General features: G+C 35.7%; 43 protein-coding genes, 1 tRNA gene and 1 pseudogene (2 of these 45 running past the window's edge). 23 read left to right on the forward strand and 22 right to left on the reverse strand.

From position 1 onward, the window contains the following. The 3 genes from ABWU50_RS01885 to ABWU50_RS01895 form a co-directional block, all read left to right on the forward strand. Positions 1-1,547, forward strand: partial view of a hypothetical protein gene (locus tag ABWU50_RS01885; RefSeq protein ID WP_353276105.1) — the 3' portion only. Its footprint begins 232 nt before the window's first position; only the last 1,547 of its 1,779 coding nucleotides appear in the window; its start codon lies beyond the left edge, outside the window; the stop codon is at positions 1,545-1,547. A gap of 184 nt (positions 1,548-1,731) precedes the next feature. After that, the gene (locus ABWU50_RS01890; protein WP_264731374.1) at positions 1,732-2,328 is read left to right on the forward strand and encodes a riboflavin synthase; all 597 of its coding nucleotides are present in this window, start codon (positions 1,732-1,734) and stop codon (positions 2,326-2,328) included. Between the two features lie 57 nt (positions 2,329-2,385). Then, positions 2,386-2,991 carry a CvpA family protein gene (locus ABWU50_RS01895; RefSeq protein ID WP_253307316.1) on the forward strand — a complete coding sequence of 202 codons (606 nt, stop codon included), beginning with the start codon at positions 2,386-2,388 and terminating at the stop codon, positions 2,989-2,991. 50 nt (positions 2,992-3,041) lie between these two features. Here ABWU50_RS01895 and uvrC read toward each other — a convergent pair whose 3' ends face one another. From uvrC to secB, 13 genes and pseudogenes are all read right to left on the reverse strand, one after another. Then, on the reverse strand, positions 3,042-4,862 hold the full coding sequence (uvrC, locus tag ABWU50_RS01900) for an excinuclease ABC subunit UvrC (protein ID WP_353276106.1): 1,821 nt from the start codon (positions 4,860-4,862) through the stop codon (positions 3,042-3,044). A gap of 7 nt (positions 4,863-4,869) precedes the next feature. Then, positions 4,870-6,963, reverse strand: a complete 2,094-nt coding sequence (gene glyS, locus ABWU50_RS01905) for a glycine--tRNA ligase subunit beta (protein WP_353276107.1) — start codon at positions 6,961-6,963, stop codon at positions 4,870-4,872. A gap of 3 nt (positions 6,964-6,966) precedes the next feature. Next, on the reverse strand, positions 6,967-7,806 hold the full coding sequence (locus tag ABWU50_RS01910; RefSeq protein WP_253307313.1) for a glycine--tRNA ligase subunit alpha: 840 nt from the start codon (positions 7,804-7,806) through the stop codon (positions 6,967-6,969). Between the two features lie 44 nt (positions 7,807-7,850). Then, positions 7,851-8,609, reverse strand: a complete 759-nt coding sequence (locus ABWU50_RS01915) for a phosphatidylglycerophosphatase (RefSeq protein ID WP_253307312.1) — start codon at positions 8,607-8,609, stop codon at positions 7,851-7,853. A gap of 137 nt (positions 8,610-8,746) precedes the next feature. Then, positions 8,747-9,751, reverse strand: coding sequence for a porphobilinogen synthase (gene hemB, locus ABWU50_RS01920; protein WP_353276108.1), 1,005 nt, complete (start codon positions 9,749-9,751; stop codon positions 8,747-8,749). Continuing rightward, positions 9,744-10,769 (reverse strand): NADH-quinone oxidoreductase subunit NuoH, encoded by a 1,026-nt coding sequence (gene nuoH, locus ABWU50_RS01925; protein ID WP_264687804.1) that lies wholly within the window; start codon positions 10,767-10,769, stop codon positions 9,744-9,746. The genes hemB and nuoH overlap by 8 nt, the downstream gene beginning before the upstream one ends. Then, positions 10,753-12,801, reverse strand: a complete 2,049-nt coding sequence (nuoG, locus tag ABWU50_RS01930; protein ID WP_353276109.1) for an NADH-quinone oxidoreductase subunit NuoG — start codon at positions 12,799-12,801, stop codon at positions 10,753-10,755. The genes nuoH and nuoG overlap by 17 nt, the downstream gene beginning before the upstream one ends. A 5-nt stretch (positions 12,802-12,806) precedes the next feature. Continuing rightward, complete coding sequence (locus ABWU50_RS01935; protein WP_006015760.1) at positions 12,807-13,019, reverse strand: hypothetical protein; 213 nt, start codon at positions 13,017-13,019, stop codon at positions 12,807-12,809. A gap of 245 nt (positions 13,020-13,264) precedes the next feature. Further along, a complete protein-coding gene (locus ABWU50_RS01940) occupies positions 13,265-14,767 on the reverse strand; it encodes a leucyl aminopeptidase (RefSeq protein WP_353276110.1) in 1,503 nt (500 codons plus the stop codon). A gap of 96 nt (positions 14,768-14,863) precedes the next feature. Beyond that, positions 14,864-15,514, reverse strand: a complete 651-nt coding sequence (locus tag ABWU50_RS01945) for a protocatechuate 3,4-dioxygenase (RefSeq protein ID WP_353276111.1) — start codon at positions 15,512-15,514, stop codon at positions 14,864-14,866. Between the two features lie 183 nt (positions 15,515-15,697). Then, positions 15,698-18,808, reverse strand: a pseudogene (putA, locus tag ABWU50_RS01950) (bifunctional proline dehydrogenase/L-glutamate gamma-semialdehyde dehydrogenase PutA). A gap of 125 nt (positions 18,809-18,933) precedes the next feature. Continuing rightward, positions 18,934-21,525 carry an aconitate hydratase AcnA gene (gene acnA, locus ABWU50_RS01955; protein WP_353276112.1) on the reverse strand — a complete coding sequence of 864 codons (2,592 nt, stop codon included), beginning with the start codon at positions 21,523-21,525 and terminating at the stop codon, positions 18,934-18,936. Positions 21,526-21,539: 14 nt separating this feature from the next. Then, on the reverse strand, positions 21,540-22,043 hold the full coding sequence (gene secB / locus ABWU50_RS01960) for a protein-export chaperone SecB (RefSeq protein ID WP_253309505.1): 504 nt from the start codon (positions 22,041-22,043) through the stop codon (positions 21,540-21,542). A gap of 164 nt (positions 22,044-22,207) precedes the next feature. Here secB and ABWU50_RS01965 point away from each other — a divergent pair, with 164 nt between their 5' ends. The 5 genes from ABWU50_RS01965 to lpdA all read left to right on the forward strand — a co-directional run bounded on the left by ABWU50_RS01965 (position 22,208) and on the right by lpdA (position 28,924). Next, on the forward strand, positions 22,208-22,858 hold the full coding sequence (locus ABWU50_RS01965) for a Tim44/TimA family putative adaptor protein (RefSeq protein WP_264731357.1): 651 nt from the start codon (positions 22,208-22,210) through the stop codon (positions 22,856-22,858). Between the two features lie 24 nt (positions 22,859-22,882). Further along, positions 22,883-23,578 carry a DNA polymerase III subunit epsilon gene (gene dnaQ, locus ABWU50_RS01970; RefSeq protein ID WP_253309507.1) on the forward strand — a complete coding sequence of 232 codons (696 nt, stop codon included), beginning with the start codon at positions 22,883-22,885 and terminating at the stop codon, positions 23,576-23,578. A 44-nt stretch (positions 23,579-23,622) separates the two neighbouring features. Then, a complete protein-coding gene (locus ABWU50_RS01975) occupies positions 23,623-24,231 on the forward strand; it encodes an SCO family protein (RefSeq protein WP_341822766.1) in 609 nt (202 codons plus the stop codon). A gap of 216 nt (positions 24,232-24,447) precedes the next feature. Then, positions 24,448-26,835 carry a DNA topoisomerase (ATP-hydrolyzing) subunit B gene (gyrB, locus tag ABWU50_RS01980; protein WP_353276113.1) on the forward strand — a complete coding sequence of 796 codons (2,388 nt, stop codon included), beginning with the start codon at positions 24,448-24,450 and terminating at the stop codon, positions 26,833-26,835. A 703-nt stretch (positions 26,836-27,538) separates the two neighbouring features. After that, the gene (gene lpdA / locus ABWU50_RS01985) at positions 27,539-28,924 is read left to right on the forward strand and encodes a dihydrolipoyl dehydrogenase (RefSeq protein ID WP_341822764.1); all 1,386 of its coding nucleotides are present in this window, start codon (positions 27,539-27,541) and stop codon (positions 28,922-28,924) included. A gap of 1 nt (position 28,925) precedes the next feature. Here lpdA and ABWU50_RS01990 read toward each other — a convergent pair whose 3' ends face one another. After that, positions 28,926-29,318, reverse strand: a complete 393-nt coding sequence (locus ABWU50_RS01990) for a hypothetical protein (protein WP_264688321.1) — start codon at positions 29,316-29,318, stop codon at positions 28,926-28,928. A 69-nt stretch (positions 29,319-29,387) separates the two neighbouring features. On the opposite strand from ABWU50_RS01990, the gene murG reads away from it, so the two are divergent. Further along, positions 29,388-30,419 carry an undecaprenyldiphospho-muramoylpentapeptide beta-N-acetylglucosaminyltransferase gene (gene murG, locus ABWU50_RS01995; protein ID WP_353276114.1) on the forward strand — a complete coding sequence of 344 codons (1,032 nt, stop codon included), beginning with the start codon at positions 29,388-29,390 and terminating at the stop codon, positions 30,417-30,419. Here the strand turns inward: murG and gshB are convergent. Together gshB and ABWU50_RS02005 are read right to left on the reverse strand one after the other, a co-directional pair. Further along, the gene (gshB, locus tag ABWU50_RS02000) at positions 30,404-31,333 is read right to left on the reverse strand and encodes a glutathione synthase (protein WP_353276115.1); all 930 of its coding nucleotides are present in this window, start codon (positions 31,331-31,333) and stop codon (positions 30,404-30,406) included. The two genes, murG and gshB, sit on opposite strands and share 16 nt — an antisense overlap. A gap of 60 nt (positions 31,334-31,393) precedes the next feature. Beyond that, on the reverse strand, positions 31,394-31,990 hold the full coding sequence (locus ABWU50_RS02005) for a BON domain-containing protein (RefSeq protein WP_064124795.1): 597 nt from the start codon (positions 31,988-31,990) through the stop codon (positions 31,394-31,396). 140 nt (positions 31,991-32,130) lie between these two features. Between ABWU50_RS02005 and ABWU50_RS02010 the strand changes: the two genes are divergently transcribed. The 6 genes from ABWU50_RS02010 to ABWU50_RS02035 all read left to right on the forward strand — a co-directional run bounded on the left by ABWU50_RS02010 (position 32,131) and on the right by ABWU50_RS02035 (position 39,570). Further along, positions 32,131-32,212: transfer RNA gene (locus ABWU50_RS02010), tRNA-Leu, on the forward strand. A 158-nt stretch (positions 32,213-32,370) separates the two neighbouring features. After that, positions 32,371-33,705, forward strand: coding sequence for a trigger factor (tig, locus tag ABWU50_RS02015; protein ID WP_264688507.1), 1,335 nt, complete (start codon positions 32,371-32,373; stop codon positions 33,703-33,705). Positions 33,706-33,716: 11 nt separating this feature from the next. Beyond that, complete coding sequence (gene clpP / locus ABWU50_RS02020) at positions 33,717-34,343, forward strand: ATP-dependent Clp endopeptidase proteolytic subunit ClpP (protein WP_353276116.1); 627 nt, start codon at positions 33,717-33,719, stop codon at positions 34,341-34,343. Continuing rightward, complete coding sequence (clpX, locus tag ABWU50_RS02025; RefSeq protein ID WP_353276117.1) at positions 34,343-35,620, forward strand: ATP-dependent Clp protease ATP-binding subunit ClpX; 1,278 nt, start codon at positions 34,343-34,345, stop codon at positions 35,618-35,620. The genes clpP and clpX overlap by 1 nt, the downstream gene beginning before the upstream one ends. Before the next feature lie 15 nt (positions 35,621-35,635). Further along, the gene (gene lon, locus ABWU50_RS02030) at positions 35,636-38,089 is read left to right on the forward strand and encodes an endopeptidase La (RefSeq protein ID WP_353276118.1); all 2,454 of its coding nucleotides are present in this window, start codon (positions 35,636-35,638) and stop codon (positions 38,087-38,089) included. Positions 38,090-38,274: 185 nt separating this feature from the next. Then, the gene (locus ABWU50_RS02035; protein WP_353276119.1) at positions 38,275-39,570 is read left to right on the forward strand and encodes a cbb3-type cytochrome c oxidase subunit I; all 1,296 of its coding nucleotides are present in this window, start codon (positions 38,275-38,277) and stop codon (positions 39,568-39,570) included. A gap of 675 nt (positions 39,571-40,245) precedes the next feature. Here the strand turns inward: ABWU50_RS02035 and ABWU50_RS02040 are convergent. Next, positions 40,246-41,898, reverse strand: coding sequence for a hypothetical protein (locus tag ABWU50_RS02040; protein ID WP_353276120.1), 1,653 nt, complete (start codon positions 41,896-41,898; stop codon positions 40,246-40,248). Positions 41,899-42,028: 130 nt separating this feature from the next. Here ABWU50_RS02040 and ABWU50_RS02045 point away from each other — a divergent pair, with 130 nt between their 5' ends. Further along, complete coding sequence (locus ABWU50_RS02045) at positions 42,029-43,384, forward strand: phosphomannomutase/phosphoglucomutase (protein WP_353276121.1); 1,356 nt, start codon at positions 42,029-42,031, stop codon at positions 43,382-43,384. Positions 43,385-43,745: 361 nt separating this feature from the next. Continuing rightward, the gene (gene ppdK / locus ABWU50_RS02050) at positions 43,746-46,427 is read left to right on the forward strand and encodes a pyruvate, phosphate dikinase (RefSeq protein ID WP_353276318.1); all 2,682 of its coding nucleotides are present in this window, start codon (positions 43,746-43,748) and stop codon (positions 46,425-46,427) included. Between the two features lie 905 nt (positions 46,428-47,332). Here ppdK and ABWU50_RS02055 read toward each other — a convergent pair. Beyond that, a complete protein-coding gene (locus tag ABWU50_RS02055; RefSeq protein ID WP_353276122.1) occupies positions 47,333-48,628 on the reverse strand; it encodes a Na+/H+ antiporter NhaC family protein in 1,296 nt (431 codons plus the stop codon). A gap of 175 nt (positions 48,629-48,803) precedes the next feature. Here ABWU50_RS02055 and ABWU50_RS02060 point away from each other — a divergent pair, with 175 nt between their 5' ends. Further along, a complete protein-coding gene (locus ABWU50_RS02060) occupies positions 48,804-49,763 on the forward strand; it encodes an RluA family pseudouridine synthase (protein ID WP_353276123.1) in 960 nt (319 codons plus the stop codon). Positions 49,764-49,770: 7 nt separating this feature from the next. On the opposite strand, the gene ABWU50_RS02065 is transcribed toward ABWU50_RS02060, so the two are convergent. Continuing rightward, on the reverse strand, positions 49,771-51,033 hold the full coding sequence (locus ABWU50_RS02065; RefSeq protein ID WP_353276124.1) for an MFS transporter: 1,263 nt from the start codon (positions 51,031-51,033) through the stop codon (positions 49,771-49,773). Positions 51,034-51,094: 61 nt separating this feature from the next. Next, complete coding sequence (gene aspS, locus ABWU50_RS02070; RefSeq protein WP_353276320.1) at positions 51,095-52,897, reverse strand: aspartate--tRNA ligase; 1,803 nt, start codon at positions 52,895-52,897, stop codon at positions 51,095-51,097. A gap of 195 nt (positions 52,898-53,092) precedes the next feature. Between aspS and ABWU50_RS02075 the strand changes: the two genes are divergently transcribed. Both ABWU50_RS02075 and ccmA read left to right on the forward strand, forming a co-directional pair. Then, positions 53,093-53,524: a hypothetical protein gene (locus ABWU50_RS02075; RefSeq protein WP_353276322.1), complete on the forward strand. Its 432-nt coding sequence runs from the start codon at positions 53,093-53,095 to the stop codon at positions 53,522-53,524. A gap of 3 nt (positions 53,525-53,527) precedes the next feature. After that, on the forward strand, positions 53,528-54,151 hold the full coding sequence (ccmA, locus tag ABWU50_RS02080) for a heme ABC exporter ATP-binding protein CcmA (RefSeq protein ID WP_353276125.1): 624 nt from the start codon (positions 53,528-53,530) through the stop codon (positions 54,149-54,151). 398 nt (positions 54,152-54,549) lie between these two features. On the opposite strand, the gene ABWU50_RS02085 is transcribed toward ccmA, so the two are convergent. After that, positions 54,550-54,753, reverse strand: a complete 204-nt coding sequence (locus ABWU50_RS02085; protein ID WP_353276126.1) for a hypothetical protein — start codon at positions 54,751-54,753, stop codon at positions 54,550-54,552. On the opposite strand from ABWU50_RS02085, the gene ABWU50_RS02090 reads away from it, so the two are divergent. Further along, on the forward strand, positions 54,747-54,872 hold the full coding sequence (locus ABWU50_RS02090) for a hypothetical protein (RefSeq protein WP_265016525.1): 126 nt from the start codon (positions 54,747-54,749) through the stop codon (positions 54,870-54,872). The genes ABWU50_RS02085 and ABWU50_RS02090 overlap by 7 nt on opposite strands. A gap of 87 nt (positions 54,873-54,959) precedes the next feature. Here ABWU50_RS02090 and pdhA read toward each other — a convergent pair whose 3' ends face one another. Further along, complete coding sequence (pdhA, locus tag ABWU50_RS02095) at positions 54,960-55,940, reverse strand: pyruvate dehydrogenase (acetyl-transferring) E1 component subunit alpha (protein WP_353276127.1); 981 nt, start codon at positions 55,938-55,940, stop codon at positions 54,960-54,962. Between the two features lie 65 nt (positions 55,941-56,005). Here pdhA and hemJ point away from each other — a divergent pair, with 65 nt between their 5' ends. Further along, a complete protein-coding gene (gene hemJ, locus ABWU50_RS02100; protein ID WP_353276128.1) occupies positions 56,006-56,434 on the forward strand; it encodes a protoporphyrinogen oxidase HemJ in 429 nt (142 codons plus the stop codon). Between the two features lie 269 nt (positions 56,435-56,703). Continuing rightward, positions 56,704-57,671: the 5' portion of a tRNA (N6-isopentenyl adenosine(37)-C2)-methylthiotransferase MiaB gene (gene miaB, locus ABWU50_RS02105; protein ID WP_264688421.1), read on the forward strand. Its footprint extends 352 nt past the window's final position; only the first 968 of its 1,320 coding nucleotides appear in the window; its start codon is at positions 56,704-56,706; its stop codon lies beyond the right edge, outside the window.

A 57,671-nucleotide genomic window follows, 5' to 3' on the forward strand; every position in this document is an offset into this window, starting at 1 on the left:
ATTTTTTCAAAATCTGCCTTCTTCAGGAAAAAAATTTTACAGTCAACATAAAAGTGCCCAAAGAAAGCAGTGAATTATATAATAACTACTGTAAAACTAACAATTATAAAACTGTAAAAGAATTCGTAAATAATGCTCCGCCTCAAATCCTTCTGCAAGGAATAACAATCATACTACAAACAAATGTTAAAGACATTAACTTAGATAATTTGCACCAAATAGGGTCATTTTTAAATGAAAAGCTAAAACATGCAGAAAAAACTGAAAATGAGGAACAGAGTCAAGTTACACTACAAGTAAAAGAAGCAGAAAATAAAGACAGACAAGAACAGAGTGAAACTAAGCAAAAAAACGCACAAAATAGACAAATTGTACCATTTACAGGCTCGTTTGGCTTTAACGTAGCAAGCAAAGTAAATTGTAAAGCTCCAGTGGTTACTGCTGCAATAAAAGCTAATATACCAAAATATAGAATCTTCCTTCCCTTATCCAATTTTTTTAATGATGTAATAAGGTTATCCCTTTTAAGAACACCAAAACCTTCTATACAGAGCAACAATATACCATTTGGTGTCATTCCAGCGCTTGACGCTGGAATCCAGAAAAAAAAAGAAAAATGGACCCCAGTGTCAGCTACTTGGATGACAAGTAGTATAGGAAATCCAATACCTCAAGAAGCAGAACAGAATGTAGGTCAAACTACTTCGCACACAGAGTATTTTAAGGCTAACAGAAAAAAGAAGTCAAAAAAGCAGACCAAAGAACTATCAGAGAAAGAAAAACAATTAGCCATAAAACAAGCACAAAATGATGCTAGAGTAGCTATGTTAGATAACCAGATTGAGCGCAGGGGAAAAAAACTCGATGAAATATTTATTGAAGTGATGAATGGATACAAAAATCAAGATCCAGAAACATTTCGCAATGTTTTTAACTCAATATTCAATATTGTTTATTTTCAAGATAAACAATTACATGAAATATTAGAGTCAGGTGAGATATCAGAAGTATTAGAAATACCACAACCAGCTGGCAAGTCTTCTTTTCCAAAAGAGTATTTACATAAGCAAGTATATAAAAAAAAAGAGCAATTGCTCAAATTAGTTTCAGGTGTTTATATACAACAACCTCCTACGCAACATGAAAATACTCCTCATAAATCTACAAACCCTTTACCAATAAATAAATATAAAGATCCTTCACCAGCAACAAATGAAGCTAAAACTCTACCAACTACTAACATTACACTCAAATCACCGTTAAAAACTGTATTTTCCTCAAAAAAGGCTTATTTTTGTCTATTTATAATAGTAGCATCTGCATCAACACTTTGCTTATGGCATTTTCCATTAGGAAAAGTGTCAATGTTAAAAGGATTAGTGCCACCAGAAAAAAGAGAAAATATTGGGTTAGCATTGAACATAGGGTTACCAACATTGATTACATTATGTGTTTTGAGTTTAGCTTACTTTATATATTCTGAATATTCTATAGAATCTGTTAAGCAAGTAAGTGAAAACGATCCCCTTTCTCGCGCCTATAGCTAGTGCAGGCTCAGTTTTCCTACGTCATACCGTCACGGTATCTCACATAGATCCCACTAACAAGCAGCGGAATGACGAATTTGTCATTTTTTAAATCGTTGGTAAACCAGAATTACTTTAGCTATAACAAAATAGAAGTAAGTTGTTGTAAAAAATTTTTCATGGTAAAATTATCTATTTTCACCATATGTTTAAAGGAATTATCACGGATATCGGGACTATAACTGATACTACCACTCACTCCAACTCTGATCAAATTTTCCATATCAAAACACAAAATTTACCCTCTATAAACAAAGGAGATTCAATAGCTTGCTCTGGTGTATGTTTAACTGTTGTGAACATACTGAACGATGTATTCACAGTTCAAGTGTCTCAAGAAACTATGAAGGTTGCTAACTTAAATACGTGGAGAATAGGAAAAAAAATAAACCTAGAACAAGCAATGCGGCTAAGCGACAGAATCGATGGCCACTTGGTTCAGGGTCATGTTGATGGGATAGTAAAAATTTTAACAATTGAGCGAAATTTAGATTCTCATGAAATCAAACTATCGTGCCCACAAGAATTAATTAAATTTGTTGCAAAAAAAGGCTCCGTTACACTAGACGGGGTTTCCCTCACAGTGAATTCAGTTATTAATCAGGAATTTATAGTAAATATAATTCCCTATACATGGGAAAATACAACTTTTCAGTACAACAAAATAAATGATTATCTGAATTTAGAAATTGACATTATCGCTAGGTATTTAGATCAATTGATGCAGCATAAATACAATTAATTTTACAACCTTGTTATTTACAACTATTATATCTTGAAAACCATATAGATATAAAATATGCTTTTCGATAGCCTAATTATCTTCATTGTTGTTCTATGCGTAATAATCTCGGTAACTAGAGGTTTTATAAAAGAGCTATGCGCACTAATGTTTCTATTTTTATCAATTTTTCTGACAGCTAATCACTATGATTTTTTCACTCCAAATTATAGTAAATATTTTGATTCTAAAGTTATACTAAACATACTTTCTACAATCTCTGTATTTATTATACTTAATCTTATATTCATGATAATAAACAACTGGCTAATGTACATATTATCACCCATAAGGTTGGGGTTTATCGATAGAGTTACTGGAATCTTTCTCGGAGTGCTTAAAGGAATATTGCTCTCTTATGTATTATTTTTTGCTGTGCACTTATATTGCTACACAGTATATGACAAAAAAGAATATGGCAAAAAAGAGGAACATTCTGAAATAAAAGCAGAAGACATATTGCCTAATTGGATAATAAATTCACACTCTTATCAGGCTTTATTTGTGACAGCAGAAGAAGTAATTGACATGTATGTACCAGAGTCGTTGATACTAAAAATAAAAGAGATCGGTGGAGAAATGGTTGATCAAGAAAAACCCAAAAACAATAAAAAAGAAGAGTAAATATTTATTTATAAATATGTTCATTAGGAGTATTCAAAAAGCCATATGTGTCAGGTTAAGAGCACTCCTCTCTTATAATTCACGTATTTAAGAATGACTTCTGCTAAACCTTTACTAATTCCATGTACGTTTTGAATTTCAGCCAGAGAAGCTTTGCTTATATTTTTCACTGAACCAAAATAAGACATCAACGCCTTTTTCCTTTTGTTGCCAATGCCGGGTATTTTGCTTAATTGTGAAACTATAAACTGTTTATCGCGTTTTTTTCTATGTGAAGTTATCGCAAAACGGTGGGCTTCATTACGCAGCAATTGTAAGTAAAGCGTGACTTTGCTGTCATTTGCCAGACTGAATTCTTCCCTGTCCAGCATATAAAATGTTTCATTTCCTGCGTTACGATCAGGACCTTTTGCCATACAAGCAAAAGGAACGTTTATATTCAATACTTCCAGTACATTCTGTACTATGGAAACATGTCCTGGTCCACCATCAATCAGTAAAAAATCAGGTATTATGCCTTTTATATTGCCGGAGAAACGTCTGGTTAGCACTTCCCTCATCATTTTATAGTCATCGCCTGAAAATTTTTCCTTTATAGTAAATTTTCTGTACTCACTTTTTAAAAAACCCTCCTGCCCTGCAACAACCATTACACCAATTTGTTGATTTCCAAATATATGGCTATTGTCATAAACCTCAATACGCTTTGGAATGTTTGGTAACAAGAAGATTTTGCTAAGCTCCTCAAGCTTTTCTAGGTTATTTCTATAATCGATAAGCTTCTGCTCTAAGCTATGCTGAGAGTTATCATAAACAAATTTCAATAAATCACGCTCTTTTTTATTCTTTGCATGCAGAACTTTTACTGGCTTTTGAGCAACCTTATATAGTGCTTGTTCTATAATTTCCTTATCCACAATAGAATCTGGAACGTAAATTTGTATTGGAGGTATGTTAGCTGAATTATAAAAATTGACCAAAAAGGTGGATAAAATTTCATCATTTGAGTGATCACCACAGTTCTCGGCAAAGTAAGGAGTGCTGCCGTAGTTGTCTTTATTTCTGAACGATAACACACTAATACATGCTAGATCCTCTTCACGTACAATACTGAAGAAATCTGCATCTTTTTCAAAAGAAAAATCCGTGTGCTGTATTTGAATTTGCTCAAGAAACTTTACCCGATCTCTATATATAGCAGCAAGCTCATAGTTTTCTTCACTGCTGCACTTTCTCATTGTGAAAAGTAACTGTTCTTTCACTTCCTTGTTTCTTCCAAGCAATGTATTTCGTGCCTGTTTTACTGATTGGCAGTAGTCGTCTTTTGTGATTTTGTTTATGCATGGTGCTGAGCAGCGCTTAATTTGATATTCAATACATGGTCTTTTTGTTGAGGAAAAGTATTGATCTGAACATACTCTTAGGAGAAAAGCTTTTTGCAATGACAATATAGTTTGCTTAACAGCAGCGGCAGATGTAAAGGGACCATAATAATGAAACTCATTCTTCTTAAATTTGCCTCTATATTTTGCTATTCTTGGATAATCGTGCTTGGAAATTGTTATATAAGGATAAAATTTTCCATCCTTGAGCACAATATTATAAAGTGGTTTCAATGATTTTATTAACTGTGCTTCAAGAAGCAGTGCTTCGATTTCATTCTCAGTGATGAATATTTCAACCTTAACAACCTGTGAGAGCATAACTCTAATTCGTTCAGAAAGGTTTTCGAATTGAAGGTAGTCAGATAATCTCGATTTCAAGTTTTTTGCTTTACCAATGTATAAAACTTTATCCTTATCTCCAATCATCTTATACACACCACAAGACTGCGGAGATAATTTTATCTGTTCTTTATATTGCTTGAACATTTATCCATTACTTGACTTGTATGAGGTTAAAATCTGCTACTAAATGAAAGACGGAAACTACATTTTCAAGCAAAGATAATCTGTTTCTTCTCAGCTTATCAGAATCACAGTTAATCTTTACACTGTCCATAAACTGATTGATAAACGGAGCAAAACCAGCAAGTTCATCAAGCGCTGCATTAAAGTGGTTATTTTTTATCGCTTGTTTTATGTTTTTACAAGCAGTTATAGCACAATTTGATAGCGCAATTTCTCCATTTTCAATCAAAAATCTCTTACCGTAAGATGCACTATAAGTAGTGCCATCACTTTTCCTTACTTTGCTCATCATGTTACTGACTCTTTTGTAAGTGCTTAGAATCTGTTCACCTTCTGGCGTACTAAGATAACGATCCAATATAACAGTTTGCTTTTCTGCTGTCAGCAGATCATTAATATCGATTTTATATAGTATTGAATCTACGACATCTTGCCTTATATCTCTATTTTTTAAAATAACCTTGAATCTTTCTAAGCAGAATCTAAATACTAGTTCTGAAATTTGTTTTCTATTTGGCTTATCAACTGACGTTGTATTTTCATTAAATAGAAGCCTTGAATATAAAGATACTGACTTATCTATCAATGGCCTAATTGGAATATGCAAATTATTTTCAAGTATTGTTCTAATTATACTAATTGTCATTCTCCGCAAACCAAACTGATCATACGAACCAGAGATTTTCTCACCTGCTGCAATTAAACCAACTAAGCTATCCACTTTGTCTGCAATTGACACAGCAATTGCTGAAGGGGATTTAGGACACTCCTGCTCTGGCCCGATTGGCTTATAGTGTTCAGTTATAGCTTCCACTATTTCTCTATCTTCTTGAAAATAAGAAGCATAATATCCACCCATTACTCCTTGTAATTCTGGAAACTCTCTTACTATCGATGTTGCCAAATCAGCTTTTGCCAAATATGCAGCACGTTCAACTTTTATCAGCGAAGCATGTGGAATAAATATAGCTATATACTTTGACAGAGACGTAATACGTTTCACCTTTTCCCCCACGCTGCCAAGAAAAGCATGAAATAATATCGAACCCAATTTTTTGACATAATGATCCAGATCTTCCTTTTTGTCCTGAGATATCAAAAATTGTGCATCAGCAAGACGTGCTTCTAATATTCTTTCGTGTCCTTTAACAACTTCACCATTGTTGACGTTGACAACAGTGACAAAGTGTGAAATTCTCTTTCCATTACTTAAAGCAAGATATTTTTGCTGCGTATTAATTATACTAAGAATTACTTCCTTCGGTAATCCAAATGACTTTTCTTGATTCACTTCACCAAACAGTACGATTGGCCACTCTATAAGCCCTGTTAATTCATTTAGTAAATAATCATTTTTCTCAAGTTGTAAATTCTGCTCTTTTGTGAATTTATTAATCTGATCTAGTATAAATTGCTTTCTTTTGTCCAGCTGGAGAATTACGCTGTTTTTTTCTAGCAATTCAAAATAGTCTTTAGGTGCTTTAATAGTTAACGTCGCATCACTTGAGAGAAATCGATGGCCATATGTTGTGTTAGATGCTGTGATCCCTGCAAAAGACACAGGTATTATTTCGTCATTTAAAATGCATAAAATGTTTTTAATTGGCCTAACCCACCTTTCTTTTCCTTCGCCCCATCTCATGCTCTTCAACCAAGAAAAGTTTTTGAGCATTTCCTCCAGTTGATTTTTGAGGAATTCTCTGATGTTAAATGAGCAGCTTTCTCTTTTAATGAAGTAAAAATCCTCATTATTTACTTTTCGAACGAGCAAATCTTCTTCATTTTTCTGATATTTTCTTAAAAAACCTTCGATAGCACTTTTTGGTGCGTTAATGTTTGGTCCCTTAACTTCGTTATTGGAATCCTTTAGCTCCAAAGCATTTATGTTGTCAACAAATAGGGTAATGCGACGTGCCGTTACAAAAACCTCCATTGATGTAAATTTTACATTATTTTTGTTAAAAACATTGGCAATACAGCTCTTAACTTGAGTTGCAGCTACATTCTGCATTCTCGATGGTATTTCTTCTGAAAGGCACTCAAATAACAACTGCAACGACATACGCTATTTACTCATGTACAATTCGCAACATTTTTTTGTCAGCTCTCTAACTCTACCAATATGCGCTGTACGTTCATTGACACCAAGCACACCTCTTGCATCAAGCAGATTAAGTAGGTGACTAGTTTTAATACATTGGTCATAAGCTGCAATTGGTAGCTCCTTTTCAATAAGGAACTTACATAATTTTTCCGTATCTTCAAATTGCTGCTGTACCACTTTAGTATCATAATAATCTAACGCTAGATAAGAAAATTCATATTCTCTTTGTTTAAAAATATCTCCGTAAGTTACACCGTTATCGTTCCAAGTTATATCGTAAACATTATCTACACCTTGTATGCACATTGCTAAACGTTCCAACCCATATGCCACCTCACCAGGAATCATCTTGCAGTCAATCCCTCCAACTTGCTGTATATAAGTAAGCTGTGTTACTTCCATTCCATTGCATGTAACTTCCCATCCAAGTCCTGATGCACCAACACTTGGGTTTTCCCAATCATCTTCAACAAACTTAATATCATATTTTTCTGTAGATATGCCAAGAGCTTTTAAGCTATCTAAATAGACGTTTTGTAAATTATTACCAGATGGCTTTATTATAACTTGATATTGGTGATGTTGATACAAGCGATTAGGATTATCACTATAGCGTCCATCTGCTGGCCTAATTACTGGTTGTAGATATGCAATTTTTGTCGGTTTTGTATCAATTGCAGACATAATTGTTGCAGGATGTAATGTACCAGCACCAACTTCAGATGTGTATGGGTGAAGTATAACGCACCCTTCACCAGCCCAAAAATCTTGCAACTCTTTTATTATACTTTGTAAATTCACACAAATTGCACACTTTTTATACTAAATATATAAATAAATAAGTACTATTCAATATTTATTTTTTTTGCAGCACTATGTAAATAATCACCTAAAACTGCTGAACTTTCCCTCACATACTGAATTATGCTTTTATTTAGGACAATTGCATCATGCATAGTTAAATCGCAGAATATAAATGCTGTTAAATACAGTAAAATCACCGCATAAAATGTGTGAAAAATCCCCTCAAATGTAATTGAAATTGCATTATTATAGCTGAGTTGTATTGAACTTATTGGCCATGGTTTTATCACTTCTACGACATTAAAAAATACGTAAGGTATCATAAGAAAAAAGAAAAAGTGCATAAAATCATTAAACCAAAATGGGCATTGAAACATCTGCTTACATATACTCCCATAGAGTTTACTTACAGTATAATAAATTGACATTATTGCTGGCATTGAAAGTGCTACAGTCAATACTTGCCCTGACGCTATTTGTATTACTATTTCTTCACCACTGTTTGCTGAAGGGTCCTGAGCATGAAAAATAAATATTCCAATTAATTGTATTACTAACATAACTATTGCCAATTTTGTAAAAACAGCAGCTACAACTATTCCTGAATTTGGCATTTTATATAGTAAATATTCGCCTCCATATGTAAAAATCAATATAACATCGACAATAAATAATATTAAAAAAGAAGACCAATAGTTCTGCCAACCTGGTAAATATCCTATTCCCAAAAAAGAGCTTACTGTTTTGGCAGGAAAAACCTTACCTAGCATCTTTCCCAAAAATTCAAAAAAAATTCCCATGCTCTAAGTAACACTTGGTTTATATTATTTATAATACTGTATTGTAACGGACTTATCAATAACTTAAAACATGTATTGGAAAATTTTAGGTAATATGCAGCAACAGTAGAAGAACATGCGCCAAAAATTTAGTAATTTTATAGGGCTTGTGCACTTAAATTTTTTGCAATATCAAGTGCAGCGTAAGTGAATATTGCACTTGCACCTGCACGTTTGAAACCAATCAAAGATTCATAAATCACCTTGTCATAATCCAGCCAGCAATTATTTGCAGCAGCTTTTATCATTGCGTACTCACCGCTTACTTGGTAAGCAAAAATCGGAAAATTAAACTTATCACTTGCTGTTTTGATAATATCCAAATATGGCATACCTGGTTTAATCATAATAAAATCTGCACCTTCATTTATATCCATTTCAATTTCGCACATTGCTTCGTGCGCATTTTTATAATCCATTTGATAACCACTTTTGTCTATAGAATGTGATAGCCCACATGAACCAACGACTTGCCTGAATAGAGCATAGAAGCTAGAGCAATATTTCACCGCATAAGATAATATTAATACGTCTTGAAAGTTATTATCATCTAATGATTTTCTGATTCTTCCTATTCTACCATCCATCATATCAGAAGGAGCAACTATATCACATCCTGCCTTCGCTAAAGCAAGTGCTTGCTTACACAGTACTGATATAGTTTCATCGTTTTCTACATCCATCTGATTATCTTTTAAAATGCCGTCATGGCCATGAATAGTGTATGGATCCAGTGCAACGTCTGCAATAATACCAATTTCAGGTACCTTTAATTTTACAGCACGGATTGCTTTGCAGATTAAGTTGTCAGAATTATATGCTCCCTCAGCGTTTTCAGATTTTAGTTTACTATCAACTACAGGAAAAATTGCAACAGCATTAATTCCTAAATCTTTAGCTTCCTTAACTATAGACACTAATCCATCTATTGAATAACACTTTACGCCTGGTAAGCCAGAAATTGGTTCAGTTGTTTCTTCTCTGTCGTGAACAAACAGAGGAAGAACCAGATCATTTACTGATAGACTATTTTCACTTGTTAAATTGCGAACCCATTTGCTCGAGCGCCTGCGCCTTAATCTTGTATTTGGAAAATTAAACATTGGACCCAGGTAAATTCCCAGTAAAGAGCAACACTCCTGAAATGAGTACCACCCAAAGCACCGATATTGGCAGAAACACTTTCCAACCAAGACGCATTAGCTGATCATATCGATAACGAGGTATTGTTGCTCTAATCCAAATAAATACGAACAAAAGTATAACTATCTTCAAAACGAACCAAATCAAACCTGGAATTTTGTAAAGTAAACTAAACTCCAGCGGCGGATACCATCCTCCTAGAAAGAATATCGTCATCATAGCACTTGCTAGAATCATATTTGCATATTCTCCAAGAAAAAAGAGGGCAAAAGGCATGGATGAATATTCAACGTTATATCCAGAGACAAGCTCTGCTTCAGCTTCTGGTAAATCAAATGGGTGACGATTAGTTTCTGCAAGCAAAGAAATAAAAAATATTATTCCTATAGGCATTAGTAGCAAATCAACCCAAAATGGCATGTTGTGTTTCGCTACCACCATCTCTCCAAGGTTCAACGTACCAGTTGTAACAACAACTGTAGCAACTATTAAGCCTATTGAAACTTCATATGAAATCATCTGAGCAGCCGACCGTATAGCGCCAAGAAATGCATAATTAGAATTGCTTGACCAGCCTGCAATAATTACGCCGTATACTCCCAGCGACGATATAGCTAGCACATAAAGCACTCCAACATTAATATTTGCTATAACCTTAGGAATCACTACTTGCTGGCCATTTTCTACAATTACTTCAGCACCAAACGGTATAACTGCCCAGGCAATTAATGCCAAGATAAAGGTAAGCATTGGAGCCATAATGAACAGTATGGTGCTCGCTCTAAATGGTATTATCGGCTCTTTAATCAGTAGCTTAATAGCATCTGCAAATGGCTGCAATAGCCCAAAAGGTCCAACTACACTTGGGCCGTGTCTCAGTTGAATTGCACCAATAACCTTACGCTCAAAGTATACCAAGTACGCAACTGAAAGTAGTAGCGGTACTAAAATAAATAAAATATTAACTAGCGTGTTCATAAAAAGCTTTAGTACAATCTGCCATTATTTTTGAAGCGCGACTTATTGAATCCGTCATATAAAAATTACACTCCTTTAAAGTGAAAGGTGTATTACTTAAGCTTATCCCATCATTGCTAATTGGCACCCATGTGTTTTTTACCACTTGATCGGCATTTCTAAACTGTGGACCGATAGTATCTAATTTTTTTCTCACATCAAATAAACTATCATACGGTAAAGAAAGGTCTAAATATTGTGAAAGATTTTTAATAATTAACCAATCCTCCTTTGCTTCACCTGGAGGAAATACAGCTAAATTTGTTCTTTGCACTCGACCTTCAGTATTTACATAAGTTGCATATTTTTCTGTATATGCAGCACCAGGCAAGATAACATCTGCCACATGTGCACCCTTATCACCGTGATGACCTTGATAAATTACAAATGTATTTTCTAATTTTGATGTATCAATTTCATCTGCACCAAGAAGATAAATGACTTCTATCTCGCCACCTTCTGTATGCTCCAGTATTTGATTAGTGTCTTTTCCACCTTTTTCAGGAACAAACCCAACGTCCAGACCACCAACTCTTGCTGCAGCTTTATGCAGCATATTAAAGCCATTCCAGTCGTCTCTGACCATGTTAAATTTTTCTGCAATTTTGCCAGCTAGAATTAGAATTGATTCAGAATCATCTCTTATTAATGCATCTTGACCAATGATCAGCATAGGGTTTTGAGCAGCTACCAGCAGCTCGCAGAATTTATGATTTCCATTTGCTATTTCACTCAAAATATCAGGATTATCGCCCAATTTCTCAACATGATACAAATATTCAATGTTAGGACCAACACTTGCAATAGGAAAGTTGCCCTGTAAATATCTCTTTCTCAATCTTACATTAATGATCGGTGCTTCTATCCTTGGATTTGTATTTATAAGCAGACACAAATCTGCATTCTCTATACCCTGGGTAGTGGTATTGAACACATAAGATCCGCGATTACTTGGTATAAGCTTTGCACCATCTTGCCTGCAGTCTATATTCCCCGAGCCGAGCTTCTGCATCACTTCTTTGAGTAGAAGCATAGACTCACAATCTGCTAAATCACCTACAATTGCAGCTATTCTATTTGATTTTGTATTCTTTAATTTCTTTGCAGCAATAGTTAATGCTTCATTCCAATCAACCGGGGCTAATTTACCATCTCTTTTTACATAAGGTTGATCAAGACGCTGAACTTTTAGTCCATCATAGGCAAAGCGGGTTTTATCTGATATCCGTTCTTCATTTACCTCTTCGCTCAGTCTTGGTAATATTCGCATAACTTCCAGGCCACGATAATCAACTCTAATGCTACTTCCCACAGCATCTAGCACATCTATAGTCTCACAATGTGATAGCTCCCATGGACGCGCTGTAAAGGAGTAAGGCTTTGAAGTTAAAGCCCCTACCGGGCAGAGATCTATGATATTTCCAGATAATTCAGAACTAATATGCCTTTTTATGTAAGTGCTAATCTCTACATTTTCTCCCCTTCCGATTCCTCCAAGTTCATTTGTACCTGCAACATCAGACAAAAATCTAACACACCGAGTGCAATGAATGCATCGATTCATCGCAGTCTCAATCAGTGGTCCGAAGTGTTTTTTTGGCACAGCCCTCTTATGCTCATCAAGTCTGCTGGTTCCTTTCCCATAAGCCATCGTGATATCTTGCAAATCGCATTCACCACCTTGATCGCAAATTGGGCAATCAAGCGGGTGGTTGATTAGCAAAAACTCAAGCACACCTTCACGTGCTTTTTTAACCTTAGGGGTATCAGTGTGAATAACCATCCCTTCTGCAACTGGCATTGCACAAGAGGCTACTGGTTTTGGAGGTCCACCCTCAACTTCAACCAAACACATTCTGCAGTTACCAGCAATTGCTAAACGCTCATGATAACAAAAACGTGGAATTTCAACGCCCACGACTTCACAAGCTTGAATTATAGTGAGCCCATGCTCTACTTCACATTCCTTAGAATTAATAGTAACTTTAACCATAACTATTATACAGCTTCCCACTTTATAGGATTGCCGCTTACCTCATCTTCAACCAGATTGCCGTTGTCATATTGAGCAGACATATAATTCATGCGCGAGTCACGATCTATATATCTAACAGGTTTTACCGGTTTATCTTTATACATTTTTTGCTCGGCCTTCTTACGCTGAGTAGGGTTATTTTTACTAGCTGTCTTTGCTTTCCCACCTACTGCCATATAAACTCCTAAAAACTTTTCATTCTATTTTAACACTTAAGTATATAGCGTCAATATTTAATAACTTTAAAATTTCAATAGATCTCTTATTATAATCATTGTTTAAATAAAAAGTTACTCCTTGATATCATTCCAGTGCTTGACCAGAAAAAAAGAAATATGTATCAGCTACTTTCATTTGCTGCGCCTCGAAAATAAACGTTCATGTAGCTGTGAGTCAGGCCATAAATCCAGTATAAAGACCTTTAATCATTGGCTTCGTAGTACTTTTTAACCAACTTATTAAGTAACCTTACACCAAAACCTACTGCTCCTCTTGGACAAATGTCAGTACCTTTTTCGTGCCAAGCAGTGCCTGCGATATCTAAATGTGCCCAGCAAGTTTCATTCACAAAACGCTGTAAAAACTGTGCAGCCATTATGCTATCTCCACCAGAGCCTGCAGGAGCGATGTTTTGAACATCAGCAATCGGTGAATCAATAATTTTGTCATAAGTTTCATTCATAGGAAAACGCCATAACTTCTCACTTACTTCATTTCCTGCATCAATCAGACGGTTTGCTAATTCATCATTATTTGAAAAAAGACCAGCATATTCGTTATTTCCAAGTGCAACCACTATAGCACCAGTTAAAGTTGCAAGATCAATCATAAATTTTGGTGAGAATCTGTCTTGCGTATACCATAAAGCATCTGCAAGTATGAGCCTTCCTTCTGCATCGGTGTTCAACACTTCTATCGTCTGTCCAGACATTGAAGTTACTACATCACTCGGCCTTTGAGCATTACCACCCACTGCATTCTCTGCAAGTGCAACCACGCCGATTGCATTTACTTTTGCTTTTCGTCCTGCTAAAGCATGCATCACCCCAACTACAGCAGCAGAGCCTGCCATGTCATATTTCATCGACTCCATACCACGTGAAGGTTTGAGTGATACTCCACCAGTGTCAAACGTTATACCTTTACCAACAAAAGCTATTGGCTTTTGTTCTTTAGAAGCCCCATTCCATTTTATCACTACTAATTTTGGTTCTTTACTACTTCCTTGTGCGACTCCAAGCAAGGCTCCCATTTTTTTCTCTTCCATCTGCTTTTTATCAAGCACTTCGATTTCAAGGCCAAGCTTAGTAAGCTCTTTTTTTATATGATCAGCATAGGATTCTGGATATAGAATGTTAGAAGGCTCTGTTATAAAAGAGCGCGCAAGGAATATACTCTCACCTTCTTGCCTTGAGTGCTCAAATGATCTTTCAGCATTACTTAATTGCTCATCTTTTACTAATACGGTAATTTCCTCTACCTCTGTAATTTTCTCATCCTTTTTAGTTTTATACTTATCAAACTTAAAACTACGCAGAAACGCACCATATGCAACATTTGCTGCACTACCTTCGATTAAAATCGCTGCTTTCTTAATTTTTAATCTGCTTAGCTCACAATATATTTTACCACCAATATTTAATTCTTTATTTTCATTCCATTCATCCTTCTTACCAAGTCCAACAACTACAACGTTTTTTCCTTCTGGTAAAATGGTAGAAGAAAATTCACCAAAGCTTCCATTAAAATCGCTAAATTGCTTTATATTATCTATGATCTGTTTTCCTTGCAAAACTCCGCCATCATTTACGGTTTCATTGTCCTCAAATAAACCCATTACTATTGTTTTAAAATCGGGCGAAATTTTAGAAATTGTTATTTTCATTGCTGGCATCTCCGTTGCAAATAATTGTAAACTGTACATAAAACATAGCAAAAACATCAGTAAGATATTTTTCATATACATCCTAAGTACAATAACATTCAAGTTTACTATGGACTACCTTATATGCAAGGGTTTTTATCTTTTATTAGAGAACGTATTATATCCACCCAAGGTAATGTTAAACGTATAGGTTTTTATGACCTGATTACTGTAAGTAAATGGTGTTATGAGAAGGCTTGCAAGCCCATTACTAACAAAATCTCCAAGAACAGGATCAGCACAATTATCGCAATTATGGTCAGCAAAAAACATTTGCGTTGTGAATTCTGGAAAATCTGGATGTTGAACTAGAAAGTTAATATGTGGAGCTCTCTCACCAATTTTACCAGGTGCTATCGTAATAAAATTATAATAGCCAAGATTATTCACTACAAACCTTCCTGATCCAGCAAAATTCGGATCGAGTTGATTATCCTCTATATTCTCATCGTAATGGTTCACGCCGCGTGAATTCGCGTGCCATATAGAAACTACAGCATTTTGTATTGGTAAACAGTTTATATCAGTAATTCTACCCACTATGTGTATTAATTCTCCTGTTGCACTATTTGGAGAACCAGCTTTCCTTCTTAAATTGTTTGAAGAGCTAAAATTTTTTGGCCTTGCATCAAGGTCATATATTTCTGGAGTTTCAATGCAGTTGAGCAAAACAGGATCAGCTGCAAATAGCGGCAAACTGAATACCGTTTGTACTAAAAGCGCTAATAAGATATTTTTCACATTCATTTCATTTATAATGCTTTTATTCAGATTATAGCAGCTTTTTTCTTTTGTTTAAAGATAAGACTTCCTTTGGAGCCGCTTTATTTCAGTGCATAAGCTGGTCCTTTTCGGATCTTAGCGCTGTGTACATAACTGCACGAACGTCTAGCTTAGGGGTAAGATAGGAGAAAAATTAGGGCCCGCAAATTAATCCAAACACATAAGTGTAGTGTTACCACCGAATGCTGTAGTGTTAACACTTACAACTTTTTCTGTAGAAAAACGCTGTAAATAATGAGGACCACCAGCTTTTGGCCCAGTGCCAGATAGTCCTCTACCACCAAATGGTTGTATCCCAACTGCTGCACCTATCTGGTTACGGTTGATGTAGACATTTCCAACTGATATTTTTTTGCTTATTAAATCGATCTGATTTTGTATACGGCTCTGCAAAGAAAATGTAAGCCCATATCCTGTATTGTTTATATCACTTATAACTTCATTTAATTGTGACTTGTTAAAACGTATGATATGCAAAATAGGACCAAATACTTCTTGCTTTAATTGCGAAATTTTTTGTATCTCATAAATATATGGAGGAAAGAAATAACCATTATGAGAATTTGTATCCATGGGTACTTTAAATAACAGATTTGAATCTTCGTCCTCTGACATTTTTTGCGTATGTTGAGTTAGCATATCGATAGATGCTTTGTCAATTATTGGACCAATATCAGTACTAAGTTGTATTGGGTCACCAATCTTGAGTTCTTGCGCTGCACCACATATCATTTTTATCTGCTTCTCTGCTATGTCCTCTTGAATAAACAGCACTCTAAGTGCAGAACAGCGTTGGCCGGCACTGCGAAACGCAGAAAGTACAACATCTGTAGTCACTTGCTCTAAGAGAGCGGAGCTATCAACAATCATAGCATTGAGCCCTCCTGTTTCAGCAATAAGCGGTACAATAGGACCATCCCTATCCGCAAGCATTTTATTAATTATTTGAGCAGTTTGTGTTGAGCCAGTAAAAGCTACTCCAGCAATTCTATTGTCTGGAACTAATATTTTGCCTAAATATCCACCATCCCCAGGAATGAGGTGTAACACATTTTTTGGTATCCCAGCTTCATGTAGTATCTTAACAGCTTCGTAGGCAATAATCGGCGTTTGCTCTGCCGGTTTTGCCAGCACCGCATTACCTGCTGCAAGTGCAGCTGAAACCTGCCCAATGAAGATAGCAAGTGGAAAATTCCATGGTGATATACACAGGAAAACTCCTCTGCCTTCAAAAAAGATGAAGTTATCTTCACCCGTTGGACCTGGCAATTTTTTCCAGTCGCTCAGTTCATTTTTTGCTATCGTTGCGTAGTAACGTAAGAAATCCACTGCCTCTCTTACTTCCGCTATTGCATCAGATAAAATTTTTCCTGCTTCTACGATCAGAATGTAAATCAACTCTTTCATCCTTTCTTCAAGCAAATCTGCAGCTTTTTCAAGGCATTTAGCGCGCTTTTCTGCTGAAACATTCTGCCATTCAGTAAAAGCATTATGTGCTATTTCAAGAGCGTTTAAAACTTGAGCACTTGTTGTATTTGACACTTCTCCAATTACATTTTCTAAATGTGCAGGATTCACCACTTCAGTAAATTTGGCATCATCAAAAAGTGACTGTCCGTCAATTATCGGCCCAACTTGCCATTTTTTTCACTAAAGCTCTTTATATCATCTGCAAATTGTGAGACTATCACCGAGTCACTAATATCCATTCCCAAAGAATTTTTTCTTTCTGGTCCCAAAATATCTTGTGGTAACGGAATGCCTGGATGAGGTTCATAATTAAAATTTATAGCTTTTTCCAGTGGATCTGAAATTAACTCATCAATTTTAATGAACTATTAGCTCCATTTTCAAGAAGGCATCTTATAAGATAAGGCAACAAGTCACTATGTTCCCCAACGGGTGCGTAGACACGACAGCTAACATTTGTTGCAAGCTCTGACATTGTATAATCATATAAGTCTTTTGCCATTCCATGTAAGCGTTGAAATTCAAATCCAGGGTGGTTTTTATCAGCAAGTTCCATGATAGAAGCAAAAGTATAGGCGTTATGAGTTCCAAAGCATGGGTAAAAGCTGTTTGGTTTACTCAAAAGTTTCTGTGCGCACGCGAGGTAAGATACGTCAGTATAGCTTTTTCTTGTAAATACTGAGTAATCATTTAATCCCAATTCTTGCGTACGCTTGATTTCTGAATCCCAATATGCACCTTTTACAAGTCTGACCATAATTTTATGATTTGATCGAATAGCAACATCCTCTACAAAGTCAAGAACAGACAAAGCACGTTTTTGATATGCTTGTACAGCCAAGCCAAGCCCTTCCCACTCAGAAAGTGATTCATCAAGCCGTAATTGTTCAAACAAGATTAAGGACATTTCAAGCCTTTCTGTTTCTTCTGCATCTATGCATAATGAAGTGTTGTATTTTTTGCTTCATGACAAAGCTCTAGCAGTTTAGCTCTCAACTCTTCAGCTATATTATCGAATTGACCAAATTCATAACGTGGATGTAACGCAGACAATTTGATTGAAATTCCATGCGATTTAAAACAATCATTTATTTCAGTGGATTCACCTATAGCTTTTATTGAGTGCATGTATGAATTAAAATACTCTTCTGCATCTTCAGCTGTGTGAGCAGCTTCGCCAAGCATATCAAAAGAGTATAAAAACTTACTATTGTCATCTAGTTTTGCATACCTTAAAGCTTCTTCTATGGTTTCTCCAACAACAAAATGATTACCAAGCATAGACATTGCTTGTTTTACTGCTTTGCGAATGATCGGTTCTCCTAAATTCTTAAGTAACTTAGAAATTGCGTAATAGAACTTCGAATCGCCTTTATTATCTCTCAATATACTGCTACCTATCATCAAGCTCCATGTGGAAGCATTGACAAACAACGAAGAAGAGTGCCCTAAATATTTATTCCATTCCTGATTGGCAATTTTATCTTTGATTATTTCGTCTATTGTATAATCATCTGGTATTCTAAGTAGCAATTCAGCAAGGCACATCAATGCTATTCCTTCATCATTGGAAAGCGAGTATTGCTGCATAAAGGAATCTACAATACTTAATTTATTGTGTTTGATTTTTTCAATAACTTGTTTTGCAATATTATAAATTCTACTTTTTGAATCAGCTGAAAGCTCTGCTTTTTCTACAAGATAACGTATATAACTCTTTTCATCAGTACGATAAAATCCTTGTAAACGTTTTCTCAATTCGTTAGGTTCTTGTATAGAGGTAATCATAATTATCTATAAAACACCTTTACTATATGTAAGGTAAAATTATATCATAACTTCGCGTAGAATAAATTATTATTTATAAAAGAGCCAGGGCTGGCTAAAAGAAGTCTAGTACTTACTTAACTTTACTAAGTCAAGAGAAGTATGTAGCTCAATACTCCACCATCCATCAAGTATTTAACCTCAGTTGCAGTTTGTACACAGCATTTGAGTTGAATTGATTGTTCAGAACTATCCTTTCTTTTGATGATACATTCTAAATTTCCACTTGGCACTATTTCACCTTTTATGCTTATTATCTCACTACCATCAAATATCTTTCTGGTTATTCCATTTTGGAATATAAGTGGAAGAACACCCATGCCGACCAAGTTGGACCTATGTATACGCTCAAAGCTTTCTGCAATTACAACTTTAATCCCCAACAATAAAGTACCTTTTGCTGCCCAATCCCTACTTGAACCTGTGCCATACTCCTTTCCTGCCACAATGATGAGAGGAACATTACTTTCTTTGTAGCGCATTGCTGCATCAAAAATCGACATAGTTTCTTGAGAAGGAATATATTTTGTATAGCCGCCTTCGATGCTTACCATTTCATTTTTTATTCTAATGTTAGCAAAAGTTCCACGCATCATTACATTGTGGTTACCACGACGAGATCCATACGAATTAAAGTCCTGTGGCTCAATTCCAAGATTTTTTAAATATATACCTGCAGGACTACTTGAGGCAATATTTCCAGCAGGGGAAATGTGATCAGTGGTTACGCTATCGCCAAACATTGCCAATATTTGTGCACCTTTTATATCGATTGTTTTATCTTTATTATTTTTAGGTGATAAATTATCAAAATAGGGCGGATCTTGTATGTAAGTGCTGTTTGCATCCCAATTATAGATTTCACTTTTTTCACACTTTATCTTTCGCCAATGTTCATCACCAGAAAAAACATCCTTATACTTTTGTATAAACATCTCACGTGTTACCACATTTTTAACACAATCTTCGGTTTCATTGTTTGTTGGCCATATATCTTTGAGATAGACATCATTTCCATTCTTATCTTTGCATATTGAATCTTTTGTCAAATCAGTTTGCACAGTACCAGCAAGTGCATATGCAACAACAAGTGGCGGAGATGCCAAGTAATTAGCTTTGACTAACGGATGAATTCTTCCTTCAAAGTTACGATTACCAGATAAAACTGCAGCAACAGTTAAATTTTTGTTTTTAATGCCATCTTCTATATCTTTATTAAGTGGACCAGAATTCCCAATGCAAGTTGTGCAACCATATCCAACTAGATTAAAACCCAAAGCATTTAGATCTACCTGCAATCCAGACTTTTCTAAATATTCTGTTACAACTTGTGACCCTGGAGCAAGAGAAGTTTTAACCCAAGGCTTTGATTTTAATCCAAGTTTAATTGCATTACGAGCTACAAGACCTGCAGCAATCATTACACTTGGATTTGAGGTGTTAGTGCAGCTTGTTATTGCTGCAATAACTACACTTCCATCTTGAAGCTTATCACTTTCCTTTGATTCGTTAACTGAAAATGATTTAGAAAAAGACTCTGCCACTTGTGAAAGAAAAACCTTATCTTGTGGTCTTTTGGGACCAGCCATTACTGGCTTCACGCTTGATAAATCAAGCTCTAGTGTGTCAAAAAATGCTAACTCATTATTGCCACGCCACAATCCTTGCTCTTTCGCATAAGCCTCAACTAGCTTTTCTGGCCTTCCGGTTAAGCTTAAATAATCTAGCGTTTTCTGATCAATTGGAAAAAATCCACAAGTTGCGCCATACTCTGGGGCCATGTTTGCTATAGTTGCCCTATCTGCCAAAGATAAATAATCTAAACCATCACCATAAAATTCTACAAACTTACCAACAACACCCTTTGTTCTTAGGATATTGGTAACCGTCAGCACTAAATCAGTCGCAGTTACTCCTTCCGGCAGTCTGCCAATTAATTTAAATCCAACTACTTCTGGAATCACCATACTAATTGGTTGACCAAGCATCACAGACTCAGCTTCTATGCCTCCAATACCCCAACCAAGGACTGATAACCCGTTAACCATCGTAGTATGGCTATCCGTACCAACCAAAGTATCAGGATACAAAACCCCATCCTTATTACATACAACTTGCGCTAAATACTCAAGATTCACTTGGTGGCAAATTCCAGTACCTGGCGGTACTACTCTAAAATTTGTGAAGGATGATTCTCCCCACTTTAAGAATTGATATCTCTCCAAATTTCTTTTTACTTCTAGCTCAACATTCTTACTGAATGCGGAAACACTTCCATAACTATCTACTTGAACAGAATGGTCGATCACAAGATCAACGGGCACAGACGGATTTATGCTGCTTGGATCGCCTCCATTTTTCTTGACATAACTCCGCATAGAAGCTAAATCGACGACAGCAGGGACCCCTGTAAAATCTTGCATCAACACCCTTGCTGGCTTGTAGCTAATTTCATGATTAGCGTGTTTATTAACGCAACTTGCTAGTATTTTTATATCATCCAGCTTTACGTTTACTCCATCTTCATTGCGCAATAAATTTTCAAGCAGAACCTTAAGTGAGCAGGGCAATTTAGTTACATCTATTCCTAAAAATTCACTAGCACTATTTAGGCTAAAATAGTTGTATGACTTCCCGTCAATGTTTAAAGTCGTTTTTGCGTTTAAAGAATTATTCATCAGGTTACATCATATTAGTTAAAATTGGAATTACTACCGTTACTTCTTTGTTGTTGACTTTGCTGCTCGTACATAGTTTCAAAATCTATAGGATCTAGCATTAGTGGGGGAAATCCACCACTGCTTGTAACTCTTGCAATTATTTCTCTTGCAAAAGGGAAAAGAAAAGTAGGTCCGCCAATAAACAAAGCTTGTCTTACCTCTTCCTCACTCAACTCTTTAAAATTTTCTATTGAAAAAATGCCACAATATTTTGTCTCACAAATGAAAGCTACGCCATCTTTTATACCTTCATCTTTTATCGTTGCTCTGACTTCTATATGTAAAGTAATTTCATGGAAAGATTTTTCTTCATTTACTCCTTCTTTGTTTTCCATTCCTTCTAATTTCGCTGAATTGATATTAACCATTACATTAATATCGGGAGCTTTATTTGAAGAAAGGAATGGCGAATTCGGATTCTCAAACGATAGATCTTTAACATATTGACCGTGAATTCTCATTTTTTGTTGTGGCATTTCTTACGTCTCCTTTAATTAAGTTGAGATATTTAATACTTTCTTATATAATATATTCATTTACAAACGAATAGCAAACCTGATTATAAGTTGATATGAAAAACATATTTTCATTAATAATTAATAATGTTCGGATACTTTATATGCCAAGGAGTTGAGTTACTATGATAGAGCTTGTAATATATACTTTATTAGCGGCGTTCATTTTTTCACGTTTGTATAATTCTTTAGAAAGGTCAGCCAATCTCAATCTAAAAAAGCTAACTAGTGTGTTGGATGTAAGCCGAAGTAAAGAAGATGTAGTAGAAAACATTGAGGGTTACATTGATAGCAACGATGAAAATTCAATAAAAGTTACTTATGAACAAATATTAAAAAAAAACAAAGATTTTTCTATTTCCCACTTTATAGAAGGTTCAAGCATAGCTTTTGAATTAATAATAAAGTATTTCAATCAAGGAAATTTGTCTCAGTTAAAACCACTTCTCGATAAAGACTTATATGATAATTTTGCAGAGAAGATTAAACATCGTAAAGAGGTGCACGAGTCTATAATTGTTTCTATCGTTTCACAAAAGATTTTAGAAATAAAGCTAGTAAAAAACACAGTGTTTATTGCAGTATATTTCCTTTCAGAGCAAATTAACTTTATTAAAGATAGCTCAGAAAATATAATATCAGGTAGCACATCCACCATTAATAAAGTTGAGGATGTATGGCAATTCAAAAAAAATGTTAATTCATCAGACCCAAGCTGGTTGCTTGTTTCTATTAACTATAAAAAGACAAATAACGATAAGACAAATGACAAGTAAGATTAGTTTTATTTAGAGTTAACCGTGGAAAGCAAGCTGCGCGAAATAGTACTTGACACTGAAACGACAGGTCTTGACACTGGATCTGGTCATCGAATTATTGAAATAGGGTGTGTGGAATTAATTAATCGTATTCCAACAGGTAAAGTACTCCATCGGTACCTTAACCCAGAAAGAGATATACCTTATCACTCGTTTAAGATTCACGGTATTAGTGAAGAATTTTTAGAAGATAAACCATTATTCTCAGATGTTGCACTTGAATTTCTTGACTTTATATCTAATGATATTTTGGTAATTCACAACGCTGAATTCGATGTTAAGTTCCTTAACATGGAGTTAAGCAAGCTGAATGCTGGGTTAATTTCCTCAGATAGAGTGCTAGATACATTACCTCTTGCGAGGAAAAAATTCGTAGGATCACCTGCTTCTTTGAATGCATTATGTAAGCGTTTTGATATATCGCTAGAGAATAGAGAATTGCACGGAGCACTAGTTGATGCTCAATTGCTTGCAAAGGTATATGTTGAACTTACAGGAGGGTTACAAACCTTTCTGTTTGATAATGAATGCAATCAGGACAGTAACTCTACATTCGTTCAGCATAAAGTGCGTAATCTAACTCCCAGAGAACATTCACCAAATAGTGAAGAAATTGATGAACATAAGAAACTGTTAGACAAAATTAACAATACACTTTGGGATAAATATATTGAATAGGTTAACCAATAAAGATACAATTTGATTTTACTGAGAGCATTCTAATGGTAAGGTTTATAAGATTGTTATCTAATGTGCTAGCAGCATTAGCAGTTGTTTTTTTAGGTTATTGTTATTTCACTAAAAAAGGCATATTTGCCCCGGCAGCGATTCACAACGCGGAAGTTAAGATAGGCGGAGATTTTTCTTTAATTAATCAGGACGGACAGATTCTGCGCAGTAGTGATTTTAAAGATAAATACATGATGATTTTCTTTGGATTTTCCTCATGTAAAAGAATTTGTCCTATGAACCTTGGGATAATTTCAGAAACACTTGCAAAGTTAGATGAGAAAACTACCAACAAGCTACAAACATTCTTCATCACAGTTGATCCTGAGCGCGATAGCACGGAAAGACTTAAAGAATTTCAGCAGCAATTTGACCATAGAATACAAATGTTAACTGGTGAAAGAGAAAAAATAGACGAAGTAGTTGCGAAATATAAAGTATATGCAAGCAAAGTAGACGGAGAAGAAGAAATCAACCATTCTTCGATAATATATCTTATTGGCCCTGGAGGAAAATATGTTACACACTTTGCAGCTGATTTAAATTCAGACGAAAGTCAATCTGATAAGATTTTGGCTGAGATAAGAAAATACGTAAACTGAATTATAGATTTTTCTGTTAATTAGTCGAGCACGCAACTGCATGAGCATTATAATTTAATCTCCACCGGGAAGACGCATTGGAATGACACTATTTGCTGTCTTCAAAAATAAGCATTCGTAAAGTTGTGCTTTTAACATGGGTTATCAGTTTAAAAATGTTGCTAACTAGTATATCTGAATGTAACATCAATTAACGTGTATAAATGAAGCAATCTAATGGAAAATAGTTATAATGCCGATGCAATAAAAATCTTAAGGGGTCTTGATGCTGTAAGGAAACGTCCAGGTATGTACATTGGTGACACTGACGATGGATCTGGCTTGCACCACATGGTATATGAGGTTGTTGACAACGCAATAGATGAATCTTTAGCTGGATATTGTGATAAAATTGAAGTTAGCATAAATAAAGATGGTTCAGTATCTGTAACTGATAATGGTCGTGGCATTCCAACTGACCTTCATGAAGAAGAAGGAATATCAGCAGCAGAGGTAATAATGACTCAACTCCATGCTGGTGGTAAATTTGACAGTAATACCTATAAAGTTTCTGGGGGATTACATGGTGTTGGAATCTCAGTTGTGAATGCATTATCAAGCTGGTTGGAATTAACTATTTGGCGCAATAAGAAAGAACACTTTATGCGCTTTGAAGATGGTGAGTCTATTGAACCTTTAAAGGTAGTCAACGAAAATACAAACAAAAGAGGAACTAAAGTCACGTTCATGCCATCAACAGAGACTTTTAATGGCATTAATTTCAGTTACTCAACGCTTGAAAGTCGTATAAGAGAATTAGCATTTTTAAATTCAAATATCGACATTACTTTACATGATCTGCGCAATGAACCATATACAGAATCTCATTTCAATCAGAGCAATCAATCTAAAGACAATTTTGGTACAGCGAATTTTGTGCGGTACTTAGATAAGAATAAGACACATGTAACTAAAATTGCCAGTATGAAAGGAGATGCAGAAGATCTTGGCATCAGCTTGGAAATATCGATGGAATGGAATGATTCCTACTATGAACATATGTTATGCTTCACGAATAATATAAGGCAACGAGATGGTGGTACGCATTTGGCAGGATTTAGATCCGCTTTAACCAGATGTATCAATAACTATGCAACTAATGAAGGGTTTTTAAAGAAAGCAAAAGTAAATTTAACTGGAGAGGACGTTAGAGAAGGTTTAACTTGTGTTTTATCTCTCAAGATGCCTGATCCTAAGTTTTCTTCACAAACAAAAGATAAACTAGTTAGTTCTGAAGCGCGTACAGTTGTGGAGAGCATAGTTTCTGATAAATTGAGCACAATCCTTGAAACTGATCCCAAATTGGCAGCAAGTATAGTAGAAAGAGCAATCAGATCAGCAAAAGGAAGAGAAGCCGCAAGAAAAGCACGAGAGTTAGTTAAAAGCAAAAACAATATTGATATTGCAACTCTGCCAGGAAAGCTTGCTGATTGCCAGGAAAAAGCCCCTGAGTTATCGGAATTATTTATAGTAGAGGGTAATTCAGCAGGTGGTACTGCAAAGCAGGGGCGTAATCGTAAAACACAAGCAGTGCTTGCCTTAAGAGGAAAAATTCTAAACGTAGAACGTGTAAGTTTAGATCGTATTTTTTCATCTGCAGAAATAGGCTCTTTAATTACTGCAATTGGTGCTGGAATAGGGAGTGAACACTTCAATATTGAAAAAGCTAGATATCATAAAATTATCATCATGACAGATGCAGATGTTGATGGTTCACATATAAGAACTTTGATTCTAACTTTCTTTTTTAGACATATGCGTGAAGTTATTGAAAAAGGCTACTTATACATAGCACAGCCACCCCTTTATAAAGTTACAAAGAATGCTAAAGACACTTATATTAAAGATGACGAAACTTTTGAAGAGTATATAATAAACTCAGCAGTTAAAAGATTAACACTAAGTGGTACAGCTACAGAATTTAACGACTTGCGCCTTATTTTGAATAAATGCGTTAGCATTTCTAATATTAGCAAAAATTATGATAGAGAAATACCACAAAATCTCTTAGAGTCATTGCTAATTTTAAGCAAAAAGAATGCTCTATCATCGGCTGATGAGATATTAAAGTATTTAAAATTAATGTACAGTGAATATACTTGGGAAGTAGAAATAAAGGATGAAGAAAAAGAAATTCACATCTCTAAATTATTTCAAGGATTGGCAGACAAATATATATTTGCACTTAGTATGCTTGAAGGCAAAGATATGCAAAACATATTAAGTTTGCTTGATGGTATAAGTAATTTATTTAATGGTGATTCATTTTTAAAGTCACAAGAAACTGAAATAAAAATCACTTCTCCAAGTACGCTTGCAAAAATAATAATGGACTATGGTAAAAAAGGTTTAACTCTGCAGAGATTTAAAGGTCTTGGTGAAATGAATGCTGATCAGCTATGGGATACTACGTTAAATCCTGAGGCTAGAACTTTATTGAAGGTTGAAATAAAAGATTGTGAAGAAGCTGATTCCATATTTTCAATATTAATGGGTGATATAGTTGAACCACGCCGTGACTTTATTAATAGCAATGCACTCAACGTGCATGATGTTGATATTTGAACTTTTAGCAAAATGTACGAACGTTACGGGTTTAAGCAAAAACTGTGTCATTCAAGTAGCTGATACTGGAACCTTATCGTCATGCCACCGCAAACCGTCATACCGCCGCAGCGCTAACACGTAGCGGGATGAAGGTTTTCAGGGTAGCTGTCATCCGAGTAGCTTGACTACTTGGATCCAGAAAACTTAACTCTACACCAAGTAAATGTACAATAAGAACTAGATTCCAGACTGGAATGACATCATAGGGGCACTGGGATGACAAAAAAAGGAGCGCTGACCATTTTCGGTCTCTTAAGTTACTTTAGCCATAAATACTTAAGAAATTTACCAAATAAAAAAAAGGCAAAAGAAGCCCCATGGTGCGAGTTTTGACTCTATATTACTGTAAGTGGCGCTGTAATAATGTGCTAACGCTTAAAATAAGCGCGATTTGGCTGAATGTAGAAAAAATAAAAAAGACATGCAGCCGCTATAATTTTATGTAATCCGCCAATAAATACCTGAGTTTTTTACTGAATTTTGTCATTGAGCCTGCAGGTCAAAAACAAGTTTTGAGTCATAAATACGCTTATTGTCATGATAAGGGGGCTGGCGGAGTTTGTCAAGCAAGTTTTTTCGTTTCTATGTTGTCAGCTACCTGAATATTGATCATACGGGTTCCATCTGTTATATATAATCTTTTTGAATACGAAGAAAACTGATGAATGAGTATGATATTACGGTTATAGGTAGCGGTCCTGGTGGTTATATAGCAGCAATTAGGGCGGCACAGCTTGGGTTTAAAACTGCAATTGTAGAAAAAGAAAAAAATTTAGGCGGTATATGCTTAAATTGGGGATGTATACCAACAAAATCACTACTTAGAGCATCTGAGGTTTATAGGCTAATAAAAAGATCAAAAGAGTTTGGTATAGAAGTAAAGGGAGCGAGTTTTGATATACAATCAATAGTGAAATACTCAAGAAACGTTGTTGATAAATTGTCAAGCGGTGTTGCATATTTGATGAAAAAAAATAACATCAAAGTTCATCAAGGCTTTGGTAAACTTGCAGGCAATAGTACTATAAAAGTTGCTGGCGATAAGGAAGAACAAGAAATTGTTTCCAAACATATCATTTTAGCAACAGGAGTGAGGGCACGGAATCTGCCTGAAATAGAGGCAGATGGAGATTTAATATGGAATGCGCAGCACGCTATGACTCCAGAGAGATTACCAAAATCACTACTAATCATAGGGTCTGGTGCAATTGGAATAGAATTTGCAAGTTTTTATAGTACTTTGGGGGTTGATGTAACAATCATAGAGATAAAGAGCACTATTTTGCCGCTGGAAGATAAAGACATTTCGGGCCTAGCAGAAGAAATATTCACAAAACAGGGGATAAAAATATATACAAACAGTAGCGTAAAAGCTCTTACTAAAAGTAAAGACTCTGCTCAAGTGCTACTAAGTAGTGGCGAGAGCAAAGAATTTGATAGGGTGATTGTTGCGGTTGGAATTCAAGCAAATATTGAAAATATAGGTTTAGAAAATACAAAAATTAAATTAAGCCCTTCTGGTTTTATTGAAATGAATGAATGGTATGAAACTAGTGAATCAAATGTGTATGCAATAGGTGATGTAGCTGGCCCACCATGTTTAGCACATAAAGCGAGCCATGAAGCTGTGATCTGCGTTGAAAAGATTGCTGGTAAAAGTGCTCATGCGTTAAAAAAAGAATGCATACCAAATTGCACTTATTCTCATCCACAAATAGCGAGCATCGGCCTTACTGAGGAACAGGCAATAAGAGGTGGGTATGATGTAAAAATAGGAAAATTTCACTCTAACTTTAATGGTAAGTCTATTGCACTCAGTGAAACTGAAGGGTTAGTGAAAACAATTATAGACAAAAAGACAGGCGAACTTCTGGGTAGCCACATGATAGGTGCAGAAGTAACGGAGTTAATTAGCAATTTTGCTCTTGCAAAGCAACTAGAAGGAACAGACTTCGACATAAAATCTACGATTTTTCCTCATCCAACCATTTCAGAGATGATACACGAATCAGTGCTTGCTGCAGATGATGAGTCGTTAAATAGTTGAACTAACGTTCCATCGTTTTAGAGTTGTCAATGTCTTGGGTAGTAGTTTGATTAGGCACTTTAGTTTCAATAGATTGATTACCACCAGCATCAGAATTCTGTAACTCTTCTTTCAATCCCTTAGCTGCTTCTTTAACTTTAAGCTTTGCCTTTGGATGAAGATCTTCTGGGCCTTTTCCTTTAGTATCCAAACCTTGTTGTAGATTAGTGCTTTTCATTTTATTATGCTGCTCGTGCTCAGGTAGGTCAACAACCGAATTGAAAAGAATTTTTATTATATTTTTTAGCAGTTCTAAAAAACCTCCGCTTCTGCCTTCTCTTTGTTCTTGAGGTTTATTTTTCTCATTAGGTTCTTTTTTACTATTACTTTTAGGCATTTTTAACTCAACTATCATAAAGCTTAATAAAATTCTACGTGCAAATTATTAAATAACAGTTAACAATCTAGGATTCATTATTTACAGATGGATATTATTTTAGCAACAGGTGGCACAGGTGGGCATATCTTTCCGGCCATAGCCTTAGCAAAAGCACTAAAGACACAAGGATACAATTGCATATTATTCACTGATAAAAAAACAAATAAAAATATCGACATAGAAAGCTATATTTTACCATTACTTAGACCAAGCGGCAACAAATTTAAGTTTTTCCTTTTATTAATGTATAGTTGTGTGCTAGCAATATATAAAATCAGAAAATTGAAGCCAAGATTAGTAATTGGTTTTGGTAGCTATGCTTCTTTTCCAACTCTTCTTGCAGCAAGGGTTCTTTCTATACCTATAATTTTACATGAACAAAATACAGTTTTAGGAAGAGTAAATAGATTCTTTTTTAAGAGTGCAAAATTAATTGCAACCAGCTTTCCGGAGACTAAATATACAGAAGGTAATAAATGTATTTTTACAGGAAATTTTATTGATATAAAAGCACAGAGCCATTCTAGCACTGAGAAAGCCCTAAACATATTAGTCATAGCAGGTAGCCAAGGTGCAAATTTTTTTGATGATGTAGTAAGCAGCGTAATTTGTAATTTGCCTATTAAAATGAAAAAGAAAATTAGAGTGACGCAGCAATGTACGAAGAAAAATGTAAACAAGGTCAAGAGTCTATACAAAAGTGAAAAGATCGATTGTGAATTGAGTGAATTTTTTGATGATATGGAAAATAGATTGGCCAATGCTCACTTGGTAATTAGCAGAGCAGGAGCAACTTCAATAGCAGAGATCACTCTTGCTAGGCGCGCTGCTATATACATTCCTTACCCTGACTCAAAAGATAATCACCAATTTTATAACGCAAAATATATTGAAGATTCGGGAGCAGCTATAATAGTTGAGCAGAATAGTGAAGCAAAAAAAAATCTAACAGAGGTACTATTTGATCTATTAAATAATTCTCAAAAATTGCGTGATATGACCAATAATACAAAAAAAACAGGGATAAAGAATGGGACTACTGAGTTTGTTAAGGTAATTGTTCACAGGTTTAGTTGATGGCTGCTTGCTTTTTCTTCAAACACATCCCAAAGGTCTTTTTCTAGCGATATATTATATAATTTATTGATATAAACCACTCCCGTGGGTGAAGTTGTGTTAATTTCGAGCAGGAAGTCATCTATAATATCAATACCAACAAATATTAGCCCCCTTTTCTTTAATTCAGGACCAATTTTGTTACATATTTCATTGTCTCTATCGTTCATTTGAGCGGGCTCAAAACTTGCTCCAAGTCGCATGTTTGTTCTGATCTCTCCACTGATTTTTGGAACTCGTTTCATTACTCCAATTGGTTGACCATAAAGTAGCAATATTCTTTTATCTTTATCTATGTTTTTACAAAATGATTGCGCAATTACAGGACATTCATATTTTGCTATCATGAGATCCACTACCACTTGAATGCTGTTTTCATCTCGTATTCTTATTACATCGTTTCCTCCATAACTATACAACGGCTTCAGAATAATATCTTGATAGTTGTGGTAGAAATCTCTAATCATCGATATATTTTCAGTGATCAAAGTCGGCGGAATTAGCTCTGGAAATAATGAAGTTATCAATTTTTCAGGACAATTTCTTATTTCTGTTGGATTGTTAATTACCAATGCGCTGGTTTTTTCTAAGATATAGGTTGTTGTAATGTAGCGCATATCAAAGGGTGGATCCTGTCTGATAAATATGATGTCCATTTCATTCAAGTTGATTGCTACATCCTCTTTAGAGATAAAACTAAAATCATCAGCGCTGACTTTCTGAGCAAGAGCAATTGGATGGTTTAGCTTTAGTGCTAAATTGTTAGGAGCATAGACAAAAACTTCGTGCTTCCTCCTTTGTGCTTCCTTTATTAGCACGAATGTAGTGTCAGTTTCAAAATTTATATTTTCATCCATCTGAAAGGCAACTTTCATTTATGTTCTCTACCTATTGTCACAACTGTACAAATGTTATAATTTGAAGGCGATTTTTGCCTAATGGCGTAATTTACTGTACTTATATCGTACATAACTTACAACTTGTTTTACTCCCTTTACTTTTCTTGCAATTGATATTACAGCTTTTAATTCCGCTTTATTTTGGGCTATACCCATCAAATAAACAACTCTATCAACCGTATTAACGCTATAATTAATTGATTTAATATTTCTTTTCCCCAGAAGTCTTGTTCTTATTTCCGCTGTTATCATGCCATCTACAGTAGTGTCTAGCATGGACGCCATTTGAATTGGTATTACTCTTATTTCATTTATCACTTCTTTAATTTCTTTTTGCTGCCAAGCTATTTTTTCTGCTGTAAGTTGTTTTTCAGGAGTGTCAACACTTCCAATGAGCAATACTCTTCCTTCACTTACTTTAACTTTTATGGATGAAAATAGCCCATGTTTTAAGAGCCCCTTATTAATTCTGATGACCATAGTCGTATCATCAATGATATTTCCCAAGGATTTGTCCTGCATTGTTATTGCTGTTGCTGTCGCTGTAGCCACTACACCACCTATTATAAGGGTTGTGCAACCACTTTGTGTAATCAAAAAAATTGCAAGTAAGAAGCTTGTTATTAATCTCATTATTGATTTTCAGGATTTAGAGCTTTCATTAAGAAATGTTAATAAGCTTTTTTGATTGTGTAAATACTATAAATTAAGTAAGACTTTAAACCTTGAATATTTTTAATGGAATACCTATAATAGGGTACTGAAAATTTCTTGCGGATATGGCGGAATTGGTAGACGTGCCAGGTTTAGGTCCTGGTGAGCTTGCTCGTGGGGGTTCAAGTCCCTCTATCCGCACTTTAAAGTCATGTAACTTAGGTTTTAAGGGAAAATTTATAATCACTGAATACACTTTTGTTTGTATAAAAACCTGTTCTTAAGGATTGTGTTTAACTTAGATTCTGGTAAAATGACTCTATTAAGATATGAATTAAAATGTTAATAAATGAATTATGATGTCTAATAATATACCTCAAAATACAGTCGAAGTAAGTAGCGTATATACCTACAAAGAGCTTAGTATAGATAAACTAAAGTATGAGTATGAAATCACAGTTGGTAGTGATTATATAAAACAAAAGGTAAATTCCAGGTTGCAAGAGATAGCAGAAAATGCAAAATCACCTGGGTTTAGGGCTGGAAAGATGCCCTATGACCTTGTTGTTGCAAATTATAAAAACGAAGCTTTGGAATATGTGATAAATAATACAATTGATTATTGCTCAAGTGATTTGATGAAAAAAATTGAAGTCAAGTCTCACATTTATCCTAAGGTTGATGTTATATCATTACCAGATCTGGGCAAAGAAAATGAGGAGGGCAATTTTGTATACAAGCTATCTTTTGAGTCGATGCCTGAAGTACCGATGATAGATCTTGACAAAATAAACTTAAAGAAAATTGAAGCAAAGATTGAAGAGGAAGATATAAAAGAATTTATTGATTCTATTAAAACAAAGTTCCCCAATTTCGCCTCTGTTGATGATGCTTCTTATCAAGCGAAAGATGGGGATAAATTGATAATTGATTTTGAAGGGCGGATTAGGAATAAGCTCTTTCAGGGTGGAAGTAGCAAAAATTTTGCCGTTAATTTAGGGTCTGGCACATTTATTAATGGTTTTGAAGATCAATTAACTGGTATGAAAAAGGGAGAAACAAAGGACTTTAAGTTGCAATTTCCTGAAAATTACCAAGCCATTTCACTTGCAGGACAGGAAGCTGATTTTTCTGTGCGAGTTAATGAGATTCAAATTGCCAAAGATTTTGAAAATGATGATGAAATAGCTAGGAGTATTGGTTTTAAAGATTATTCTTTGCTAATAAGTCATGCAAAAAAAATGATTGGTGATCAGTGCACCGAAATGAGAAATCTCTTAATTAAAAAGGAGCTATTTGATTATTTGGATGCTAATTATAGTTTTGATTTACCCACAGACATAGTAAAACAGGAGCAACAAAGAATGGAAGGAGAACTGGGTGCTCAAAATGATTCTTGTAAAGAAGCTGAAAAACGTGTAAAGCTTGCTATGTTATTTATGAAATTTAGTGCAGAAAATAAAATATCATTAACTCAAAATGATGTTTTGAATGTTATTGTAAATCAATATGTCAGTAAGGATGTACCGTTTGACAGAGTACTTAAGCATTTTGAATCAAATAAACAATTTCAAGAATTAGTTAGAGGGCAAGCGCTTGAGTATAAAGTGACAGATTATATAATAGAAAAAGTTAGTAAAGAAGAGCAGATTATTTCTGTGAAAGAATTAAAGGAATTGTTTGGTAATATTTAATAGGAAAAGGTATGACTCTTATACCAATTGTAGTTGAACAAACTAGTCGCGGTGAGCGCGCTTATGACATATATTCAAGACTAGTGAAAGAAAGAATAATTTTCGTAACAGGTCCTATTGAGGACAACATGGCCAGTGTAATAGTAGCACAGCTTTTATTTTTAGAATCGGAAAATCCCGATAAAGACATTTGTATGTACATCAACTCACCAGGTGGTGTTGTAACTGCTGGTTTGTCGATCTACGATACAGTGCAGTATATAAACCCAGACGTTTCAACTTTATGTATAGGTCAAGCTGCGTCTATGGGTTCCTTATTGCTTGCATCTGGTACAAAAGGTAAGCGCTACTCTCTACCTCATTCAAGAATTATGATACATCAGCCATCTGGTGGTTATCATGGTCAAGCAACTGATATAGAAATACATGCTAATGAAATTTTGCGAGTTAAGAAAAAACTAAATCAAATTTATGAAAAACATACTGGAAATTCACTGAAGAAAATTGAAGGAATGATGGAAAGAGATAAATTCATGGATCCTGAAGAAGCAAGGAAAATTGGCTTAATTGACAGGGTGATAGCTGAGCGTACAGATATTGAAATTGAAAATATTAAAGTTAAACAAAAGGTGGGTTAATGGATAACAATAATGATTTACACTACTGTTCTTTTTGCAACAAGGCGCAAGATGAAGTAGATAAATTGATTACTAACTCCTCGGATGGTTTAAAGGTGTTTATTTGTAATGAGTGCATAGAATTATCCCATAAAGCAATAAGTCAAAAGAAAGATAGATCTTTTAATTCAGATCGTATATCTGATATGAAGCTATTACTAAAGAAACCTGAGGATATAAAAAATTTTCTCAGCAAGCATGTTGTAGGTCAAGAACACGCGCAACACGTTTTATCTGTAGCTATGTATAACCATTGTCAATCCATGGTACAATTTCATGCTATAAGTGATATTGAAATCGAGAAGTCAAATATAATGCTTATTGGTCCCACTGGTTCTGGTAAGACTTTGCTAGCCAAAACACTTGCTAAAGTTTCAGATGTGCCATTTGCCATGGCTGATGCGACAACTTTAACTGAGGCAGGTTATGTGGGTGATGATGTAGAAAGTGTGTTGTCGCGTTTATTACAAGCTGCAAATTATGACGTTGCAAAAGCACAGCGTGGTATAGTGTTTATAGATGAAATAGACAAGATTACAAGAAAATCTGAAAGCACTTCAATAACCCGTGACGTTTCAGGTGAAGGGGTCCAGCAAGCTCTGCTTAAGATTATGGAGGGTACAGTTGCTTATGTTCCGCCACAAGGAGGGCGAAAACACCCACAACAAGAGTTTATACAAGTGGATACTAGTAACATACTATTTATTTGTGGAGGAGCTTTTGAAGGCCTCGATAAGATTATTGAAGCGAGAAAAAAGGGAACGTCAGTTGGCTTTGGAGCAGATATAAGTCAGTCTAAAGAGCAAAAGAAAAAGAATGCTTTACATGATGTTCAACCTGAAGATTTAATCAAATTCGGTTTAATACCCGAATTTGTAGGGCGGGTTCCAATAACTGCTGTTTTAGATGAGTTGGATCATGAAGATTTAATACATGTGTTGACAGAGCCAAGGAATGCACTAATAAAACAGTACAAAGCATTGCTTGCGTTTAGCAAAGTAAACCTTGAGTTTTCAGATGAAGCAATATCAGCTATTGCTAAAAAGGCTGTAAGCTATAAAACAGGTGCAAGAATGTTACGTGCTATCTTGGAGTCACTTTTGCTTGACGTTATGTATACAGCTGGAAACGGAGATTTTGAAGGTAGCACTATAGTAATCACTAAGAAAATGGTAGAATTAGGAAAAGCAACGGTTAATCATAATAATAATGGCAATGTTATAACGGTTAATGATTAATTTGAGGCATATATTATGAACATTGAACGTGCTGTGAGCTCTAGTTTTACTGCATTGCCAGTATTACCTTTAAGAGATGTAGTAATTTTTCCAAATATAATGGTGCCTTTATTCATAGGCAGAGAAAAATCTGTTAATGCACTAGAATATGCAACAAGTAGTAGTAGTCACCAAAATGAGATTTTTCTTGTAGCACAGAAAGATGGCTCTGTTGATAATCCGGAGCCAGAAGATCTTTATGAAGTAGGTGTGTTAGCAAACATTATACAACCATTAATAAAATTGCCTGACAATGCAGTAAAAGTTATAATCCGGGGGATAAGAAGGGGAAGAGTTGTAGAATATATTAGCTCTCATACTTTATTACAAGCCAGGGTAGAGTTAGACAATCATTATAAAGAAGATGAAGACAATATTGATTTAGAAGCTTTAAGGCGATCTGTTATAGACGCGTTCGATAGCTGGTGTAAGCTAAACAAGAAAAATCAGCCTGAAGTTGCCATTAACCCCATTGATCAAATCAAAGAAGTTGATCAACTTGTAGACACGGTAGCTTCACATTTAAATATAAAAGTATCGGATAAACAAAGCATACTTGAGGCTTATGACCCAAAAGAGCGTTTAAAAAAAGCTTTTGCTTTTATTGAGGGAGAAATAAGTATTTTGAACGCACAAAACCGTTTATATAAGACAATTAAATCGCAAGTTGAAAGCACTCAGAAAGTTTACTACCTTAACGAGCAATTGAAAGCTATACAGAAAGAATTAGACGAATTTGAGAATGGTGATGAAGGGAATATACTCAATGAATTTGAAAAAAAGATAAATGAAACAAAGCTTTCTCAGGAAGCAAGAGAGAAAGCTATAACTGATTTGAAGAGATACAAGAAAATGAATCCCATTTCTCCTGAAGCTACAGTTATATCTAGTTACTTGCATTGGTTACTTGATTTGCCGTGGGGAAAGTACAAAGATGCAAAAATTAACTTAAATGCAGCTAAGAAAATCTTAGATGAAAATCATTATGGCCTAGAGAAAGTAAAAGATAGGATAATAGAATTTTTAGCAGTATTAAAAAGAGTAAAAGAGATAAAAGGTCCTATACTTTGCTTGGTTGGACCGCCAGGTGTTGGTAAAACTTCTTTAGCTAAGTCTATGGCAGGAGCAGTAGGAAGAGATTTTGTTCGCATAGCTCTTGGTGGTGTGCGTGATGAGTCCGAGATACGAGGGCATAGGAAAACTTATATTGGCTCAATGCCTGGTAAAATTATTCAACATATGAAAAAAGCTAATTCATGCAACCCGCTTTTTCTGCTTGATGAAATAGATAAGATGGGTTCTGATTCGCGTGGCGATCCTGCATCTGCATTACTTGAGGTTTTAGATACTGAGCACAATAAACACTTTACGGATCATTACTTGGAAGTTGAGTTTGATCTTTCAAGTGTAATGTTTGTAGCTACGGCAAACAGCTTAAATTTGCCACATCCTTTGCGTGATAGGATGGAAATTATACAATTGTCCGGGTATACTGAAGATGAAAAAATCAGTATTACTACACACCACCTTATTCCGAAGTTAAAGAAGGAGCATGGTTTGTATCAGAAGGAATGGGACATAACTAATGAGGCGTTATACAAGTTGATACGTTTATATACACGTGAAAGTGGTGTGCGGAGTATGGAAAGGGAGCTTGCAAAGCTCATGAGAAAGGCAGTTAAAGAAATATTGACTGATAAAAATAAGAAAATATCCGTAGGGGTTGACAATTTACAAGATTATTTAGGGGTACGTAAATATACCTTTGGTATTGCAGAAAATGAGAGTTTAGTGGGAGTAGTAACTGGGCTTGCCTATACTGAAACAGGTGGTGATATTTTGATGATAGAATCAGTCCTAATTCCGGGCAAGGGAGAAATAAAATACACAGGAAAGCTTGGAGAGGTTATGCAAGAATCTATAAAAGCTGCGTATAGTTATATTCGATCAAATTGTTTGTTTTTTGGTATAAAGCCCGAAAAATTCCAAAATAATGATATACATTTGCATGTACCTGAGGGTGCTGTACCAAAAGATGGCCCTTCTGCTGGCGGCGCGGTATGTACGTCTATTGTTTCTCTTATGACAAATATACCAGTTAACAAAAATGTTGCTATGACAGGCGAAGTGACATTGCGTGGTAGAGTTTTAGCTATTGGGGGCTTGAGAGAAAAGTTACTTGCAGCGCTCAGAGGATCAATCAAAACTGTGATTATACCAAGTGAAAATGAGAAAGATATGCAAGAGATTCCTGCAAGCATCAAAGAGGGGATCAACGTAGTTTTTGCTAAGAATATTGATGAAGTTATGAAAGTTGCTTTAATGCACCCTACTACTCCAATTGATGGTGATGATAATCAAAATAGTGTGTCTTCCTCTATAGAAAATAAAGATGATACTTTTCCTATGTCGGAAACATTGAAGCATTAGATTAAGAAGATATTATACAATCTCCATTTCTCTTTTGTCCGGCAAAAATCCACTAACTTGTGCATTCCATAAGGATATGACCTGCTTTGCTGTGATATTATTCATCAATGCCAATTAATTTGAAAAATTTATAGCGCTTTATATTATAATACTTTATCAATCAAAAATAAAAAGAGAAAATGACCGTGCTCAACATACAAAATAACGCTACACTTTGCAAACAGTGGATATTCTTAGCAGTATGTGCCCTTGCTTGCTCTGGATTGTTGTCAATAATTGTTATTTTTTTACGATTGCCTTTTATCTCCTCTCTCGTTCCTTCTGCACAATATATCTTTGATAATGCGCTGGTGATACACGTGAATTTGTCAATTTTGGTGTGGATGTGCTCTATAATATCTCTGCTCTTTATCATAAACCTACAAAATACCAATAGTTGGTTTAACTTTTCATGGGTTCTATCAACCCTTTCGATGCTGCTGATGTTTATATCCGCATTCGTTCCAAACACTGAAGTTATCAAAAGTAACTATATTCCCGTGTTACAAAACAAATTATTCTTATTTGGTCTTGGTTTGTTTACCACCAGTATATTAGTAAATGCAATGCTAGCATACACATCAAAAAAAGAGGTTTCATTTCTCTCTGTGGGGCAAGTTGGGCTGGTTATTACACTTGTTTCGTCATTTCTTTGCTTTGTTTTAGCATATCAAAATATGCCTCCAGGTCTATATCACTCAGATAAGAATTTGTTTTACGAATATCTCTTTTGGGGAGGCGGACATTTATTGCAGTTTGCTTTTACTCAAGGAATGTTTTTAGTCTATTTAATAATGTTAAGCGATGCTAGTTTAGCTTCAAGCAATAAAATTACTATTTTACCACTATTTATAAACACAATTTTGGCTATGGGTGCATCGTTTATATATTTTGTTTATCCAATTGATAGCGCCAAGTTAATACAGTTTTTTACTTGGCATATGAGAATTGCTGGAGCAGTTTTGCCGTGCTTTTTGATAATATTAGTGTGCTGCAACATCAGGACTTTTACTAATGATAAAAGCAACTATTTATTACATTCATTTTTATTGTTCATTTATGGAGATGTGCTTGGAGTGCTGACTATTGAAGGAAATGTCACCATTCCCGCTCATTATCATGGTTCTGTAGTTGGGATCACTATAGCTTTTATGAATTTCATTTATTGGCTGTTACCTAAATTAAACTTTAAAGAGGTAAAAAGTTCCATGGTAAGATTACAGATTTATGCGTACAGTGTGGGGCATTTTCTCCATATTACTGGACTTGTATGGCTTGGTGGATATGGTGCCTTAAGAAAAGTTGCAGATCTGCCAAGTATTTCATCAATGTTGGCACGTGCTTGTTTTATTGCGGGTGGAGCTATATCAGTTATTGGTGGAATGTTGTTCGTAATAATTGTGCTTTTACACCTGTTAAAACGCAAAGCGCGTACCAACTAACCCATAGAAACGAAAAAACTTACTTGATAAACTCCGCCAGGCCCCTTATTGTAGTAGTAAGGGTATTTATAACTCATTGTTTTTGACCTGCAGGCTCAATGACAAAATTCAGTAAAAAACTCAGGGTATTTATTAGCGGATTACATAAAATTATAGCGGCTGCATGTCTTTTTTATTTTTTCTACATTCAGTCAAATCGCGCTTATTTTAAGCGTTAGCACATTATTACAGCGCCACTTACAGTAATATAGAGTCAAAACTCGCACCACGGGGCTTCTTTTGCCTTTTTTTTCTGCTTGGTAAATTTCTTAATGTTTGTAGCTAAAGCAATTTAAGAGACCGAAAATGGTGTCATTCCAGCGCGTGACGCTGGAATCTAGTCTTTATTATGCAGCCACTTATTTAAAGTTAAGTTTTCTGGATCCAAGTAGTCAAGCTACTCGGATTACACCTTGACAATCGTCATCCTGCTACGTGTTAGCGGATGAGATACCGCGAATGAATCGCGGTATGACGTAGGATTGCTGTCATCCCGCTGCTTGTTAGCGGGATCTATGTGAGATACTGCGGCAGTGTGACGGTTCGCGGCGGAATGACGATAACCTCATCATCCTGCTACGTGTTAGCGCCATGGCGGTACGACGTCTTAGCTATAGTTAACAATAGAAGCAAAACTCATCCTTTTGAAAGAGGAGGAGATTTTTCTTGATCCTCAGCGGGGATTGATTTTGGATCTGATAATTCTGTATTTACCTTGATTGGCTCTAATGGAGTTTTCTGCTCTTCCGGTTTATCGTCTGGAATTGGAACAGGCCAATCCATAATGTTTTGCGGTATAACTTCTGCTTCTTTAGCTTCTTTTTGACCTGTTGAAGATGGTGTATCAACTCCTGCATTTTTAGTAACTTCTTGTTTTAGTTGTTTATTTTCTTCTTGTAATTGCTTTAAATTTTTCTTTAACTCGTCAATCTCTCTTATTTTTTGTTTTAATTGTTCAGATATAGTTAGTTTGTCTCTAGTCAATTTTTTGTTTTCTTGTCTTAACCCACTAGCTATTCTGCTTGAGTTGTTGTTTACAGCTTGTATACCTTGGTCTTGCTGCTGCATGCTTGTTCCTCTACTTTCATATTCAACTTCAGTTTGAGTTGCCTGACCTTTTTCCTGCTGTAATATGTTCTGCAGTTGCTCTAGACTCTCTTTGACAGACTTTAACTCTTCTTGTAACATGTCTTCCTTTTCTTTATAACTCTCTTCGAGTTCCGCAAGTATGGATTTTAAGGAGTCACGTTCTAATCTTAGATCCTCAAGCTGCTTTGCCTGCGCTGCAAAATATTTAGCAAATGTTTCTTTTTCTTTCTCTAATTCCTCAATTTCGTCTACTTCACCTTTTGCTCCTTCTTGTTCATGCTCTTCTTCATCACTAGACATATCATCCTCAAATATTTCATCTTCATCACTAAATTCACTAACACTAGAGAAAGAACTTTTACGTGAAGAAGGTGTGCTAGGAGAGGAATACCCACTGCTGCTTGGTGTAGGTGACTGTGGTGATATATGTGGATCTTTTGTAAATATTTCCTCTGCTGGTACTTGCTGATCGTCTACACTCCTGGACATGTCAGTAAAAGCTTGATGCAGAGTTTTTCCATTGATAAAAACTTCTTTATTCTGCTCAACTAATTTTAATATTTTATCTTTTGTTTCCTCTGGTGTGAACTTTAAATCACCAAACTTTGGCTCACCAATGACACTTTGTATACCACTAGAATCCAATTTTACGATCATGCTACAGTCTATGCTGTTGCCTTCAGAATCTTTAGCCTGCCAGTTAATGGTCATTTCACATGAGCTTGAACCAGTAAAATCATAGTGCCTTTCGCTGCCTTTTTTGGTCGCAGTTATTTGACTATCTTTCTCTAAAGATATGTTATAAACCTTACCTTCTCTGCTGGCTCTTAAAATATTGCTAATTTCTATTGGTTTTTCTTCATTTTCAAATCTAATTTTGAAGTCGTTATCTTTTGTTGAATACGCTAAGAAATTTTGACCAGGCAGAGACGACTTAAGTTCTTTATGCATTGTGTTTATTGATTGCTCAAATTTTTGGAACTCCTTTTCCCACTTTAAATTTATCTGTCCTGTAATGTCCTCATCTTTGCGTAAAGGACCAATAAAGTACCAGATTAAATTTTCTTCCTCCAGTCTTTTAATAAAATCCTGAAGATCGTTGCAAGATTCAATGACACTTAGAATATCATTTTTCTTCTGTTCATCTACATTTAGACTTTGATTCTCAGCTATAAATACATTTTCGTTTTCCTGTGGCATAATTTTGCATCTTTAAAAAGTATACTATAATATTAACAGATTTTTTTAAAAAATCAACTAATCGTTGAGTAAATAAACTTGAGCACTTGTCCACTATGCTATATAGTAGTTACTCCTTAAGCAGTGCAGTATGGACAATAGCATTATAAGAAAATACGATATTAGAGGTATAGTAGGCAAAGATTTGCAGATTAATGATGGGTACGAGATAGGTAGAAAGTTTGGCCAAACCGTAGCTAGTGTTTGTGTTGGCTACGACAGCAGAATAGATTCACCAGGTATAGAAAGAGAATTAATTAGGGGCTTAACTTTATCTGGAGCAAATGTTATACGTGTTGGACTATGCTCGTCACCTATGCTCTACGCTGCAACGCAAATCACGCGGGCGGATCTTGGTATCATAATAACTGCCTCTCATAACCCCAGCGAATATAATGGCTTTAAATTTTTTAGTAATAAAAAAGTCTTCTCAGATCAAGAGATAAAGGAAATTATAAGCAATCCAATTAAAGACAGTACAAGAATTGGAAGCTTAATTAACATAAATATATATAGTGAGTACATTCGCATATTAAAAAGTGCAGTGAAGAATAATACTACACAGAAATTAAAAATAGCCTGGGATTGTGGAAATAGTCCAGCAAGTGGAATTATAAGGTGTATTGAAAAGATCTTGCCTGGTCATACGCATATCGTAACCAATAACTCTATAGATGGGGCATTTCCACTGCATGATCCAGATCCCATAGAGGAAAAAAACCTCGCTCAATTAATTGACATTGTGAAGGAATATGGATGTGATCTTGGCATTGCGCTAGATGGCGATAGCGATAGGGTGCGCTTAATTGATAATAAAGGCAACGTTGTTTCCAATGACCATTTATTTATAATTTTTGCACGTGAAGTGCTGGAGGAATATCCAGAAAGCAAAGTTATTGCCAACGTAAAAATGAGTATGAAGGTGCATGATTTTGTTAGTAAGTTAGGAGGGCAAGTTATTACCTGCGCTACTGGACATTCACTAGTTAAGAAGAAGATGGTAGAGGAAGAGGCAAAGTTTGCTGGTGAGTTAAGCGGGCACTTCTTCTTTTCTGAGCTAGGTTTTGATGATGGGCTATATTCTGCTGTTAAAGCAGTTGACATTTTGCTTAAGAAAAACCAAAGCCTATCTCAGGTGATTGAGGATTTACCGAAGTTATATATCACTCATGAAGTAAAGATTGTAGTGAAAGATGAGAAAAAATTTCAAATAATTGAATCAATAAAGAAAACACTAGAGCAGCAAAATATTGTATTTTCAGATCTTGACGGTGTTAAGGTAAATGATAACGATAATAAAGGTTGGTGGCTCCTTAGAGCATCAAATACACAAAACTGCATTACAGCAAGATGCGAAGGAGATACCTTAGAAGGTTTTGAACTTACTAAAAAGGTTTTGTTCCATTACATTGATGAAGCAAGGTCTTTAAATTGTAGCTGCTCATAGAAAAATTAATCCTATCTCTTAAATAGAGCCACTTAGGGTGGCTGCTCCTGAAACCCGATTTCGAAGGGCCTTCCTTCATCTTCAATAAAACAAACATTACTTTGTTTGTTACTGCAGCACACCATTATTCTTAGGGTTGAAAAACTTAGAAAGAGCCATAAAAAAATTTTTAAATATATCTTTATATTATATATTCTTATTGATAATAATTTGTCATCTTTTTTGTTAACTTTACTGATGTTGCCGGAAGGAACGTTGTTGCCAAATTTTGTAAAATTTATTATCCTAAGGTTTCAAGTCCTCACAGGTTTATTGGAACTATATGTACAATGTGTTTATCAGTGAAAATCCGGAGAAAATGATGGGGGAAAAGTTAATACATTACTTTAGCCAGGGTAAATGCGAAGGCAATGCAGAAATGAAAAATCTGTTGGGAGGAAAGGGAGCAAATTTAGCAGAAATGTGCAATGTTGGCATTCCTGTTCCACCTGGTTTCACAATTTCCACCTCTGTTTGTCAGGCCTACTGTCAGGATAATGAATTGTCTAACGACCTACGTAACGAGATTAAAAACTACATGGCGATGCTCGAAAATGACATCGGTTGTAAATTCGGGGATTTAAATAACCCCTTATTAGTTTCAATACGCTCTGGTAGTGTTAGTTCAATGCCGGGCATGCTTGATACTATTTTAAATGTTGGTTTAAATGATGAAACAGTTATTGGGCTTGCAAAAAAAAGTGGAGAACGTTTTGCCTATGATAGCTACTGCCGTTTCATCATGATGTACTCCAATGTTGTACTACAGCTTGACCATCACCTATTTCAAGATGTTGTTGATAATAAGCAGCAAAAGAGTGGAGCAAAAAGCTTAGCTGATCTTGATGTTGATGTTTTAAAGAGAATTGTTAACAATTTCAAAAGGATAGTATATGAAAAAACTGAGAAACATTTTTCGCAGAACGTTGAAGAGCAATTGTTAAACTCAGTTAATGCAGTATTTACCTCTTGGAAAAATGATAGGGCTGTTTCTTATAGAAGAATACATAACATTCCTGAAAACCTTGGAACAGCGGTCAACGTGCAAGCAATGGTTTTCGGTAATTTAAATGATAATTCTGCAACTGGTGTGATATTTACACGAAATCCTTCAACTGGAGAAAAAAAGCTTTTTGGTGAGTTTTTGGTTAATGCTCAGGGTGAGGATGTGGTTTCTGGTGTTTATACTCCTATGCCAATTGACGGAGAGCAAGAAAACACCATGGAGAAGTTGCTGCCAAGTGTCTACCGAGAATTATGTGTGGTATGTGAAAAACTTGAAAGGCATTATAAAGACATGCAGGATATCGAATTTACTGTGCAGGAGGGTAAGTTATGGATTTTGCAGACTAGGTCTGGCAAGCGCACGGCTGAAGCTGCTATTCGCATAATAGTTGATATGGTAAACGAAGGAACGATTACAAAAGAAGAAGGAATATTGAGAATTGATCCAAAAACTTTTGACAATTTATTGCATCCAGTTCTTGACGTTAAGAGTGACCAAAAAGTAATAGGGAAGGGACTGCCGGCTTCTCCAGGGGTTGCTTCTGGATATGTAGTGTTTAGTGCAAGTGATGCTGAAAAAGCTGCAGAGCAGGGTAAAAAAGTGATTTTAGTAAGGTCAGAAACGAGTCCTGAAGATATTAATGGAATGAATGCTGCAAGTGGCATAGTAACAGCACGGGGAGGGATGACCTCGCATGCTGCTGTTGTAACCCGTGGAATGGGTAAGCCATGCATTTGCAGTGTAAGTGGACTTTATATCGATAAAGATGGAACTTTCTTTTCTGTGGGGGATACAAAAGTAAATAAAGGTGAACCAATTACCATCAACGGAGGAACAGGGGAGGTTATGCTTGGCATTCTTCCTACAATTTCACCTGAATTATCGCAAGAATTCAAAACGATAATCAACTGGATAGATGAAATCAAAACGGTCAAAGTGAGAGCGAACGCTGATACTCCAAAAGATACAAAAATTGCAAAAGAATTCGGTGCAGAAGGTATAGGTTTATGTCGCACAGAACATATGTTTTTCGCTAGTGATAGAATCGAATTCATTCAAAAGTTGATAATAGCTGACGATGAAAATGAAAGGGCAAATGCGCTCATTAAACTGGAAGAAATGCAAAAGTCTGATTTCAAAGAAATATTTTCTATTATGGAGGGTAGGGAAGTCACTATACGGTTGCTTGATCCACCCTTACATGAATTTTTACCCAATAATCAGTCTACTATAGGAAAAATCGCCAAATCACTTAGTAAGTCAGTTGAATCAGTAAAAAATAAAATAGCACAGTTGTCAGAAAAGAACCCAATGCTTGGCCATCGAGGTTGTAGACTTGCCATTTCTCATCCTGAAATATATAGCATGCAGATTAGGGCAATACTTAGTGCTGCAAATGAGCTAAAAAAGGAAAAAAGTGTAGAAATCAAGCCTGAGATCATGATCCCTTTTATAATGAATGAGAAAGAATTTATTCTGATATGCGAGCTAGCAAAGAAAGAATCCTCTGTCATCTCAGCTGGAATCCAGACGCAGATTCCAGCGTCACGCGCTGGAATGACATCAGACAAGGCTTATTCAATTGGAACGATGATAGAACTACCAAGAGCAGCACTGATTGCTGATAAGTTAGCAAAACATGCAGAGTTTTTTAGTTTTGGCACTAATGATTTAACGCAAACAACCATGGGACTTTCAAGAGATGATTCAGTTAATTTCCTCGATTCTTATAAGGAAAGCAATATATTTGACAATGATCCATTTGAAGTGCTGGACATCGAAGGGGTAGGGGAGTTAATCAAGATAGCCATTGAAAGAGGCAAAAAAACCCGAAAAGAAATAAAACTAGGTGTATGTGGAGAGCATGGAGCAGATCCAAAATCTATAGAGTTTCTCATCGAATCAGGGGTGGATTATGTTTCATGCTCACCCTATAGAGTACCGGTTGCAAAGTTAGTGGCAGCACAGTTTAGTGTAAAATCTAAGTTTGTTGGGTAAGTGAGAAATATAGCAATAATATAACCACTGGTGACTTTCCTCACTTAGACAACTGTGTCAAGCACTGGAATGACACCCTACTTAACCGTCATACCGCCGCGGCGCTAACACGTAGCGGGATGACGATTGTCAAGGTGTCATGAAAGTAGCTGACACTGGTTTCCATCCAAGAGAGTGTCATCCCAGTGCCCAGACACTGGTTCACTCTATAATGGCAGTGCCTCTATGATGTAAGGAATCCAGTTTTTATGCAATCTCATCAAGAACGTTGTGTTTTAACGTAAGGTTGGCTACTTTTACACTCACTAACTTAGCTGGATCCCAGTGTCTGGGCACTGGGATGACAAAAAAAGGAGCACTGGAATGACATCATAGGAGGCTACTTGGATGACAAAAAAAAGAGCGCTGACCATTTTTGGTCTCTTAAACTGCTTTAGCTATGAACATTAAGAAATTTACCAAACGAAAAAAAAGGCAAAAGAAGCCCTAGTCATTGTCTATTTTCAGTATTTGGCGTTTTTTAAGTCTTAAACACTGCAATTTAGCTGCTTTTAATTGCAACTAACCTACGCTGCAAATGTTTAAGAAATTTACTAAGTAGAAAAAAAGGCAAAAGAAACCCCGTGTTAGCTAGTTGTCACTCTCTAATCCTGCAAATTGGCATACTATACTGTCTTAAACGACTTATAAGCGCGTTTCAGCTTGTGTAGGTAAAAACCTAGAAATATTGTGAAGACATAAGGTGCACATAGTGCAAAAAATTAAAAATAAGACGCCAACCACGTTGTTTTCTTGCTGTTTAATCTGCACAGATGAAGATAACTGAATACCTTCAGTTTCATGATAAGGGGGCTGGCGGAGTTTGTCAAGTAATTCCGTTCCTTATGGGTAAAAAAAGAGAAACTTTAAGTTGCAGCCGCACAATGTTTCTCTTTTCTGCTGTTGATGATTATTTCGCCTATTGTAACTGCCGCTAGAATAAAGCAGTAATATACCTGTGTTAATAAAGAAACAGGTGATACAGAAGCTATACTTCCTGCTAGCAATAGTTGAGAACCATAAGGTAAGATGCCTTTTGTAGCACAAGCAAAAACATCTAATAAGTATGCACTGCGGTATGGTACAATATCGTGTTTCTGTGCGAGTCTTTTTGCAATGCCACCACTTAGTAAAATAGCAATGGTATTATTGGCAACTAAGGTAGTAAACATAGACGCAATTCCTGCTATCAAAAATTCAGCTTTAGTTTTTGTGATATTGCTTTCATCGATGAGTTTATGCAACGCTTTTTGACCTTGTTTGTACATTATATGGCTCAACCCACCGATAAATAGAGCAAATATTACTATTTCGTTTACTTTTTTGAAACCGTCGTACACGTCATGAAGAAATTGAACGATGGCATAGTCAAAAAAAGCTATTCCTAGCACACCAGCAATAATTATGTTTACAGTTATTGTTACTAAAGTGGTGACTTCAAGCAGCCCCATGATTATTAAAGAAATATAAGGAATAATTTTTATTATAGAATAATAATCTAAATTTGATATAGAAATAATTTTTGTACTACTTGAAATCACTGCCAGATAGGTGAGTGTTATAATACCTGCAGTAAATGCAACCTTAGAGTTTATTTTAAGTTTATCTTTTGCTGAAGCTCCCTGTGAAGAAACAGATGCAATGGTGGTATCAGATATCATTGAGAGGTTGTCACCAAACACGGCACCACCTACTACAGTTGCAGTTCCTATTTCAAGGCCAAAAGCTCCACTTTTTGCCAGATTAACAGCTATAGGTACCATCAGCGCAACAACTCCCATAGATGTACCAATTGCAGTTGAAATAAAAGCAGAAGCCAAAAATACTCCAGGCAGCATTAATCTTGCTGGAAGGAAATTAAGAATTAAATTAGCAACAGTGTCTGCGCTACCAATTGATTGAGTAACCGCAGAAAATGCTCCAGAAAATAAAAAAATTAAACACATAGTAAGGGTATTTTTGTCACCCATGCCCTTGATAACAGTATCGATGTTATGCTGAATTTTATTTGTACCACGTGAGACAGCAAAAAATAGCGCTGGTAACAAGCAGATTACTGGTGAAACCTGATGAAGCGGATTATCAGTTCCGATAAAAGAAAAATAAGCACCACTTCCAAGGTACAAGATTAAAAAAATAATCAAAGGGACAAAAGCTGTCATTTTACTGTACCTCAAACTTACGACTATAACTAATTAAGTGGTTTTAAGCAAGTTTGGTTTTCACTAGTTTTGCAGGAAGTTGACAGCAGAGTTTTAAACTTCATATTTAATCTACTAAATAAATAGCACATGTAGCCGAAGGGTTTATATCTTGTGATATACTTTATTTTATGTCATGCAAACAGTTGATATTAGCATACATCCAAATAAAGTAATGGAGAATATAAAAACCATATCAGTAAAAGACGATAACGTTAGGCTGGATAGGTACATCAGAAGAATCTTTCCTGATCTAAAGCAATCTGTAATTGAAAAATCTTTGAGGAAAGGGTTAATCAAAGTTGATGATTGCAAAGCAAAGTCTAGTGATAGAGTAAATTCTGGACAAACTATAACGCTGAAGCACTTGAATTATATTGAGAACGCTAATTCTGATCGCAAATATAATGAAAAGTTAGTGAATCTACTAAGAGAGAACATATTATATGAAGACGAATATATACTAGCTATAAACAAACCCGCAGGGGTCATCGTTCAAGGTGGCGTAAAAGTAAAGATTAGCATTAGTGATTTGCTTGACCAAATAAGAGAGGAAGAAACATTTAAAATTGTCCATAGGCTGGATAGAGATACGAGTGGAGTGATAATATTCGCACGCAGTGCTAGTGTTGCCAGATACCTTATGGAGGAATTTAAAGGACGAAGGGTAAAAAAAACTTACTTGGCATTGACTTCTGGCATACCGAGCAAGGATAGTGGAACAATAGACTATCCATTGGTGAAAAAATATGTTTCAGGTCAAGAAAAAGTGGTCGTTGATGAAAATTCACCTCAGAATGCCACTACGCATTTTTCAATTATAGCAAGGTTAGAACATAATGTCGCTTATTTAAAATTACAACCAATTACCGGCAGGACCCATCAGTTACGTGCACATTTAGCTCATATAAATTGCCCTATTCTTGGTGATGGTAAATACGGTGGTAAAAAAGCTTTTATTAATGGGGTAGCAAATAAAATTCACCTTCATTCGCATTCTTTATCTTTAAAATTACCAAGCAATAAAGAAATCACTATTACTGCTCCTATCCCTAAGCACATTGAAAAGTCTATTGAAGTGCTATTTTTCGACTGAAACGATTTCACCAATCAACTTTTCTGTCTTTGGCTTTGATTTGAAGCACAGATATTAGGCTAATTAATGCGCAGGCAGTAAGATAAATACCTGCTGCAAGTTTTGTTTCGGTTTTTTCTATAAGCCACATGCATATGTATGGAGAAAGGCCACCAAAAATTCCTGCAGATATGTTATGTGCGAGGCTAAAGCCGGTGCACCTAACTTTCGTTGGAAATAACTCACAGGCAAGAGAATTATATATCCCAAAAGATGCACCTATCGGCACACTTATCAACAGAAAAGTGAGCGTTACAATATAGTGATTATCATACGATAATAGCGAAAGTACCGGCAAACCGGCGCAAGCTAGAGCTACTAATGTAGGAATCATTACATTTTTTCTTCCAACTTTATCAGACAGTATTGCAAATAGCACTGCGGACGTTCCAAATGTAATTTCAACTATAATCCTTACTACATTTTTAATATTGATGCCTGAGAGAATAAGTTCTTTTACAGATATGTTGTAAAACATGATTGCTGAATAAACGATTGCATTTTGGGCTATACCAAGTCCAATTGCTATCACAAATACTTTTTTATAGTCCCTGATTAATTCTAAAAATGGAGAATGAGATAAGCTTTTATTTTTATCGTGTGTTTTATATGCTAAGCTCTCTTCTATTATATATCTTGTTAAAAAGCCTATTATGCCCATAATGAAGCAGAAATAGAAGGGCAACCTCCAGCCCCAAATTTCATAATTTTCACCTGTAAACTTTTTGCAAACAGCTATCATTACAAAGCATGTAATAGAACCAAGAGCACCACTAAAAGCTTTCATGCTACCTAAAAAGCCTAGATTTTTTTTATCGCTTGAATGCTCTATTAAAAAAGCTGAATTGATACTTGTTTCTCCACCTGCTGCCATTCCTTGTGTTATTCTACAAAGCAGAAGCAGTATAGGAGAAAATATTCCTATTTCTTTAAAGCTTGGTATAATCGCAATTGCAGTAGATGATATCGAAGCTAATATTACGGAAGTCAGCAAAATTTTCCTTCTGCCGTATTTATCTCCAATGTAACCAAAAATAAATGCACCAAGTGGTCTAAATCCAAATCCAATTGCAAAACTACCAAGAAATTTGATTGTGCTTAAATAATCGCTTTCTGAAGGAAAAAAAACGTTACTTATTATATGCGTCAAAACTCCAAACAGAGTTACTTCATACCATATAATCATATTGCAGATTATGCTTGATAGTATTGCCTTTTGGATGTTAGTCATAATCTTTCGATTTAACATAACCTAATATATCATTAACCGGTGCTCCTTGCTATAAGATTTTTCACTCAATGATCTGCAAAGACAACTCACGTAAATGCTTATCCTCCACCTTGGAAGGAGCACCCATTAGAACATCTTCACCTTGCTGGTTCATAGGAAAACAGATTACTTCACGAATATTTGGCTCATCAGCAAGCAGCATAACCATTCTGTCAACCCCTGGTGCTATACCGCCGTGAGGCGGCACTCCGAACCTGAATGCACGCACGAGCGCACCGAATTTTGTATCAACTTCTTCTTTACTGTAGCCTGCAATGGCAAAAGCTTTGTACATAATATTCAGTTTGTTATTACGAATTGCTCCGCTTGACAGTTCTATCCCATTGCAAACAAGATCATATTGGTAAGCAAGGATATCCAGTGGATTTTTGTCCTCTAAATCTTTCAAGCCGCCATGTGGCATGGAGAATGGGTTATGAAAGAAATCGATTTTTTTACTTTTATCTTCATATACAAAATAGGGAAAATCAATGATCCAACAAAACTTGAAGATATTATCATCTATAAGACCTAATTCTGACCCTAAAAGAGTGCGCACTTTTCCTGCAATTGTTGCTGCCTCATTCTCTTTGTCAGAAGCAAAAAACACGCTGTCTCCAGGCTTTATATCCGTTATTTCTTTTATGGAATTTAGCCTATTGTCATCAAGGAATTTAGCAATCGGTCCTTTCGCAGTTCCATCTTTATCAAACGTTATATATCCAAGACCCTTAGCACCGAATTCTCTTTGCGCATGTTCTATCTTTTTATCAAAGAAGCTGCGTGGTTCCTCTGCTGTTTTAGGTGCAGGGATGGCTCTCACTACCATACCGCGCTCAATATTGCTTTTGAAAATATTGAACCCTGAATCACGGAAAATTTCTGTAACATCGCTGATTAATAATGGATTGCGCAGATCTGGCTTATCAGAACCATATTTGAGCATTGCTTCTTTATATGTAATACGTGGAAAATCTTTATCGACAGACTTACGAGAAAATTTAGCAAACACTTTATATAAGGTAGACTCAATAATCTGAAAGATGTCTTCTTGAGTCACAAAAGACATTTCAAGATCTAGTTGATAAAACTCCCCCGGAGAACGGTCAGCCCTTGCGTCTTCGTCACGGAAACATGGGGCAATTTGGAAATATTTATCGAACCCTGAAACCATGAGCAGCTGTTTAAAAATCTGTGGAGCTTGCGGCAATGCATAGAATTTACCAGGATTTAGTCTGCTTGGCACCAAATAATCACGTGCACCTTCAGGAGATGAAGCAGTAAGTATTGGAGTCTGAATTTCCAAAAACCCTTGCTCTATCATGAGCTTGCGGAGTTCTGCAATAATTTGTGAGCGCAGAATAATATTGTTGCGGGTGTTTTCTCGCCTTAAATCAAGAAAACGATATTTAAATCTCATATTTTCTGGGTATTCTTGTTCGCCAGCAATGCTCGCTAATATACTTCTTTCTTCTTTTGCTATTTCTTCATCACAGTGGAACTCAACTTCTGATTCAACGTGTAAATTGCTAACTACAACCTCAATTTCCCCGGTTGCGATAGAGCTGTTTACCGTATCTTCAGTTCTAGCTTCAACTATTCCTGTAACAGTAATTGTACTCTCCAATTTTAAATTTGATGTCTCATCAAAAAAGTCTTTGTCATTATTCAATACTAGTTGAGTGATTCCATAGAAGTCTCTTAAATCAACAAAGATTAGGTTACCATGGTCGCGCTTACGGTATAACCATCCAGAGAGGGTAACTTCCTTTCCTACATCATTCTTCCTTAATTCATTGCACGTGTGAGTCTTGTAGCAGTTCATGTTTGTTTTACTTCTAAATTCTTTAAAAAGTATAGAAATAAACCTTACTACATACAAGCCCATTCTCAGATATTTGTCCAATTTACGAAATAGAGCAGTATTACTTTTATACTGTCTTTACCCGCAAAAAAATTGCACAATTTCTATAATTATGGTATAATAGTAAGGGTATTTTTAATGAATTAGATGCAGGAAATGCCACTTACACAGATCATATTATATAGCGTAACATTACTTGCTGTAGCTGCAGTATTTCTCTTTTTGAGAAAAATATACAAAAATCGCATTAGAAAAATCATATTTCCTAGAAAAGTTTTTAAAGAAGAGTGGGAAGAAGACAGAAAATTCAATGAATTATATCAAAAAAATAAGCAAAAAGAGTTGATGAAACAACAAGAAACGCTACGCGAGAAACAAAAAGATGTGCAAGTTTATAAAGAAGATCCAGAAATAGTTGACATAGCAAAACCGGTAGGTAAATGGACAAAGATGGTTATGATGGGTAATGGTTTAATGCAGCGTTTTGCACAATTGATACATAGAGAAGGCGGAAAGAAAGGATTTTGGGAGCTGTTTGTAAAAGCTCAGGCTTCAACTCAAGGTAAACATAAGGGGAAGGGCAGATAATCCATGTTTGAATGTGAAAATTTATCCTGCGCTCGTAATCACAAAGTATTATTTAAACATCTTAGCTTTAAAGCTGAGCCAAAATCAAAGATTCTAATCACTGGTCCAAATGGTAGTGGTAAAACCAGCTTAATTAGAAGTTTATCTGGACTTTTACCGCCGGTATCAGGCAATATAAGGCACTGCGGAAAAGATATATATGATGATCCAAAATCCTATATACCTTCTATGGTCTATATAGGCCATAAGAATGCCTGTAAAGATAGCTTAACTGTTGCTCAAAACGTAGAATTCTGGGCAGGAATACGAAATACTAGAGAATTGATTGTGGCAGCTATTTGTTGCTTGCAGTTGCAACCTGTACTTAATATTAGATATGGCGAACTTTCTGCAGGCTGGAAAAGAAGAGTTGCGCTTTCTCGCCTCTTGATTTCTAATGCAAACGTTTGGCTGATAGATGAACCATTTTGTAATCTTGATAGTGCAACGTGTGAATTAGTGCTGAACCTAATCTCAATACGCTCTGAGCAAAATGGTATAGTAATTATTACAGGGTATAGCTCTACAGAGCAATTGTGTGATTTTACAACGATTGATATACGCGATTTCAATAGACTTCTTGCATAGTTTTTGGCAGCACGTTAACAACCGTTAGAAACGAAAAAACTTCCTTGACAAACTCCGCCAGCCCCCTTATTATGACAATAAGGGTATTTATGACTCAAAACTTGTTTTTGATCTGCGCAGGTTCAATGACAAAATTCAGTAAAAAACTTAGGGTATTTTTTGGCGGGTTACATAAAATTATAGCGGCTGCATGTCTTTTAAATTTTTTCTACATTCAGCCAAACCGCGCTTAAACTAAGCGTCATCACATTATTACAGTGCCAATTTAAAGTATTAGAGAGTCAAAACTCGCACCACGGGATTTCTTTGCCTTTTTTTTATTTGGTAAATTTCTTAATGTTTTTAGCTAAAAGAGCCCAAGAGAGGTGTCATCCCGCTGCTTGTTAGAGGGATCTATGTTAAGAGATACCGCGAATGAATCGCGGTATGACGTAGGAATGAATCGCGGTATGACGTAGGACTGCTGTCATCCCAGTGCCCAGACACTGGGATCCAGTTTTCCATATAATCTCATCGAAAACGTTGTAACCACTTTCTATGCTAGTTTGCTTGCTTACAAGCAAACTTTTCTGGATCCCAGTGTCGGGGCACTGGGATGACACCATTCTTTTTCCTGGATCCAAGTAGTCAGGGCACTGGGATGACAAGAAGAGGGCACTGGGCCGTCATAAAGGAATCAGTTTCAGCTACTCGGATGACAAGAAGAAGGCTACTTAGATGACGGGAGAAGGAGCTACTTGAATGACATCGTTTACTATACAATGTTCGTACAGTTAGTTGCCACCTGGATAAAAAAAAAGAAGCCTACTTAGCTAACAAATTTATAAACATCAGTATACAACTCATCAACGCTTGGTTCTTTACTATTTTTGGCAAAATCTTCCGACTTTTTTACTAAATCACGTACTTCCTTATCAATTACTTTACATTCTTCTTCTGAAGCAAATTTATTATTTATCATGTACTTCTTTAAAGTGCTTATAGGGTCATGATTTTGCTTCATATCTTCAACTTCTTCTTTTAAGCGATAAGTAGCAGGATCTGACATCGAATGGCCGCGATATCGATATGTCTTCATTTCAAGCAGGATAGGCCCTTTTCCGCTGCGTGTGTGTTCCGCTGCTTCGCTTGTAGCCGCATAAACAGAGAAAAAATCCATTCCATCAACTTGTTTTCCAGGAATACCAAAACTTTCTCCTTTTTTATATAGCTCAGTTACCAAAGTGGATCTTTCTACAGAAGTACCCATTGCATATCCGTTATTCTCTATAATATAAACTACAGGTAACTTCCATAAAGCTGCCATATTAAATGATTCATATGTTTGCCCTTGATTTACAGCACCGTCACCAAAATACGTGAATACCACGTTGTCTCTTTTCTTATATTTATTAGCAAATGCTATTCCTGTGCCAATTGGAACTTGTGCCCCCACTATTCCATGTCCGCCGAAGAATTTTTTTTCAACGTCAAATACGTGCATAGAACCACCTTTACCTTTCGAGCATCCTGTTTCTTTGCCAGTGAGTTCTGCCATTACAACATTTGGATCAGAATCACATGCGAGCATTAAGCCATGGTCTCTATAACTTGTGATAAAAGCGTCACCTAATTTTGATGCAGCTTGAGTTCCAACTGCAACTGCTTCTTGCCCTATTGATAGGTGACAGAACCCGCCTATTAATCCCATTCCATATAATTGTCCTGCTTTTTCTTCAAATCTGCGTATGAGTAGCATTTTCCTGTAGAATCCAATTATCTGTTCTTTAGTGAAATTTTCTGCTTTCATATCGATTTCTTTTTCATTAAACTAAAATAATATCAGAAATTTTTAACATTTTGTAATAAATCTCAATGGATTACTACCACTGGCTTGAAGCTTTTCACGTTATCTCCGCCATTATGTGGATGGCAGGTATGCTTTATTTACCCAGGCTTTATGTCTACCACGCAACTGTAAAACCGGGATCGGAAAATGATAGCTTGCTTCAAACAATGGAAAAGAGGCTACTTAGATATATCATAAACCCTGCAATGCTTTTCTCACTTGGTCTTGGAATCACATTAATGGTTATTAGGGAAGCATATCGTGAAGGATGGTTTCATGTAAAAGCATTTGCAATACTTTTGATGTTAATTATTCATATGCTACTTGCAAAATATAGGAAAAATTTTGCAATGGGTTCGAATAAGAAGTCACATATTTATTTTCGCGTTTTAAATGAAGCAGTTACAGTATTGATAATAGTTATAGTTATTATGGTTATTGTAAAACCTTTTTGACTGACCTTACCCAAAAAAAGCAGAAAGCTCAGCTACTCTTCTATTTTCATTTTTGACTTTTTTGAAAATAACATAAGCTAAAGTTACTGAGGTTTACCAATGATTTTTACAGGGATACTGGTGAAGTCGAGTTGCAATAGCTGTGTGCTTGACATTGGGATCCAATTTTATAAAAATCTATTGTGCTAGCAAGTTCACTAGCGTCACGCGCTGGTCTGTTGGACATTTAATGTGATTGTATGTAGGGTTTTGAAAAAGACATACCAAATATGAAAGGCCTATATATTAAAACTTACGGCTGTCAGATGAACGTTTATGACTCCGTTTTAATGGAAAATATAATTAAACCTTTGGGGTTCAACGTTGTTAGTGATGCAGAAAAAGCTGATTTGGTGATACTGAACACTTGTCACATTAGAGAGAAGGCAGCAGAAAAGCTTTATTCTGAGCTCGGGAAGATTCATTCGTCACGAAAAGAAATTACTATAGTGGTGGCTGGATGTGTAGCGCAAGCAGAGGGAGAAGAAGTATTCAGAAGGGCTCCTTTTGTTGATATTGTTGTTGGTCCGCAGAGTATCGCTACCTTACCGGAGCTGATAGTCAAAGCAAGCAGAAGTAAAGGTCATGTAATAAACACTGATTTTCCTGAAGTTGCAAAGTTTGATAAATTGCCAGATGAATGCTATGGCAATAGCCAGGGGTCTTCTGCGTTTCTTGCCATACAAGAAGGTTGTGATAAATTTTGTACGTTTTGTGTAGTACCATATACTCGTGGAGCTGAGTATTCACGGCCAGTGAATGAAATATTTCGTGAAGCATTGAAATTAGTTGCAAATGGGGCGAAGGAAATCAATTTGCTTGGTCAGAACGTCAATGCTTACCATGGGAAATGCGAAGGGGAAGTGTGGGATTTAGGCAAATTAGTTAGTCATATTGCTAAAATTGAAAAGCTAGAGAGGATTCGTTATACAACTTCTCATCCAAGAGATATGCATGAATCTCTCTACTTGGCACATGCGGAAGAGCCAAAACTCATGCCATTTATTCACCTGCCTGTGCAGTCAGGTTCGAATAAAATATTGCACGCGATGAACAGAAAGCACACTGCAGAGGAGTATTTGGAAATAATAGACAGATTTCGCAAATTGAAACCTGAAATCGAATTTTCTTCTGATTTTATTGTTGGTTTTCCTGGAGAAACCGAAAAAGATTTTGAAGAAACTGTAAAATTAGTAGA

This window comes from Wolbachia endosymbiont (group A) of Pipizella viduata (genome assembly GCF_964028555.1).
Taxonomy (GTDB): domain Bacteria; phylum Pseudomonadota; class Alphaproteobacteria; order Rickettsiales; family Anaplasmataceae; genus Wolbachia.

Excerpts from the sequence above, each read along its gene's own strand:
- ABWU50_RS01890 (WP_264731374.1), top strand. The coding sequence starts at position 1,732 with ATGTTTAAAGGAATTATCACGGATATCGGGACTATAACTGATACTACC.
- ABWU50_RS01895 (WP_253307316.1), top strand. The coding sequence starts at position 2,386 with ATGCTTTTCGATAGCCTAATTATCTTCATTGTTGTTCTATGCGTAATA.
- uvrC (WP_353276106.1), bottom strand. The coding sequence starts at position 4,862 with ATGTTCAAGCAATATAAAGAACAGATAAAATTATCTCCGCAGTCTTGT.
- glyS (WP_353276107.1), bottom strand. The coding sequence starts at position 6,963 with ATGTCGTTGCAGTTGTTATTTGAGTGCCTTTCAGAAGAAATACCATCG.
- ABWU50_RS01915 (WP_253307312.1), bottom strand. The coding sequence starts at position 8,609 with ATGGGAATTTTTTTTGAATTTTTGGGAAAGATGCTAGGTAAGGTTTTT.
- hemB (WP_353276108.1), bottom strand. The coding sequence starts at position 9,751 with ATGTTTAATTTTCCAAATACAAGATTAAGGCGCAGGCGCTCGAGCAAA.
- nuoH (WP_264687804.1), bottom strand. The coding sequence starts at position 10,769 with ATGAACACGCTAGTTAATATTTTATTTATTTTAGTACCGCTACTACTT.
- nuoG (WP_353276109.1), bottom strand. The coding sequence starts at position 12,801 with ATGGTTAAAGTTACTATTAATTCTAAGGAATGTGAAGTAGAGCATGGG.
- ABWU50_RS01935 (WP_006015760.1), bottom strand. The coding sequence starts at position 13,019 with ATGGCAGTAGGTGGGAAAGCAAAGACAGCTAGTAAAAATAACCCTACT.
- ABWU50_RS01940 (WP_353276110.1), bottom strand. The coding sequence starts at position 14,767 with ATGTACAGTTTACAATTATTTGCAACGGAGATGCCAGCAATGAAAATA.
- ABWU50_RS01945 (WP_353276111.1), bottom strand. The coding sequence starts at position 15,514 with ATGAATGTGAAAAATATCTTATTAGCGCTTTTAGTACAAACGGTATTC.
- acnA (WP_353276112.1), bottom strand. The coding sequence starts at position 21,525 with ATGAATAATTCTTTAAACGCAAAAACGACTTTAAACATTGACGGGAAG.
- secB (WP_253309505.1), bottom strand. The coding sequence starts at position 22,043 with ATGCCACAACAAAAAATGAGAATTCACGGTCAATATGTTAAAGATCTA.
- ABWU50_RS01965 (WP_264731357.1), top strand. The coding sequence starts at position 22,208 with ATGATAGAGCTTGTAATATATACTTTATTAGCGGCGTTCATTTTTTCA.
- ABWU50_RS01975 (WP_341822766.1), top strand. The coding sequence starts at position 23,623 with ATGGTAAGGTTTATAAGATTGTTATCTAATGTGCTAGCAGCATTAGCA.
- gyrB (WP_353276113.1), top strand. The coding sequence starts at position 24,448 with ATGGAAAATAGTTATAATGCCGATGCAATAAAAATCTTAAGGGGTCTT.
- lpdA (WP_341822764.1), top strand. The coding sequence starts at position 27,539 with ATGAATGAGTATGATATTACGGTTATAGGTAGCGGTCCTGGTGGTTAT.
- ABWU50_RS01990 (WP_264688321.1), bottom strand. The coding sequence starts at position 29,318 with ATGATAGTTGAGTTAAAAATGCCTAAAAGTAATAGTAAAAAAGAACCT.
- murG (WP_353276114.1), top strand. The coding sequence starts at position 29,388 with ATGGATATTATTTTAGCAACAGGTGGCACAGGTGGGCATATCTTTCCG.
- gshB (WP_353276115.1), bottom strand. The coding sequence starts at position 31,333 with ATGAAAGTTGCCTTTCAGATGGATGAAAATATAAATTTTGAAACTGAC.
- ABWU50_RS02005 (WP_064124795.1), bottom strand. The coding sequence starts at position 31,990 with ATGAGATTAATAACAAGCTTCTTACTTGCAATTTTTTTGATTACACAA.
- tig (WP_264688507.1), top strand. The coding sequence starts at position 32,371 with ATGTCTAATAATATACCTCAAAATACAGTCGAAGTAAGTAGCGTATAT.
- clpP (WP_353276116.1), top strand. The coding sequence starts at position 33,717 with ATGACTCTTATACCAATTGTAGTTGAACAAACTAGTCGCGGTGAGCGC.
- clpX (WP_353276117.1), top strand. The coding sequence starts at position 34,343 with ATGGATAACAATAATGATTTACACTACTGTTCTTTTTGCAACAAGGCG.
- lon (WP_353276118.1), top strand. The coding sequence starts at position 35,636 with ATGAACATTGAACGTGCTGTGAGCTCTAGTTTTACTGCATTGCCAGTA.
- ABWU50_RS02040 (WP_353276120.1), bottom strand. The coding sequence starts at position 41,898 with ATGCCACAGGAAAACGAAAATGTATTTATAGCTGAGAATCAAAGTCTA.
- ABWU50_RS02045 (WP_353276121.1), top strand. The coding sequence starts at position 42,029 with ATGGACAATAGCATTATAAGAAAATACGATATTAGAGGTATAGTAGGC.
- ppdK (WP_353276318.1), top strand. The coding sequence starts at position 43,746 with ATGGGGGAAAAGTTAATACATTACTTTAGCCAGGGTAAATGCGAAGGC.
- ABWU50_RS02055 (WP_353276122.1), bottom strand. The coding sequence starts at position 48,628 with ATGACAGCTTTTGTCCCTTTGATTATTTTTTTAATCTTGTACCTTGGA.
- ABWU50_RS02060 (WP_353276123.1), top strand. The coding sequence starts at position 48,804 with ATGCAAACAGTTGATATTAGCATACATCCAAATAAAGTAATGGAGAAT.
- ABWU50_RS02065 (WP_353276124.1), bottom strand. The coding sequence starts at position 51,033 with ATGACTAACATCCAAAAGGCAATACTATCAAGCATAATCTGCAATATG.
- aspS (WP_353276320.1), bottom strand. The coding sequence starts at position 52,897 with ATGAACTGCTACAAGACTCACACGTGCAATGAATTAAGGAAGAATGAT.
- ABWU50_RS02075 (WP_353276322.1), top strand. The coding sequence starts at position 53,093 with ATGCCACTTACACAGATCATATTATATAGCGTAACATTACTTGCTGTA.
- ccmA (WP_353276125.1), top strand. The coding sequence starts at position 53,528 with ATGTTTGAATGTGAAAATTTATCCTGCGCTCGTAATCACAAAGTATTA.
- ABWU50_RS02090 (WP_265016525.1), top strand. The coding sequence starts at position 54,747 with ATGACACCATTCTTTTTCCTGGATCCAAGTAGTCAGGGCACTGGGATG.
- pdhA (WP_353276127.1), bottom strand. The coding sequence starts at position 55,940 with ATGAAAGCAGAAAATTTCACTAAAGAACAGATAATTGGATTCTACAGG.
- hemJ (WP_353276128.1), top strand. The coding sequence starts at position 56,006 with ATGGATTACTACCACTGGCTTGAAGCTTTTCACGTTATCTCCGCCATT.